Raw genomic sequence first — 57671 nt, forward strand, 5'->3', positions numbered from 1 at the left:
CCCGGCCTTCACCGCCGAGCCGTTCACCGTGCACACCCGCTGGATCGAGACCGAGTGGGACAACCAGGTCCAGCCCTACGGCCCCGCCGCCGAAGCCGAGGAGGCCGAGCCGCGGCAGACCGTCGTCGTCGAGGTCGGCGGCCGCCGGCTCGAGGTCTCCCTGCCGGCCGGGCTGGCCGCCGGTGGCCCGGCACCGGCCGCCGCGGGCGCCAAGCCCCGCAAGCGCGGCGGCGGGCACGGCGGGTCGGCTGCGTCCGGTGACTCCCTCACCGCGCCCATGCAGGGCACCATCGTCAAGGTCGCGGTCGACGACGGCGCCACCGTCGCCGCCGGTGACCTGGTCGTCGTCCTCGAGGCGATGAAGATGGAACAGCCCATCACCGCCCACAAGGCCGGCACCGTCACCGGGCTGACCGCCGAGGTCGGCGCCAGCATCGGCAGCGGCGCCGTCCTCTGCACCATCAAGGACACCGAGTGACCGTCGGTCACGGCAGCCCGCCGCCTGCTGAGCCGGAGGCTCCGGAGGTGCTCCAGCTGGCCGGGGAGTTCCCGGCGGCGAGCCGTGCCCAGTGGCGGGACCTGGTGGCCGGGGTGCTGCGCAAGGCCGGCCGCGACGGGCTGCCCGAACCGGTCGAGGAGGCGCTGCGGGTGCCGGTCGCCACCGGCGTCACGGTCGCGCCGTTGTACAGCGCCGAGGACGCGGACGAGCTCCCGGCACTGGCCGGGGTGCCGGGGCTGCCGCCGTTCACCCGCGGCGCCCGGGCCGGTGCGGCAGGCGTCACCGCGGCCGGCGGTGCGGACGCCGACGTACCGACCGGCTGGGACGTGCGGCAGCGGCACGCCGACCCGGACGTGGCCGGGACCCGGGAGGCGATCGCGGCGGACCTGGAGAACGGCGTCTCGTCACTGTGGCTGGTGCTCGGTGAGGGCGCGGTGCCGGTGGAGTCGCTGGCCGATGTGCTCGCCGACGTCCTGCTGGACCTGGCCCCGGTGACGCTCTCCGGTGGGACCCCGGCCGCCGAGGCGTTCCTCGCCCTGGTCGAGGGCCGGACTGACCTGGCGCCAGGCGGCTGCCTGGGGTTGGACCCGCTCGGGCTGCTGGCCGCCACCGGTGAGCCCCAGTCGCTGGACGGGCTGGCCGACCGGGCCCGGCGCGCACCTGACGGCTGGCGGACCGTCGTGGTCGACGGGACCGTCTTCGCCGACGCGGGCGCCTCGGCGGTGGAAGAGCTCGGCTGCGCGGTTGCCGCCGGGGTGGCCTACCTGCGGGCGCTGACCGCGCAAGGCCTGACCGTCGACGAGGCCTTGGGCCAGCTGGAGTTCCGCTTCTCCGCCTCCGCGGACCAGTTCACGACGATCGCCGCGCTGCGGGCGGCCCGCCGGCTGTGGGACCGGGTGGGCGAGGCCAGCGGGGCATCCCCGGCTGCTCGGGCGATGCGGCAGCACGCGGTCACCTCCTCGGTGATGACCACCCGGCACGACCCGTGGGTGAACATGCTGCGGACGACGGTGGCCTGCTTCGCCGCTGGGGTCGGGGGCGCCGACGTGGTCACCGTGCAGCCCTTCGACGCAGCCCTCGGTCTGCCCGACGCCTTCGCTCGGCGGATCGCCCGCAACACCCAGGGCCTGCTGGTCGAGGAGGGGCACCTGGCTCGGGTGATCGACCCGGCCGGCGGCTCTTGGTACGTCGAGTCGCTGACCGAGTCCCTCGCCCAGGCGGCGTGGGCGTGGTTCACCGAGATCGAGCGAGCCGGTGGGCTGGCCGCTGCACTGTCCTCCGGGTTGGTGGCCGAGCGGATCGGGACGGCCTGGGCCGAGCGGTCGCAGCGGCTGGCCACCCGGTCCGAGGCGATCACCGGGGTGAGCGAGTTCCCCAACCCGGCGGAGAAGCTGCCGGTCCGTCGCCCGGCTCCGCCGCCGCCGTCCGGCGGGCTGCCCCGGGTGCGCACCGCGGGCGCGTTCGAGGAGCTGCGCGACGCGGTGGAGGCAGTCGAGCCCCGCCCGCGGGTGTACCTGGCCACGCTCGGCCCGGTCGCCCGGCACACCGCGCGGGCCACCTTCGCAGCCAACTTGTTCGGCGCCGGCGGCCTGCACACCCCGGCCGGCGACGGCGCCGGCGGGCTCGCCGAAGCCGGCACGACCGTCGCCTGCATTTGCGGCACCGACCGCGACTACGCCGAGCGCGCCGCGGAGCTGGCCGCCGAGCTGCGGTCGGCCGGCGCCACCCAGGTGTGGCTCGCCGGTCCGCCGTCCCTGGCGGTGGACGGCGTCGACGGGTACGCGCACGCCGGATGTGATGCACTCGCCGCAGTGCGCACCGTGCTCGAGCAGTCCCTCGGGGCAGAAATGGCCATTTCTGCCCCCGTCGACCAGGAGGCACGGGCATGAGCGGGATCCCCGACTTCGGCGCTGTGGAGCTGGGCGCCCCGGCCACCGAAGCGACCGCCGAGGACTGGGCGCAGGCTTACGAGCAAGCCACCGGGCGCAGTGTGGCCGAGGCGACGTGGCAGACCCCGGAGGGCATCGCCGTCCCGCCGCTGTCGACCGCGGCCGACCTGGCCGACGTGGACTTCCTGGACACGTACCCGGGCATCGCCCCGTACCTGCGTGGGCCGTATCCGACGATGTACACGACCCAGCCCTGGACGGTGCGGCAGTACGCCGGGTTCTCCACCGCGGCTGCGTCCAACGCCTTCTACCGGCGCAACCTCGCCGCCGGGCAGAAGGGCCTGAGCGTCGCCTTCGACCTGCCCACCCACCGCGGCTACGACTCCGACCACCCGCGGGTGGTCGGTGACGTGGGGATGGCGGGGGTGGCGATCGACTCGATCCTGGACATGCGGCAGCTGTTCGACGGCATCCCGCTGGACCGGATGAGCGTGTCGATGACGATGAACGGCGCCGTGCTGCCGGTGCTGGCGCTGTTCGTGGTCGCCGCCGAGGAGCAGGGCGTGGGCCCGGACCAGCTCACCGGGACGATCCAGAACGACATCCTCAAGGAGTTCATGGTCCGCAACACCTACATCTACCCGCCGAAGCCCTCGATGCAGATCATCAGCGACATCTTCGCGTTCACCTCCACGCAGATGCCGCGGTTCAACTCGATCTCCATCTCCGGCTACCACATCCAGGAGGCCGGGGCGACGGCCGACCTCGAGCTGGCCTACACCCTCGCCGACGGGGTCGAGTACCTGCAGGCCGGCAAGGCCGCAGGCATGGACGTGGACGTGTTCGCGCCCCGGTTGTCCTTCTTCTGGGGGATCGGCATGAACTTCTTCATGGAGGTCGCGAAGCTGCGGGCCGGCCGGCTGCTGTGGGCCAAGCTGGTCCGCGAGGCTGGGGCGCAGAAGGACAAGTCGATGTCGCTGCGCACCCACTGCCAGACCTCTGGCTGGTCGCTGACCGCACAGGACGTCTACAACAACGTCGTCCGGACCTGTCTGGAGGCGATGGCCGCCACCCAGGGGCACACCCAGTCGCTGCACACCAACGCCCTGGACGAGGCCCTCGCGCTGCCGACGGACTTCTCCGCCCGGATCGCGCGGAACACCCAGCTGCTGCTGCAGCAGGAGTCCGGGACGACGCGGGTCATCGACCCGTGGGGCGGCTCGGCGTACGTGGAGAAGCTCACCTACGACCTGGCCCGCCGGGCGTGGGCGCATATCCAGGAAGTGGCCGCGCACGGCGGCATGGCCCAGGCCATCGACGACGGCATCCCGAAGCTGCGGATCGAGGAGGCCGCCGCCCGCACCCAGGCCCGGATCGACTCGGGCCGCCAGCCGGTGATCGGGGTGAACAAGTACCGGGTGGCCGCCGACGAGGCCGTCGACGTCCTCAAGGTCGACAACAAGGACGTGCTCGCGCAGCAGAAGGCCAAGCTGGAGGAGCTGCGCGCCTCCCGCGACCCTCGGGCCGTCGAGGAGACCCTCGGCCGGCTCACCGACGCCGCCCGCGCCGCCGCCGAGGGACGACGCGACTCCTCGCTGGAGAGCAATCTGCTCAAGCTCGCCGTGAACGCCGCGCGAGCCAAGGCCACGGTCGGGGAGATCTCCGACGCACTCGAAGCCGTCTACGGCCGGCACTCCGGCCAGGTGCGCACCATCTCCGGGGTGTACCGCGACGAGGCAGGCAAGGACGGCGCCGTGGCCGACACCCGGGCGATGGCCTCGGCGTTCGCCGAGGCCGAGGGCCGCCGACCGCGGATCCTGGTCGCCAAGATGGGCCAGGACGGGCACGACCGCGGCCAGAAGGTCATCGCCACCGCCTTCGCCGACCTCGGCTTCGACGTCGACGTCGGCCCGCTGTTCCAGACCCCCGAGGAGGTCGCCCGCCAGGCCGTGGAGGCCGACGTGCACGTCGTCGGCGTCTCCTCCCTCGCCGCCGGCCACCTCACCCTGGTCCCCGCGCTGCGCGACGCCCTCGCCGCCCTCGGCGCCGACGACGTGCTCGTCGTCGTCGGCGGCGTCATCCCACCCGACGACGTCCCCACCCTGAAGGAGATGGGCGCAGCCGCGGTCTTCCCACCCGGCACCGTCATCTCCGAGGCCGCGCAGGACCTGCTGCGCACCCTGGCCCAACGACTCGGCCACTGAGCCGCACCGATTTTCCGCACGCCTGTTCGGAAAGTTGTACGGTGACTGGCATGAGCCGTCCCGATGCGTCGATCCGAGCTGAGGACCCGCGCCCCGCGCGGACTCGCGCCGCGATCTTCACCTCGGTCGAGCGACTGTCCGCCAATGCCGCCGCCGACGTCACCGTCAACGCCATCGTCCGAGGCGCCGGCGTGAGCCGTAGCGCGTTCTACGCGCAGTTCCCCGACCTGGAAGCCCTCGCCGTCGCGATGCTCGTCGACACCCTTGAGGACCTCGGCATCGCACCGGCGACACCGACGGCGACCGGGCCACCTGATGTCCGCGCGGCGATCCACCGCCTGTCATCACACATCGCGAGCCGGCGGACCTTCTACCGCGCCGCGCTCGACTGGCGGCTCACCTCCACCGTGGACGAGAAGATCGTCGACGCCTACGCGCGCCAGATCCGCGAGGTCATCCGCCTGCTCGGCGACGCTGTCCCACCCGAGCTGCGGCACGACGACGCGGCCCTGTTCATCGCCGGCGGCATGGTCTCGCTGGTCACGCGGTGGCTGCGCGACAGCGACGCCGAGCCGTACGCCGACCCGCAGGTCCTCACCGACCGCCTCCTCAGCGTGGTCCCCGGCCGGCTGACCGGCAAGACGTGATCACCAGCTCCTCCACCAACCCGGGCGCACCTTGCGTGCCACATCCGCACGCCCCGTCATCAACGACACGAGGGACATCATGAGCAGGACAACGGTCATCACCGGTGCGGCATCGGGGATCGGCAAGGCGACCGCCGAGCGGCTGCGCGCCGACGGGCAGAAGGTCATCGGCGTCGACCTCAGAGACGCCGACGTCACCGCGGACCTGAGCACCGACGAGGGGCGCGCATCGCTGGTCGAGCAGGTCTCGGCCCAGAGCAACGGTCAGGTCGACGCCGTCATCGCCGTCGCTGGCCTCGTCGCCCCCAGCCCGGTCACCATCAGCGTCAACTACTTCGGCGCCAAAGCCGCGGCCGAGGACCTCCGTCACCTGCTGGTCCGGTCCGCGGCTCCCCGAGCCGTGGTGGTCTCCTCCATCGCCGCCATCCAGGAGACCGACAACGCACTCTTCGAGCGCCTGATGGCCGGCGACGAGGCCGGCGCACGCCGAGAGGCCGAGCGGATCGGCACGACGCTCAACGCCTCCGGGGGTAGCCCGGTGTACACGACCTCCAAGTACGCCATCGCCCGATGGGTCCGCGCAGCCGCCCCCACCCCGGAGTGGGCCGGGGTAGGCATCGCACTCAACGCGGTCGCCCCCGGCGTCATCGCGACACCGATGACCGCTCCGGTCCTGGCCACCGTCGAGGGCCGCGCGATGCTCGATGCAGGTGCGCCGTCGCCCCTCAACGGCCCGGCGGCGCCGCCAGAGGCCCCGGCCGCCCTGCTCGCCTGGCTGGCCAGCGCCGAGAACACGCACGTGACCGGACAGGTCATCTTCATCGACGGTGGCGCAGAGAGCATCCACCGGCCCGAGTCCATCTGACCGAGCGCGCCGCTGGCCGGATCCGCAGCGCCGCACGATTGACGTCACCCCGCGCCCACTCCCCCGCCGCGATACGCAGCCGCGACCGCGCCAGGTCGACGTCGGGTCCCTTTGGTCGCCGTTTGCTCGACCTGATCCGCGAGTTCATCCGGATGCACACATGCCGACCTCCACGGGCGGAGAAGACCTCCACCGTGCCCTGGCTGTGGCCGAATTCCCGGGTGGGCCGGACGGCGTCGACGCTCATCCGTTTCGGCTCCGAGTCCAGGCCCGGCGCGGGCGCCATGTCGATGACCTCCCGGTCGACGGGCGAGGAAGGCACGGAGGGCGTCGTTCGCACGCCTCTCGACTCGTGCACGCGACATCGGGGTCCGACGAGTGGACTGCTCAAACCCCGCGCGGCGGCCCGGGGATGCGGTCCCTGTCGTATGTGATCTCGCTGTACCCGTGCGGGACCGGTCGCCCGTCCTCGCCGAGGTTCACGAAGACGATCTTGTCGATGCTCAGGATCAGCTCTCGCGTGATCATGTTGCGGACCTGAGCCCGCAGCGTCAACGAGGTGCGACCGAACCCAGTGGCGGTCAGGCCCATCTCGATCATGTCGCCCTGCTCCGCGGAGGCGACGAAGTCGATCTCGGACATGTACTTGGTGACTGCGCGCTGGTTGCCGAGTTGGACGATGGCGTAGATCGCTGCCTCTTCGTCGATCCACTTGAGCAGGCTGCCGCCGAACAGCGTCCCGTTGGCGTTCAGGTCCTCCGGCTTGACCCACTTGCGGGTACGGAAGTCGATCTCGGGCTTCGTCACGGCCCGGACCATAGCGAGGCCGAGCGGACCGAGATGCTTCTCGCCCGCTGACGATGTTGCAGGCAGGTCGAGGCTTCTCCCTGTGCGGACCGAGGACCTCCACGTCTTGCCGCGTAGTCCCGCCGCCTCGGTCGACCGTGGCAGTACTGACGAGCAGATGCACCCGACACTCTCCCAGGACGCCACTCTGAGCTGAGCTTCGCCGTCCGGCAGCCAGGATCTGGACCAACGACCCCTTGACGCGCGGACATGGGCGACAGGGCACCGACATGCCCAAGTCCTCCGGCTCGCTTCTCGCCAGGCCTCGCCCGGCCCGCGGGGAAGATGCGCGTCCCCGGACACCTACACCGGCCCGGCCTGGTCAGCTCCAGACGAGACTGGGGACAGCGATGACCCTCCCTGGACCGGGACGGACGCTGATTGACGTCCGACGGACCTGCCGGGCGCGCACCCGTGGAGGGGTCTCCGCGGCGTGCCGGCGGCCAGCGCACCCAGGAGGGCTGCTGTGTGCGACCCGCGCCTGCCGGACTCCTACCCGACCACCTGGCGGCCTGCCCGGGAGCGAGTACAGCAGCCCGTTGCTGTAAACGGCGCCCACGATAACGCGAGAGGCGGGCCGTCCGGATGGACAACCCGCCTCTGACCTGCGGTTTCACTGTCGGGCTGACAGGATTTGAACCTGCGACCCCTTGACCCCCAGTCAAGTGCGCTACCAAGCTGCGCTACAGCCCGAGCTCCGAGCGCCTCGCGGCGCTCGATCGCTGCCGGAGCAGGTTACCCCAGCCGCTCCCCCGCCCGGAGAACCGGGTCAGGCCTTGTGGTGGTCGCGCGCCTTGGTGTCCCGCACCTTGACCGAGACGTCGATCGGGGTGCCGTGGAAGCCGAACTGCTCGCGCAGCCGGCGTTCCAGGAACCGCCGGTAGCCGGCCTCGAGGAAGCCGGTGGAGAAGACCACGAACCGCGGCGGCCGGATGTCGGCCTGGGTCACGTACTTGATCTTCGGCGCCTTGCCCCCGCGGGCCGGCGGCGGCGTCTCCTGCACCAGCGCGCGGATGAAGGTGTTCAGCTCCGCGGTCGGCACCCGGGTCTCCCAGCCCGCCAGCGCCTCCTCGAGGTGCCCGGCCAGCTTGGCCACCCCGCGGCCGGTCAGCGCCGAGATGTTGACCCGGCTGGCCCACTTCACCCGGGCCAGGTCGCGGTCGATCTCCTTCTCCAGCTGGGCGTGCCGGTCCTCGTCGAGGGTGTCCCACTTGTTGAAGGCGATCACCAGCGCGCGGCCGGCCTCGATCACCTGGGTGATCACCCGCTGGTCCTGCTCGCTGATCACCTCGTCGGCGGCCAGCAGCACGACGGCCACCTCGGCCGCCTCGATCGCGGCCTCGGTGCGCAGGCTGGCGTAGTACTCGGTGCCGCTGGCGGTGTTCACCCGGCGGCGCAGGCCGGCGGTGTCGACGAACCGCCACTCCTCCCCGCCGATCGTCACGATCGAGTCGACCGGGTCCACGGTGGTGCCCGCGACCGAGTCGACGACCGACCGCTCCTCCTTGGACAGCCGGTTGATCAGGCTGGACTTGCCGACGTTCGGCCGGCCGACCAGCGCGACCCGGCGAGGGCCGCCGACCTCGTCGGTCTCCCGCGGCGCCTCCGGCATGGCGTCGAGCACCAGGTCGAGCAGGTCACCGCTCCCCCGGCCGTGCAGTGCGCTGACCGGGAACGGCTCCCCCAGCCCCAGCGACCACAGCTCGGCGGCGCCGGCCTCGCTGCGCTCGTCGTCGACCTTGTTGGCCACCAGGATCACCGGCGTCGTGCTGCGCCGGAGCACCCGGGCGGCGGCCAGGTCGGTCTCGGTGGCCCCCACGGAGGCGTCCACGACCAGCACGACCACGTCGGCGGTCTTCATCGCGTACTCGGCCTGCCGGGCGATCGCCGCGGCCATGCCGGTCGCCTTGGGCTCCCAGCCGCCGGTGTCGACGACGGTGAAGTTCTTGCCGTTCCACAGCGCCTGGTACGGGATCCGGTCCCGGGTGACGCCGGGGACGTCCTGCACCACCGCGGCGCGCCGGCCGATGAACCGGTTGACCAGGGTCGACTTGCCGACGTTCGGCCGGCCGACGACCGCCACCACCGGCAGCGGGCCGGTGGGCTCGTCGAGGGCGGGCGGGAGGTCGATGTCGCTCATGCGGGCTCTCCTACTGCTGTGCGGGCCAGCTCGAGCACGCGCTCGACGACGGCCTCGCGGTCCAGCCCGGTGCTGTCGACGACCACGGCGTCGGCAGCAGGGCGCAGCGGGCTGTCGGCCCGGCTGCTGTCGTACTCGTCCCGGCGGCGCAGGTCGGCGGCGATCTGGGCGATCCGGGCGGGGTCGGTGACCCCGAGCTGCCCGGCGCGGCGGTCGGCGCGCGCCTCGGGGGCGGCGGTCAGGTAGACCTTCAGGGTGGCGTCGGGCAGCACGACCGTGCCGATGTCCCGGCCCTCGACGACGACGGCGTGCGCCTCGCCGACCAGCGCGCGCTGCCGGTCGACCAGCAGCCGGCGCACCGCGGGGACGGCGCTCACCGGCGACACCGCACGGGTGACCTCGGTGCCGCGGATCCGCTCGGCGACGTCCACGCCGTCGACCAGCACCACCTCGGCGTCGGCCGCCGTCCCGACCTGGATGTCGGCCGCCGCGACCGCGTGCGCGATGCCCTCGGCGTCGTCCAGGTCGACCCCGGCGTCCAGCACCGCGACGGTGGCCGCCCGGTACATCGCGCCGGTGTCCAGGTAGGCCGCGCCGAGTTCGGTGGCCACGGCGCGGGCGACGCTGGACTTCCCCGTCCCCGACGGCCCGTCCAGCGTGACCTGCCCGCGGAACCCGCTCACTGGGCGATGTCCCGTCGCAGGGCCACGGCGCCGCGCAGGTACACGTGCTGCACGTCGGCGCGGGACCGCGACGTCTCGACGTGCGCCATCAGCCGGAGCACCCGCGGCAGGGCGTGCGGGACGGCGATCTCGGTGGCGCACATCAGCGGGACGTCACCGAGCCCCAGCTCCCGCGCGGCCAGCGCCGGGAACTCCGACACCAGGTCGGGGGTGGCGGTGAACAGGATGCTGATCAGGTCCGCCGGGTCGAGCGCGTTGCGCTCCAGGACGGTGCTGACGAGCTCGCGCGTGGCGCCCAGCACCTCGTCGCGGTCGTCGGCGGCCACCTGTGTCGCACCCCGGATGGCTCGGACGGCCACAGCACTCTCCTCGATCGATGCGGTGCACGGGTCGCCGTGCACCTCGGTCGAGTCTACGGAGCCCGCGCCACCTCTCCCGACGGACGGCGGGAGAGGTGGCGAGCGGCTCAGCCGAGCGGTGCCAGGCCCCAGCTGGCGGTGGTCGACTCCCCCGGCTCCAGCCGGATCACCGACTCGCCGGTGGCGAACGCGTTCGGCGGGCAGGTCATCGGCTCGACCGCCAGCCCCTGCCGGCGGCGCGGCTCGGGCACCACGTCACCGGTGAACAGCTGCAGGTGGGTGTAGGCGCCGTCCAGCCACAGCGCGGTGCCGCGACCGTCGGGCCCGGCGAACCGGACCCAGGCCAGCCCGTCGGCGTCCCGCTCGAGGTCGGTGAAGCAGTGGTCGATGACCAGGTCACCGACCAGCCGGCCGGCGCGCAGGTCGTACGGCGTGCCGGCCACCTCCGCCGACCCGACGGGCAGCGCCCGCTCGTCGGTCTCCAGCCGCGTCGCGCCGGGGGCGGTCAGCGTGCAGTCGTCGACGTGCAGGCCGGCGCCCGCGGCGAGGTAGGGGTGGTGCCCCTCGCCGTAGGGCAGCGCCTCGTCGCCGTCGTTGGTGGCGGTGGTCTGCACGCGCAGCCCGTCCGGGGTCAGCTCGTAGCCGACCTCCAGCCGCAGCGTCCACGGGTAGCCCGGCTGCGGGTGCAGCAGGTGCTGCAGCCGGACCGAGTCGCTGGTCCGGTCGACCACCTGCCAGGGCAGGTAGCGCACCAGGCCGTGGATGGCGTTGCCGGTCGCCGCCTCCGACAGCGGGGTCTCGTGCTCCTCGCCGTCCCAGCGGAACCGGCCGTCGCGCAGCCGGTTGGGCCACGGCGCGAGCACCTGGCCGCGGGCGTTGGCGGCCATCTCCCGCTCGCCGAACCCGTCGAGCAGGTCGCGGCCGCCGGACCGGTAGGTGCGCAGCCCGCCACCGACCTCGACGACGACGGCCTCCGCGTCGGCCGAGCGCAGGACGTACTGCTCGCCGGTGGGCAGCGCCGTCACCCGAGGCGCTCGCCGCTGCCGACGTCGAACAGGTGCACGTGCCCGCGGCGCGGGGTGACGTGGAAGACCTCGCCCTTGGCCGGGGGACGACGACCGTCGACGCGCGCGATGATCTGGTGCTCGCCGTCGCCGACCCGGGTGCGGCCGTAGACGTAGGCGTCCGCGCCGAGCTCCTCCACGACGTCCACCTCGATCGGCAGGCCCTGGGCCGACACCTCGAGGTCCTCCGGCCGGACGCCGAGGGTGACCTGGTCCTCCCCGGTGCGGCCGAGCACGTCCCGGAAGACGGGGTAGACGTCGTCGCCGAAGGAGACGCCGCCGTCGACCTGGTCGAGGGTGAACAGGTTCATCGCCGGCGAGCCGATGAAGCCGGCCACGAACACGTTCCTCGGCTGGTCGTAGAGCTCGCGCGGCTTGCCGACCTGCATGAGCAGGCCGTCCTTGAGCACCGCGACCCGGTCGCCCATGGTCATGGCCTCGACCTGGTCGTGGGTGACGTAGACGGTGGTGACCTCCAGCCGGCGCTGCAGCTGGGCGATCTGGGTGCGGGTCTGCACCCGCAGCTTGGCGTCGAGGTTGGACAGCGGCTCGTCCATCAGGAACACCTGCGGGCTGCGCACGATGGCCCGGCCCATGGCGACCCGCTGGCGCTGGCCACCGGACAGCGCCTTGGGCTTGCGGTCCAGGTAGTCCTCGAGGTCCAGCAGCCGGGCGGCCTCCTTGACCCGGGTGGCGATCTCGTCCTTGCCGACCTTGGCCATCTTCAGCGCGAAGCCCATGTTGTCCGCCACGGTCATGTGCGGGTACAGCGCGTAGTTCTGGAACACCATCGCGATGTCCCGGTCCTTGGCGGCGACGTCGGTGACGTCGCGGCCGCCGATCCGGATGGCGCCCTCGTCGACCTCCTCCAGCCCGGCCAGCATGCGCAGCGACGTGGACTTCCCGCAGCCGGACGGACCGACCAGGACCAGGAACTCGCCGTCCTCGACGTCGAGGTCCAGCGCGTCGACCGCGGGGCGGTCGGCGCCGGCGTAGCGGCGGGTCGCGCGGTCGTAGGTGACTGACGCCATGGGGTGTGCTCCTCCTACCGGCAGGAACGTGCCGGACGATCCGAGTGGGTCGGTACACGGTGGTGCTGTGCTGGTCGAGCCGCGCTCCCCGCGGCCGGCCCGACGTGGGTGGGTCAGGTGCGGTCCGCGGTCAGGTCGCGGACCTCGGCGTACCGCTCGCGGACGTGCGGGACCGCGTCGGCCTCGTAGGTCTCCGTGCTCGTCGCCGGCCACACCGGCGGCGTGCTGCCCCCGGCCAGCACCCAGGCCGCCTGGCGGGCGGCGCCGTCGGCGACGTACTCGCCGGGCGGGGGCACGAGCACCGGCACGCCGAGGACGGCGGGCGCCAGCCGGCGGACCGCCTCCGAGCGGGCGCCGCCGCCGACCAGGAAGACCCGGCGCACCGGGTTGCCCAGCGCGGCGATGGCGTCCAGCCCGTCGGCGAGCCCGCAGAGCAGGCCCTCGACGGCGGCCCGGGCCAGGTGCGCCGGGTCGGCGGTGCCCAGCGTCAGCCCGTGCAGCGCGCCGGTGGATCGCGGCTTGTCCGGCGTCCGCTCGCCCTCCAGGTAGGGCACCAGCACCAGCCCGCCGGACCCGGCCGGCGCGCTGAGCGCCAGCCGGGACAGCTCGGCGTGGTCGACGCCGAGCAGCCGTGCGGTGGCGTCCAGCACCCGGGCGGCGTTGAGGGTGACCGTCAGCGGCAGGAAGTTGCCGGTCGCGTCGGCGAACCCGGCGACCGTGCCGGAGGGGTCCGCGCTCGGGGTCGCCGAGACGGTGGAGACCACGCCTGAGGTGCCGATGGAGATGACCACGTCGCCGGGCTCGGCGTTGATGCCGAGGGCCGCGGCGGCGTTGTCCCCGGTGCCGGGCCCCAGCAGGGCACCACCGTCGGCCCCGAGGGCACCGGCGGCGACGACGCCGGCCTCCTCGGCCGGCCCCAGCACCCGGGGCAGCACCGCGTCCCGGCCGAACGCCCGCTGCAGCAGGTCGGTCCGGTACTCGCCGGTGTGCGTCGACCAGTACCCGGTGCCGCTGGCGTCGCCGCGGTCGGTGACGAGCGCGTCGAGCCCCGGTGTGCCGGCCAGCTGCCAGGTGAGCCAGTCGTGCGGCAGGCAGACCGCCGCCGTCCGGGCCGCGTTGTCCGGCTCGTGCTCGGCCAGCCAGCGCAGCTTCGTGACGGTGAACGACGCGACCGGCACCAGCCCGACCGCCTCGGCCCAGGCCCGGCCCCCGCCGAGCTCGGCGGTCAGGTCGGTCGCCGCCTGGGCCGACCGGGTGTCGTTCCACAGCAGCGCCGGACGGACCACCTCGCCGGCCTCGTCGAGGCAGACCATCCCGTGCTGCTGCCCGCCCACGGCGACCGCGGCGACGTCGGCGAGGCCGCCGGCCTCGCCGATCGCCGTCCGCAGCGCCGTGGCCCAGGCGGCGGGGTCGACCTCCGTGCCGTCCGGGTGCGACGCCCGGCCCTCGCGGACCAGGGCGCCGGTCCCGGCGTCCCGGACGACGACCTTGCACGACTGGGTCGACGAGTCGACCCCCGCCACCAGGGTCATGTCAGCGGGCGCCGAGCAGGTGCTCGATCATCAGCTGGTCGACCCGGACGACGCCGGCGCCGCGGGTGGCGACGGTCTCGGCGTCGAACTCCTCCAGCGCCGAGCGGTCGGCGAGCAGCTCCTCGAAGGTCTCGCCCTCGCCGAGGGTCGGGGTGCGCAGCTCCGGCACGCGGGCGGCGGCCAGCGCCTCCTGCACCTCGGGGTCGGCGCGGAAGGCCGCGGCCCGCTCCTTGAGCAGCAGGTAGGTGCGCATGTTGGCCGCGGCCGAGCGCCACACGCCGTCCATGTCCTCGGTGCGCAGCGGCTTGTAGTCGAAGTGCCGCGGGCCCTGGTAGGCCGGGGCGCCGTCGACGCCGCCGTTCTCCAGCAGGTCGACGGTGGAGAACGCCTGCAGCAGGTCGCCGTGGCCGAACACCAGGTCCTGGTCGAACTTGGGCCCGTGCTGGCCGTTCAGGTCGATGTGGAACAACTTGCCGGCCCACAGCGCCTCGGCGATGCCGTGCGTGAAGTTCAGGTTGGCCATCTGCTCGTGCCCGGTCTCCGGGTTGAGGCCGACCAGGTGCGCGTGCTCGAGCTTGGCGATGAAGCCCAGCGCGTGCCCGATGGTGGGCAGGAAGATGTCGCCGCGGGGCTCGTTCGGCTTGGGCTCCAGGGCGAAGCGCAGGCCGTAGCCGCGGGCCTCGGAGTAGGCGGCCAGGGTGTCGATGGCCTCGGCGTAGCGGTCCAGCGAGGCGATGAGGTCCTTGGCCATGTCGACCTCGGCGCCCTCGCGGCCGCCCCACAGCACGTAGGTCTGCGCGCCGAGCTCGGCGGCCAGGTCCATGTTGCGCATGACCTTGCGCATGGCGAACCGGCGGACCTCGCGGTCGTTGGCGGTGAGCCCGCCCTCCTTGAACACCGGGTGGGTGAACAGGTTCGTCGTCACCATCGGGACGACGAGACCGGTCTCGTCGATGGCGGTGCGGAAGCGCTTGATCCGCTCGTCGCGGGCGGCGGTGTCGCTGCCGAAGGGGATGACGTCGTCGTCGTGGAACGTGACGCCGTAGGCCCCCATCTCGGCCAGCCGGTGCACGGACTCGACCACGTCGACCTCGGGACGGGTGGCGTCACCGAACGGGTCGCGGGCGGTCCAGCCGACCGTCCACAGGCCGAACGTGAACTTGTCCTCGGGGGTCGGCTGCAGGGTGCTCATCACTGAGTTCCTCTCGCTGGGTGGAGCGGGCGGGTGCGCACCGGGGACCGGCGTGCGACCGGCGCGGGCCGGTCGCCGGAGTGGGTCACCCGGTGGGGCAATGATTTTGTATCGCCTCGAAACATAAGGCTTGGAGCGGCTAACCTCAACAGGTGACGCAGCGACCGGCCGACGTGCCCAGCGGGGCCCGGCAGGCCACCCTGCGGACGACGAACCTGGGCCTCGCCCTGCGCACCGTGTGCGCCTCGCCGACGCCCACCTCGCGGTCGGACATCGCCGCGGCGACCGGGATGACCCGGGCGACCGCCGCGCGGCTGGTCGACGAGCTGGTGGCCGGTGGGCTGCTCGACGAGGTGGCGCGCGAGGCGCTCCCCCGACGCGGCCGGCCGGCCACGCCGCTGCTGCCCGGCGCCTGCTTCGCCGCGCTCGGCCTGCAGGTCGACGCGGGGCTGGTGGCCGCCCGGGTGCTCGACCTGCGCGGCCGGACGGTCGCCGAGCGGGTCGAGCTGGGCGACTTCCGGGCGAGCGACCCGGCCGGCACCTTCGCCCGGCTGCGGGCCGTCGCCGCCGAGGTGCTCGCCGCGCTGGCGCCGGGCGTGCGCCTGGTCGGGGCCGGCCTCGCCCTGCCCGGGCTGGTCGACGAGGACGCCGGCGTGCTGCTGCGCGCCCCCAACCTCGGCTGGTCGGACCTGCCCACCGCCGAACTGCTGGCCGGCTGCGTGCCGCCGGAGGTGTCCGTGGTGCTCGGCAACGAGGCCGACCTCGCCGCCCGGACCGTCGCCGCGGAGGCGCCGGGCCGCGCCGGGCCGCACCGCGACTTCCTCTACCTCTCCGGGCAGATCGGCATCGGCGGGGCCGTGGTCCTCGACGGCCGGGTGGTCACCGGCAGCTCCGGCTGGGCCGGCGAGGTGGGCCACGTCTGCGTCCGCCCCGACGGGCCCCCGTGCACCTGCGGGTCGACCGGCTGCCTGGAGCTCTACGCCGGCCGGCACGCGCTGCTGCACGCCGCCGGGCTCGCGCCGGACGTGCCCTCCCCCGAGCTGGCCGACCGGGTCCGCGCCGGCGACCCGGCGGCGACCGGTGCGCTGGGCACCGGCGCCTGGGCCCTCGGCGTGGCCCTGGCCGGCGTGGTCAACGTCGTCGGCATCCCGACCGTCGTGCTGGGCGGGCACCTGGCCGAGCTCGCCGCGCTGCTGCGCCCCGCCCTCGAACGGCACCTGGCCGACCGGGTGCTGTCCGCCCGTTGGCAGGCCCCCCGCATCGTCGGCGCGCAGGGCCCGCCGGCGGCCGGGGCCAGCGGCGCGGCGCTGCGGGCACTGGACGTCGTCCTGGCCGACCCGGCGCGCTTCCTCGGCTGACCCGAGCGCGATGACCTCCACCGGGTGGGCCGCTACTTGCCGAAGCCGGCGGTGAGCCCGCCCAGCAGGTAGCGCCGTCCGACGAGGTACAGCACGAAGATCGGCACCACCGACAACGTGACCGCGGCCAGCAGGCCGGGCACGTTCACGCCGAACTGCCCCTGGAAGTCCACCAGGCCCAGGGTCAGCACCCGGGTGTCGCGGGACTGGGTGAGCACCAGGGGGAAGAGGAAGCCGTTCCAGGCGTTCAGCGCGGTGAACACCGACACCGTGGTGATCGCCGGCTTGGCCAGCGGGAGCACCAGGTTGCGCAGCACCGCGGCCGGGCCGGCGCCGTCGAGGGTCTGCGCCTCGTACAGCTCCTTGGGCACGTCACGCAGGCTGTTGGTCATCACCAGCATCGCCACCGGCAGCGCGAAGGCGGCCGTCGGCAGGATGATCGCCAGCAGGGTGTCGTAGAGCCGCAGCTGGGTGATCAGCAGGTAGACCGGGATGATCGTCGCCTGCGCGGGGATGGCCAGGCCGACCAGCATGATCGAGAACATCCGCTGCACCAGCGGGCCGGCGTTGCGGGCCACGGCGTAGGCCGCCGGCACGGTCACGGCCAGCACGATGAGCACGGTGGCCACCGTGACGATGACGTTGTTGAGCAGGTACGTGGGGAACCCGCCGGACAGGACCGTCCGGTAGTTCTCCAGCGTCGGGTCCGTCGGGGGCTTCAGCGGGCTGGTCGACAGGTAGTCCTGCCGGGTCCGGAAGCTGGCCGCGACCAGGAAGTACAGCGGGACGGCGACGATCACCAGCCAGATCGCGGCGAGGATGCCGGCCAGGCCGTTGGGGCGCTCGCGCCGGCCGCCGGAGCTGCGGCGGCCGCGGCGGGGGCGGACCGGGCCGGCCGCGGCGCCGGCCGGGGTCTCCGGGAGGGTGGCGGTCTGGGCCACGGTCACACGCCTTCCTGCTGGCTCTGCATGGTGCGGAACCCGGAGGCCCGCGTGACCACCAGCGACAGCCCCGCGCCCAGCGCCAGCAGCAGCACCGACAGGGCGCTGGCGTAGCCGAACTCGAACCCGCTGAAGCCGGTGATGTACATGTACAGCGGCGCGATGCGCGTCGCCGTCCCGGGCCCACCGCCGGTGAGGATCAGGACGGTGTCGAAGGTCGTGAACGACCCGACCAGCATCAGCACCGTCGAGGTGATGATCGTGTACCGCAGCAGCGGCAGGGTGATCTGGAAGAACTGCTTGTAGCGGCCCGCGCCGTCGATCGTCGCGGCCTCGTACAGGCTCGCCGGGATGCCCCGGGCGGCGGCTTGGTAGAGCAGCGTGTGGAACGGCACGTACTGCCAGGTGATCACGAAGACCACCGTGTAGACGACGATCTCGGTGTTGCCGAGGAAGTTGAAGCGGTCCAGGAACGGCAGCGACTGGGTCACGCCGAAGTTCACGTCGAGCACCGACCGCCACAGCAGCGCGATGGCGGCGGTGCTCAGCAGCAGCGGCAGGAAGAACAGCGAGCTGAGCACGGCCCGGTTGAGCTGCTTGCCGGCTGCCCAGACCCCGATCATGAGGGCGATCGGGGTCTGGACCAGCCAGGACAGGACCATGAACACGAGGGTCAGCACCAGGGCGTCACGGGCCTCGCCGTCCTGGGCGAGCCGGCTCCAGTTCCCCGCCCCGGAGGGCTGGGGGAAGCCGAAGCCGTCCCAGTCGGTGAAGCTGAGGTAGACGACCAGCAGCATCGGCACCACCGCGAACAGCCCGAAGAACAGGACTGCCGGTGCCGCGTACCAGGCAGACGGACGCTGGTGCGTCGCCTGCTCCGAGGACCCTCGTGCGCTCATGACCTACCGTTCTCGGTTGTTTCTCAGCCGGCCAGGGAGTCGATGAAGCCCTGGGCGTCGAGCTCGCCCAGGAACAGGCGGGACAGCGACTCCAGCATCTGCGTGGCCTGGTCGGCGGAGAGGTCCTGGTCCCAGCTCAGCTGGAAGTTGGACGCCTCGACGGTGGCGTCGTACACGAAGGTCGTGTAGTCGGCGTTGTCGCCGGACTCCAGCTGGTCACGCACACCGGCCACCGGCGGGACGTCGCCGGCCTCGATCAGGCTGGTGACGTACTCGTCGCTGGTCAGCTGGGTGGTCAGGAACTCCTCGGCCGCGTCCTTGTTCTCGGAGTCAGCGGTCAGAGAGTAGAAGTTCGAGACGTTGCCGACCAGGTTCGACGGGTCCCCGGCGCCACCGGTCACGGCCGGGAACAGGGTGTAGCCCAGGTCGCCGCTGGTGACGAAGTCGGGCTGCTGGTCGAGCTGGTTGGTGTACTCCCACGTGCCCATGAGGTGGAACCCGGCGTCGCCGCGGGCCAGGATGGTGGAGGCGCCACCGACGTCGTAGCCGACCGAGGCGAACTCGTCACCGAAGGCGTCGTGGTTCTGGATGAGGTCGGTGAGCATCGTCATCGCCTCGAGCACCTGCGGCTGCTCCCAGCCGCCGTTCACGCCGTCCCGGATGTTCTGGAACACCTCGGGGCCGCCGACCCGGTCGAGCAGGTACTCCGCCCACATCAGCTCGGTCCACGGCTGGTTGCCGGCCAGCGCGATCGGGGTCTTGCCCGCCGCGTTCAGGCCGTCGACCGCGGTGAGCAGCTCGTCCCAGGTGGTCGGCACCGAGACGCCGGCCTCGTCGAGGACGGCCTTGTTGTAGAAGAGGACGACGGGCTGCATGCCGCGCATCGGCAGGCCGTAGTTCTTGCCGTCCAGCACCGCGCCGTTGAGCACGCTGGGCAGGAAGGCGTCGCGCACCTCGGGGTTCTCGTCCAGCAGCGGGGTCAGGTCCTCGATCTTGCCGGCGTCGACGTACTCCTTGAGGTTGCCGCCGCCCCAGTTGAAGAAGAGGTCGGGGGCCTGCGGCGAGCCGATGGCCGTGCGCAGCCGCTGCTTGTAGGGGTCGTTGCCGAAGGTCGCGAGCTCGAACTCGACGTCGCTGTCGGTGGAGTCGGCGAAGCGGTCGATCGAGCCCTGCTCGATCGGGTTGAGGACGGGGTCCTGGAGGGCCCACACCTGGGCGGAGCCGCCCCCGCCGCCGCCACCGCCGCCTGCGCTCGGGCCCGAGGACCCGCACGCAGCGACCGATGAGAGCAGGACGAGGGTGCTGGCAGCAGTGGCCACACGGGTCAGACGCCGGGAGTTCATCCCAAGCCACCTTTCCTGTTTCGTCGTTGAAAACCGAAAGTTTCGAGCAGTTGCGAGAACGTAAGCCACGTCACCGACGAGTGTCAACGCGGCCTGCAGCGGGCGTGTCCAGCTCGTTATGGAACCGATTCGCCGCCCCAGTTGGCACCCTGTGACGTCGTGGCGGCTTCCAGATCTCCGAAAGTTTCGGTACGGTCCACCACACGCCGACAGCGACGCCGGCCCGACCGCGGTTGCTGCGGTGGGCAGGCTCGGGACACCTGGGTCGGCACCGAGCGAGGACCGGGAGGGCCGTACCCAGTGCCATCACCAGAGCTGGGCCGACCAACGCTGGCGAGCATCGCCGCGGCGGCAGGGGTGTCGCTGCCCACGGTCTCCAAGGTCGTCAACGGCAAGACCGACGTCGCCGCGGCCACCCGTGCCCACGTCCAGCAGCTGCTGGCGGAGCACAAGTACGTGCCGGTGACCCGGAAGGCGCCGACCGACGTGCTGGTCGACGTCGTCTTCACCGCGCTGGACAGCCCGTGGGCGGTGGAGATCCTGCGCGGGGTGACCGAGAGCGGCCTGGAGGTCGTCGTCTCCTCGCAGTCCCGGACGCCGGACAAGGACTGGGTGCAGGCGCTGATCGCCGGCGGCCGGCGCGGCGCGCTGGTGGTCACCTCCCGGCTCACCGCGGCCGACCAGCGCCGGCTGGGCCGCTCGAAGCTGCCGGTCGTCGTCATCGACCCCGTCGACATGCCCGGGCAGGACGTGCCGAGCGTCGGCGCCACCAACTGGGCCGGCGGGCTGGCCGCGACCGAGCACCTCGTCGAGCTCGGCCACCGGCGGATCGCGGTGGTCGGCGGGCCGCAGGACTTCCTGTGCAGCCGCGCCCGCATCGACGGGTACCGGGCCGCGCTGGAGCGGGCCGGCATCGCGGTCGACCCGGAGCTGGTGCGGCACGGCAACTTCCACCACGAGGGCGGCTACGACCAGGCCCGCGCCCTGCTCGCGCTCCCCGACCCGCCGACGGCGGTCTTCGCCGGCAGCGATGAGCAGGCCTTCGGCGTGATGGAGGCCGCCCGGCAGGCCGGCCTGTCGGTGCCCGCCGACCTGAGCGTCGTCGGCTTCGACGACCTGCCCATGGCCCGCTGGTCGTCCCCGCCGCTGACCACGGTCCGCCAGCCGCTCGCCGACATGGGCCGGATGGCCGGCCGGATGCTGCACGAGCTGATCGACGGCGGCGAGCTGGCCAGCCAGCGGGTCGAGCTGGCCACCCACCTCGTGCCGCGCGCCTCCACCGCCGCCCCCCGTCCCCGCTGACCCGCCTCTCCCGCTCCCTCCCCCCGCTCCGCCACCACCTGCACCGCCGGGACCCGGCGCTCACCTGTCGCGCCGCCCCGGCGCCCTCACCACCCCCAGGAGCCCTGCTCGTGACCGACAGCCAGTCCCCGCCCGCCCTCGACGCCGAGGCCACGGCCGCCGCCGCCGTCTGGCGCGACCCGTCCCGCCCGGTCGCCGACCGGGTCGACGCGCTGATGGGCGTCATGACCCTCGAGGAGAAGGTCGCCCAGCTCTACGGTGTCTGGACCGCGATCTCCGAGGGCGAGGAGGTCGCCCCCAACCAGCACGAGTTCTCCGAGCCGATGCCGCCGTGGGAGGAGCTGACCGCCCCCGGCCTCGGCCAGCTGACCCGGGTCTTCGGCACCGGGCCGGTCGAGCCGGCGATCGGGGCCAAGGTCCTCGCCCAGACCCAGCGCGGCATCGTCGACGGGTCGCGGCTCGGCATCCCGGCCATCGCGCACGAGGAGTGCCTGACCGGCTTCACCGCCTGGGGCGCGACGGTCTTCCCGACGCCGCTGGCGTGGGGCGCCTCCTTCGACGCCGCGACCGTGCACGCCATGGCCCGGGGCATCGGCGACGTCATGCGCTCGGTCGGGGTGCACCAGGGCCTGTCCCCCGTGCTCGACGTGTCCTTCGACCACCGCTGGGGCCGCACCGAGGAGACCATCGGCGAGGACCCGTACCTGGTCGCCGCGCTGGGCTCGGGCTACACCCGGGGGCTCGAGGACGCCGGCATCGTCGCCACGCTGAAGCACTTCGCCGGCTACTCGGCCTCGTCGTCCGGCCGCAACCACGCCCCGGTGCGGATGGGCCCGCGCGAGTTCGCCGACGTCGTCCTGCCGCCGTTCGAGACGGCGCTGCGCGAGGGCGGCGCCCGCTCGGTGATGAACAGCTACGCCGCCGTCGACGGGGTGCCCGCCGGCGCCGACCCGGCGCTGCTCACCGACCTGCTGCGCGGCCACCTCGGCTTCGACGGCGTGGTCGTCGCCGACTACTTCGCGGTCTCCTTCCTGGAGACGACGCAGGGCGTGGCCGGCTCCCCCGCCGAGGCCGCCGTGCTCGCGCTGACCGCCGGCATCGACGTCGAGCTGCCGACGGTGCGCTGCTACGGCGAGCCGCTGCTGGAGCTGATCCGCTCCGGCGCGGTGCCGGTCGGGCTGGTCGACCGGGCGCTGGAGCGCGTGCTGCGGCAGAAGGCCGAGCTCGGCCTGCTCGACGCCGGCTGGGACCCCGAGCCCGCCGCCCTGCGGTCGGCCGACGAGCTGGACTTCGACCCGCCGGCGATGCGCGCCCTGGCCCGCACGCTGGCCGAGCGGTCGGTCGTGCTGCTCGACGACCGGGCCGGGGTGCTCCCGCTGCAGGGCCCGGCCTCGGTCGCGGTCGTCGGACCGGCCGCGGACGACGTGCTCGCCCTGATGGGCTGCTACGCCTTCCCCAACCACGTCGGCGTGCAGCACCCCGGCATGCCGCTGGGCATCGAGCTGCCGACCTTGCTGGAGCGGGTGCGGACCGAGTTCCCCTCCGCGGCGGTCTCCTACGCGGCCGGCTGCCCGGTGCAGGAGCCGGACACCAGCGGCATCGCCGAGGCCGTCCGCACCGCGCAGGACGCCGACGTCGTCCTCGCCGTGCTCGGCGACCGGGCCGGGCTGTTCGGCCGCGGCACCTCCGGCGAGGGCTGCGACGCCGACGACCTGAAGCTGCCCGGCTCGCAGGCGGAGCTGCTGGACGCGCTGCTGGACACCGGCAAGCCCGTCGTCGTCGTGCTGCTCACCGGCCGGCCCTACGCGCTGGGTGCCGTCGTCGACCGGGCCGCCGCCGTCGTCCAGGCGTTCTTCCCGGGCGAGGAGGGCGCCGGCGCCGTCGCCGGTGTGCTCAGCGGCCGGGTCAACCCCTCCGGCCGGCTGCCGGTGCAGGTCGCCCGCACCCCCGGCGGCTCGCCGGCGACCTACCTCTCCCCGGCCCTGGCCCGGAGGAGCGGGATCAGCTCGGCCGACCCGACGCCGGCCTTCCCCTTCGGGCACGGGCTGTCGTACACGACGTTCGGCTGGTCGGACCTGTCGGTGTCCGGTGCCGAGGACGGCGCCTGGCCGACCGACGGTGCGGTCACCGTCTCCTGCACGGTGCGCAACACCGGCGCCCGCTCCGGCGCGGACGTCGTCCAGCTGTACCTGCACGACCCGGTGGCCAGCGTGGTGCGCCCGGTGCGCCAGCTGGTCGGCTTCGCCCGGGTCGAGCTGGCGGCCGGGGCGGCCGCGCGGGTCACGTTCACCGTGCACGCCGACCGGACGTCGTTCACCGGGCGCGACCTGCGGCGGGTCGTGGAGGCCGGGGACGTCGTCCTGCAGCTGGGCGCCTCGAGCGAGGACCTGCGGCTGACGGCCCCGCTGCGGCTCACCGGGCCGGACCGCGTCGTCGGCGCCGACCGCGTGCTCACCACCCCGGTGGAGGTCACGCCGCTGTAGAGCCGCCGACCGGCCCTGCTGCAGGGGCCCGCCGCGAGCCTGCGAGCGGTGGGGGGCAGGAGGGTCCTTCCTCAGGCGCCGGTGGTGCCGTCGATCCGCTCGCGCAGCAGGTCCGCGTGGCCGGCGTGCCGGGCGTACTCCGCCGTCATGTGGCCGTAGACCCACCGCAGCGTGACCTGCGCCCCCAGGAAGGGGCTGGTCTCGTCCAGGCGGCGCCCGGCGGCCGCGGTCCGGCTGCGGGCCACCTCGTCCTCCCAGGTGGCGCGGGCGGAAGCGAAGGTCGCGTCGTCGGCGAGGTCGAAGCCGCCGTCCTGGCCGGTGGGCTCCCCGGTGACGGCGTAGATCGGCGGGACCTCCTCACCGAGGAGCACCCGGCAGAACCAGTTCCGCTCGACCTCGGCCGCGTGCTGGAGCAGCCCCAGGAGCGTCAGCGGCGACGGGGGCACCGCGGCCGAGCGCAGCTGCTCGTCGGTGAGGCCCTCGCAGCGGGCGACGAGGGTGGCCCGGTAGAAGTCGAGCCAGCCCTCCAGCGTCGCCCGCTCGTCGGCCTGCAGTGGCGGCATCACGCGGTCGGTCGTCACGCGCCAATCGTGTCAGCCGCCGCCGTCCGGTCAGCGGCCGGCAGCCGTCACAGGCCGACGAGCTCGTGCAGGGCACCGACCTCGGACCGGGTGAGCTTGCGGATCGTGCCGGTGCGCATGCGGGCCAGGTCGATCGGTCCGACGGCGGTCCGGGTCAGGCGGTTGACCGGCAGGCCGACCTCGGCCAGCAGCCGGCGGACGATGTGCTTGCGGCCCTCGTGCAGGACGATCTCGACGACCGACTGGCCGGCGTGGGTGTCCATCACGTGGAAGGCGTCGACCGTGACCGGCCCGTCCTCCAGCACGACGCCCTGGCGGAGCCGGCGGCCGAGGTCGCGGTTGACCGAGCCGCTGACCTGCGCCAGGTAGGTCTTCTTCACCTCGTAGGAGGGGTGCGCGAGCCGGTGCGCGAGCTCGCCGTCGGTGGTGAGCAGCAGCAGGCCCTCGGTGTCCTGGTCGAGCCGGCCGACGTGCACCAGGCCGGCGGCGAGGTCGCCCATCATGTCGCCGACGGTGGGTCGGTTGCGGTCGTCGCTCATCGCGGTGATGACCCCGAAGGGCTTGTTCATCGCGTAGGTGACCTTGTCGTTGCTGATGTCGATGCGCCGGCCGTCGATGGCGATCACGACGGTGGCCGGGTCGACCCGCATGCCCTGCACGCGCACGACCTTGCCGTCCACGCTGATCCGGCCCTCGTCGATCATGTCCTCGCAGACGCGGCGCGAGCCGACGCCGGCGCGGGCCAGGACCTTCTGCAGCCGCTCGCCGGGGCGGTCGTCGTCGGGCTCGGTCTCCTCGACGTCACCGGGGCGGAGCGGCGCGAGCTCCATGTCCTCGGACCAGCCCTCGCCGCCCGCGGTGGTGGACTCGTCGTCCGGGGTGGTGTTCATCCCTCCCATCCTCCCACCTCCCCGGCACGCCGATCACCACGCGACCGACGTCGTGTGGACGACGGGTGTCAAGGGGTCGGCGACATCTGTGGACAGGCCGCTGACCTGCGCATTCGACTGGTCGGCGGCCTGTCCCGGCGGTATGATCCGTACAGGTGTTCGAAGCGGTCGGGAGGTGTCGTGGGCGAGTTGCAGTCGGCTGTGGACGCGCTCGCCGGCGAGGACCTGACCCACTTGTTCGGTCCGGCGTTGCTGGAGCGGCTGGGGCCGTTGCTGGTGTTGCAGAACCGCCTGGCGGCGGAGGTGGCGCGCACGGTGCGGCAGTGCGAGCTGACCGGGGCATCGGAGCACGACGGGTTGAAGTCGATGGCCGCCTGGCTGCGCGGGCACGCCCACCTGTCGACGCCTGAGGCCGGGCGGGTGGTGCGGACCGGGCGGGCGTTGGCACACCTGCCGGCCACTGCGGCCGCGTTCGCCGACGGCACCGTCACCCCCGGGCAGATGGCCACGATCGCCCCGATCGCCGGGGAGGAGCAGCGGGCGGCGGCCGAGGCGCAGGGCGTGGACCTGGGTGCGGTGGACCGGGCGCTGACCGAGGTCGCGCAGGGGCCGGCGCACGAGCGGCTGGCGCAGGCGGTGCACCACTACCTGGAAGCGCTCGACCCGGACGGCACCGAGCCGGACCCCACCGAGGGGCGCCGGTTGTCGATCGCGAAGCACGCGGATGGCAGCGTCACCGGCCGGTTCGACCTGGACGCGGTGGGTGGGGAGAAGGTGCAGGCCGCGATCGAGTCCATCGTCCAGGCCAACCGACCCCAGGGCGATGACCGCACCCGCGGGCAGCAGAACGCCGACGCGTTCGTTCAGCTCTGTGACAACCAGCTCGCGGCCGGCACTCTGCCGACGCTGCGGACGGTGAAGCCGCACGTGGTGGTCACCATCGACGTCGACGACCTCGCCGACACCGACACGACGGGACCGGGGGCGGCGCGGACCGGGTTCGGTGCCCGGATCTCCGCCGCCCGGGCGCGCTGGCTGGCCTGCGACGCCACCATCTCCCGACTGATCATGGGCCCCGACGGGCTGCCGCTGGACGTCGGCCGGGACAAGCGGGTCGTCCCACCGCACCTGCGGCGGGCGGTGGAGCAGCGGGACGGGCACTGCGTGTTCACCGGCTGCGCAGCACCCACCCACTGGTGCGACGTCCACCACCTACGCGAGTGGGTCGCCGACCAGGGCGAGACCAGCCTGGAAAACTCCGCACTGCTGTGCGAACGGCACCACACCAAGGCCCACCACGGGTTCCGGGTCGAACGAGATCCGGGCGGGCGATGGCGCACCTGGCGCCCCGACGGCACCGAGATCGTCGCCGAGCCGGTCCTCCGGGTCTGATCGGGATCCTGGCCACGGCCACTAGCGTGCAGGCGTGGTCGAGCCCGCACCTGCCTCCAGCGCCCCGGCCGCCGACCCTCGGGTCATCGCGGTGTTCGACGCGATGAAGCCGTACCTCGCCACCACCGCCGTCGTCTCGCTGCTGGCGGCTCCCACGGAGGTCGGCGTCCCCGTCGTGCGCCGCCTGCTCGGTCACTCGGGCATCTCGACCGGTCCGCACCTGGTCAGCCTCGCCAACGCAGTGGCCGGGCTGGCCGTCGTGCACGCCTTCCGTCGCGACCCGGCCCGGTGGGACCGCCTGCGGCACCGGCGGGTGCCGCGCTGGCTGGCCGTGGTCCCCGTCCACCTGCTGGTCTCCCCCGTGCTGGCGGCGAACTGGGAGCGAGGCGTGGTGCTGCGCGGCCGGTCACCGTTCTGGGGCGTCGTCTCACCGATCGGCCTGCTGCACGTCGCCCTGACGATGGGCACGCTGCGCCGGGCCCTCCGCGCCCGACGGGCCGGCACGCCCGTCGACGCGGCCGGCTGACCCGGGCCGGTCCGCGACCGACCCTCGACACCGGGGAGCTGCGCCCACCAGACTGCGACGCGTGTGACCCAGCTCACGTCCGCCGCACCTCGTCGAGGGAGACCCCATGGACCGCATGCGCTTCGGCACCTTCCTGGCCCCGTTCCACCCCGCCGGGGAGAACCCCACGCTGGCGCTGCAGCGGGACCTGGAGCTCATCGAGCACCTCGACCGGTGCGGCTACGACGAGGCGTGGATCGGTGAGCACCACTCGGCCGGCACCGAGATCATCGCGTCGCCGGAGATCTTCATCGCCGCAGCAGCCGAGCGCACCCGGCACATCAAGCTCGGCACCGGCGTCACCTCGATCGCCTACCACAACCCGCTCTGGGTGGCCGAGCGCATGGTGCTGCTCGACCACCTCACCCGCGGCCGCGCGATGCTCGGCTGCGGCCCGGGCTCGCTGCCCACCGACTCGATGATGTTGGGGCTGAACCCGACCGACACCCGCGAGCTGATGGAGGTCGACCTCGACATCATCATGCGGCTGCTCCGCGGCGAGACCGTCACCGAGAAGACCCGTACCCACGAGCTGGTCGACGCCAAGCTGCACCTGCGGCCCTACACCCAGCCGCGCTTCGACATCGCCGTCGCCGCCGTCGCCTCCCCCACCGGACCGCGGATGGCCGGCCGGCACGGCATCGGCCTGCTCTCCATCGGCGCCACCCTCAGCAAGGACGGCTTCGACGCCCTCGCCCACCACTGGAGCGTCGTCGAGGAGCGCGCCGCCGCCAACGGCCAGAGCGCCGACCGGCGCGACTGGCGGCTCGTCGGCCTCATGCACATCGCCGAGACGCGCGAGCAGGCCTACCGCGACGTCCAGTTCGGCATCGAGACCTGGTTCCGCTACTTCCAGAAGACGGCGGCCTTCCCGCAGATGGCGGTCGAGGGCGGTGACGCCAAGGAGATGATCGACTTCATCAACGAGGCCGGCATCGGCGCCATCGGCACCGTCGAGGACGCCCGAGCCCAGGTCCAGCGGCTGTGGGACCAGTCCGGCGGCTTCGGCTGCATGCTCCTGCTCGGTCACGAGTGGGCCAACCCCGAGGCGACCAAGCGCTCCTGGGAGCTCATCGCCCAGCACGTCATGCCGCACTTCCAGGGCGGCTCGATCTCGCACGCCCAGCAGACGCTGGACGCCAAGGCCCACGCCACCGGCAAGCGCGAGGACTACGCGGCGGCCCAGATGGCGGCGGTGGCGACCATGACCGAGCGGTACGAGAAGGAGAAGGCCGGGTCGAGCTGACCGGTCAGGAGTCGGGGTTCTCGTCGAGCACCGAGCCGGTGTCGGGCAGCAGCGGCGCCAGCTCGGGCAGCTCGTCGAGGCCGGTCAACCCGAGCCGCTCCAGGAACAGCGGCGTCGTCACGTACAGCCCGCCCCCGGTGTCCGGGTCGGACCCGGCCTCCCGCACCAGCCCGCGCGAGGTGAGCGTGCGGACGACGGCGTCCACCCCGACGCCGCGGATCGCCGACACCCGCGCCCGGGTCACCGGCTGGCGGTACGCGATCACCGCGAGCGTCTCCAGCGCGGCCTGGGTCAGCCGGTTCCGCTGGCCCTCCAGCAGGTGCCGCTCCACCACCGGGGCGTGCTCCTCCCGGGTGTAGAGCCGCCACCCCTCCCCCACCCGGCGCAGCACGATGCCGGCCCGGCGCGCGTCGTAGTCGGCGGCCAGCGCCGACAGCTCCCGGAGCACCCGGGACACCGGGCAGCGCAGCGCGTCGGCCAGGGTCGCCTCGTCGACGGGCGCGTCGACGACGAACAGCAGCGCCTCCAGCCCGCCGCGCAGCACCTGCGGGTCCTGGTGGACGTCGAGCTCGAGCTGCTCCACTCCCCCGTCGTCCGGCGACACCGCCTCCTCGACCGGGGCCTCCCGCTCGGGCACCACCTCCAGCTCGACCGGGGGCGCCGCGGGCGCCCGGCCGAACGCCAGCACCGGCCCCTCCTCGACGGTGGTCGCCTCCTCGGCTGCCGCCGGGTCGGCCGTGCCCAGCAGGTCCGCCGGCCCGCCCAGGTCCGCGGCCAGCTGCCGCGCGACGACGTCCCAGCCCTCGACCGGCGTCGCGTCGTCGTCCTCGAGGCCGGCGGCCACCTCCGCGGCCACGGCGTCCCAGGAGAAGGGCCGCGGCTCGTCGTCCGGCTCGGTCACGTGTGGTCCTCCAGGTCGGCGGCGAGGTCGGTCGGGTCGTCCGAGGGGAAGTCGTCGGGCAGTCGGCCGCCGACCAGCGCCGGCCCGGTCCACCGGACGTGCAGCTCGCCCAGCGGCGTCACCTGGTCGAAGACGACCAGCTGCTGCCGGTACAGCTCCAGCAGGGCCAGGAAGCGGGCGACCACCTCCAGGGTGTGCGCGCAGTCGCTGCTCAGCGACCGGAAGGTCGCCGTCCCGGCGTCGGCGATCCGGCCGCGCACGAGCACCAGCTGCTCGGTGACGCTCACCGTGGGTGCGTGCAGGTGCGAGACGCTCACCGTCGGCGGCGGCTTCGGCGTCAGCGCCTCGAGCGCCAGCGCGGCGAACTGCTCGGGGGTGACGCCGAGCAGCACCTCGGGCAGCAGGTCGGCGAAGCGCTGCTCCGGGGCGACGTCCCGCGGGAACCGCCGGGACGCCTCGGCCTCCCGGCGGCGCAGGAACTCCGCGGCCCGCTTGTAGGCGCGGTACTGCAGCAGCCGGGCGAACAGCAGGTCCCGCGCCTCCAGGACGGCGAGGTCGTCCTCGTCCTCCACGTCGGCGGCGGGCAGCAGCCGGGCGGCCTTGAGGTCCAGCAGCGTCGAGGCGACCACCAGGAACTCGCTGGCCTGGTCCAGGTCGAGCTCGGGCCCGAGCGCCCGCAGGTGCGCGATGAACTCGTCGGTGACGACGGACAGCGCGATCTCGGTGACGTCGAGCTTGTGCTTGCCGATCAGCTTCAGCAGCAGGTCGAACGGGCCCTCGAAGTTGGTCAGCCGGACGGTGAACCGCCCGTCGGCCTCCCCCGTCGTCACAACGGCAGCCTAGTTCCGGCGCTCACCACGAGTTGATCATCGGCGTGCGGCGGCCCGACACGCCGGCCGGGGCAGCCGTTCGCCGATGATCACCAACGGCGCCGCCGTCAGTTGCGCAGGCGCCGGACGAGCACGGACTCCTCGCCGTGCACCTCGAGGTCGGCCAGCAGGACGGCGATCGCCTCGCGCACGATCCGGCCGCGGTCGGCCGCGACGCCGTGCTGGCCGCGCAAGGTGAGCCGCGCGGTCTCCAGGGCCAGCAGCTCGTCGGCCGAGCAGTAGACGGTGATCTTCTCCTCGTGCCGGGTGCGGTCCTTGACCGCCTTGGCGCGGGTGGCCGGCTTCGGCGCGGCCGCGGGCAGCGTGGAGCGGTGCGAGGCCAGCTCGTCGACGACGATCCGCGGGGCACCGCCGGCGACGTCGGGCACCAGCTGCAGCGGCGGGTTGGCGGCGTCGGCCTCCCGCTGGGCCGACGACCGCAGCGCGGGTGAGGACTGGGCCGCCGCGAGCGTGGGCAGCTCGGTGACGGGTGCCGGGTTGTTCGCGGCGATGTCGGTCCGGCGGAACAGCTCTGCAGCCCCGGGGAGCACAGGACGGCGGGTCACAGAGCGAGGACCTCCTTGGCCAGGTCGCGGTACGCCGCAGCGCCCGACGACGTCGGAGCCCACTGGGTGATGGGCTGCCCGGCGACGGTCGTCTCCGGGAAGCGCACGGTGCGGCTGATGACGGTCTGGAACACGGTGTCGCCGAAGGCCTCGACGACCCGGCTGAAGACCTCCCGGCAGTGCACGGTGCGGGTGTCGTACATGGTGGCCAGGATCCCGGAGATCTCCAGGGACGGGTTCAGCCGCTCCTTGACCTTGTCGATGGTGTCCACCAGCAGCGCGACGCCACGGAGCGAGAAGAACTCGCACTCCAGCGGGATGATCACGCCCTGCGCGGCGGTGAGCGCGTTGACCGTCAGCAGCCCGAGGGAGGGCTGGCAGTCGATGAGCACGTAGTCGTAGTCGGCGCGCACCGGCGCGAGCACCCGCATCAGGGTCTGCTCGCGGGCGACCTCACTGACCAGCTGCACCTCGGCGGCGGACAGGTCGATGTTGCTGGGCACCAGGTCCAGCCCCGGGATGTTGGTGGCCACCCGGACGTCGGCGAGCGTCGTCCGCGGCTCCATCAGCGCGTTGTAGATCGTGCGGTCCAGCTGCTGGGAGGGGATCCCGAGGCCCACCGACAGTGCGCCCTGCGGGTCCAGGTCGACCAGCAGCACGCGCCGGCCCTGCTCGACGAGGGCGGCACCCAGGTTGATGGTCGAGGTCGTCTTGCCGACCCCGCCCTTCTGGTTGCACATGGCGATGATCTGCGCCGGACCGTGCTGGGTGATCGGCTTGGGGTCGGCCAGCTTCCGCTGCCGCGCCCGGGCGGGGTCGACCCGGCTCGTCGGGACGCCCATCTCGGCGTCGCCCGCCGGGGCCCCTCCGCGCGGGAGCGCGACGGCGGAGGCCGCCGCCTCGGCTCGTGTCGACATCGTCTGTGCCTCTTCCCTCGGTGGTCGGCGGACCGGGACCGCTGCGGCCCCGGTGGGCGGACGTGTGCGACCGGCGCGGGGAAGCCGCCGACCCGTTCTCCCGCACCTTTCATCGGCAGGGGCCGCGCCGACCGTGACCACCTCGGGGCAACATGTCGACATGCGGCTGCTGAGCGTCCCGTTCCACCTCGACGAGCACCTCGACGACTTCGACCTCGGCGTCCCCGTCGACGCGGTGGTCGACGCCGAGCTGCCCCCCGGCGACCCGTGGGACCGGATGGCGGTGCTCTACGAGCAGGTCGCCGCGGCGGTCGGCGACGGCGCGGCCGTCGTCGCCTCCGGTGACTGCACGACCAGCCTCGGCGTGCTGGCCGCCCTGCAGCGGGCCGGCCGGGACGTCGGCGTGGTCTGGTTCGACGCGCACGCGGACTTCCACACCGCCGGGACGACGACGTCGGGCTACCTCGGCGGCTTCCCCCTCGCGCTCGCCGTCGGCCGCGGGGAGCTGACCCTGCCGGCCGCCCTCGGGCTGCGGCCGCTGCCCGAGGACCGCGTCGTCCTGGTCGACGCCCGGGACACCGACCCCGGCGAGGCGACGCTGCTCGCCGGCTCCGCGGTCACCCGCACCACCGTGGCCGAGCTGCCCGGCGTCGTCCCGGACGGCGACCTCTACGTGCACCTGGACGTCGACGTCTGCGCCCCCGCGGAGCTGCCGGACCTGCTCTACCCGGTGCCGGGCGGGGTCGCCGTCGCCGACGTGCTCGCCGCGGTGCGCGCGCTGGTGGCCACCGGGCGGGTCGCCGCGATCGGGCTGGCGGCGACCTGGCACCACCGCACCCCCGCCCGGCCCGAGCACGTCGCGCTGGTGCGGGGCGTGCTGGCGGCGGCCGGCTGAGTCAGCGCAGCGCGCGGGGGTGGCTGGTCGCGTAGACCTCGCGCAGCCGCTCGACGGTGACCAGCGTGTAGACCTGGGTGGTCGTCACCGACGCGTGCCCGAGCAGTTCCTGCACCACCCGGACGTCGGCGCCGCCGTCGAGCAGGTGGGTGGCGAAGGAGTGCCGCAGGGTGTGCGGCGACAGCTCGGCGTCGATGCCGGCCCGCTCGGCGGCGTCCCGCAAGATCGACCAGGCGCTCTGCCGGGACAGCGGCCCGCCGCGGGCGTTGAGGAACAGCGCCCCGCCGCGCACCCCGGACCGGCCCTTCTCCGCCAGCGCCGGGCGGGCCCGGACCAGGTATTCCTGCACCGCCCGGACGGCGTAGCTGCCCACCGGGACGACGCGCTCCTTGCCGCCCTTGCCCGCCAGCCGCACCGCGGCCGAGCCGAGGTCCAGGTCGTCGACGGCCAGCCCGACCGCCTCGGAGATGCGCGCCCCGGTGCCGTACAGCAGCTCCAGCAGCGCCCGGTCGCGCAGCCCGCGCGGGCCCTCGACGGAGCCGGCGCCGGCGATCAGCGCCTCGATCTGCTCGACCGGGATGGCCTTGGGCAGCCGCCGGTCCGGCGCCGGCGGCTTGACCTCGGCGGCGACGTCGTCGCCCACCAGGCCGTCGAGCAACGCGAACCGGTGCAGCCCGCGGACCGCGACGACGGCGCGCGCCGCCGAGGTGGCCGACAGCGGCGGATGGTCGTCGTCCCCGGTGCGCAGCGCGACCAGGAACGCGGTGACGTCGGACTCCCCCACCTCGCCCATGCCCTCGACGCCGGTCGCGGTGAGGAACTCCGCGTACCGGCGCAGGTCGCGGCGGTAGGAGGCGATGGTGTTGGCGGCCAGGCCGCGCTCGACGGTGAGGTGGTCCAGGTAGCCGGAGACCACCCGCTCGACGGCCGGGCCGGCGCTGGTGACGGCTGTCAGGACAGCACCTCCTGCCACGGGACGCTGGGCAGCCCGTGCGCGTCGGCCACCCCGGCGTGCACCAGCTGCCCGCCGGCCACGTTCGCCCCCCGGGCGAGCGCCGGGTCGGCGGCGAGGGCGGCGGCCGTGCCGGCGTTGGCCAGCGCCAGCACGTAGGGCAGCGTGACGTTGGTCAGCGCGTAGGTGGAGGTGTGCGGGACGGCGCCGGGCATGTTGGCGACGCAGTAGAAGACCGACTCGTGGACGACGAACGTCGGGTCGTCGTGGGTGGTCGGGCGGGTGTCGGCGAAGCAGCCGCCCTGGTCGACGGCGATGTCGACGAGCACCGAGCCCGGCTTCATCCGGCTCACCAGCTCGTTGCTGACCAGCGTGGGGGCCTTGGCGCCGGGCACCAGCACCGCGCCGATCACCAGGTCGGCGTCCAGCACCGCCCGCTCGACCTCCAGGGCGTTGGAGGCGACGGTCTGCAGGTGCCCGCGGTAGAGCCGGTCGGCGGCGCGCAGCTTCTCCAGGTCGCGGTCGAGCACGGTCACCTGCGCCTGCATGCCCAGCGCGATGGTCGCCGCGTTCATCCCCGACACCCCCGCGCCCAGGACGACGACCTTGGCCGCGTGCACGCCGGACACCCCGCCGAGCAGCACACCGCGCCCACCCGAGGCCCGCTCCAGCGTGTGCGCCCCGACCTGCGGCGCCATCCGGCCGGCGACCTCCGACATCGGGGCCAGCAGCGGCAGCGCCCCGCCGTCGGTCTGCACGGTCTCGTAGGCGATCGCGGTCGTGCCCGACGCCAGCAGCGCGTCGGTGCAGGCGCGGGAGGCGGCCAGGTGCAGGTAGGTGAAGAGGGTCTGGCCGGCGCGCAGCCGGCCGTGCTCCTCGGCGACCGGCTCCTTGACCTTGAGCAGCAGGTCCGCCTCGCCCCACACGTCGTCGGCGGTGGGCACGATGCGCGCCCCGGCCGCGGTGAAGTCGGCGTCCGGGAGGGAGGACCCCACCCCGGCGTCGTGCTCGACCAGCACCTCGTGCCCGGCGGCGACCAGCTCGGTCACCCCGGACGGGGTGAGGGCGACCCGGTACTCGCGGTTCTTGACCTCTCGGGCGACACCGACCCGCATGACTCGAACTCCCCGCCTCGACGGGCGTCCCCGGGGTGCCGGGTCCGCCAGCGCATGGTGGGCGGCCCGGTCGGGGCGCGCCTCGGGCGGAGTCTAGGCATGGCGGAGGTCACTACGGTGTCACCCGGCGGGAGGAGACGCGACGGTCACGTCGGGACGGCCACCCTGTCCTCCGCCGCGTCCTCCGCGTCGTCCTCCGCCCCGTCCTCCGCGTGGGACGACGGCCGGACGACGGCGTACCGGGCGACGGCGAACTCCCCGTTGCGGGCCACGTCCTGCACGGCCAGCTCGACCCGCCGGGGCAGCAGCGGGGCGCCGCTGCCCAGCGTCACCGGCGCGATGGACACCACGACCTCGTCGAGCAGCCCGCGGTCGGCGAACTGGCCGGCCAGGTCACCGCCGCCGACGATCCAGACGTCCTTCCCCGCCGCCACCCGCACCATCTCGGCGTGCACGGTGGCCGGGTCCTCCGCGGTGGTGCTCAGGTCGGCGCCGGGCAGCAGCGGCAGGTCCCGGTGGGTGAAGACCCAGGCCGGCCGCTCGGGCATCCACTCCGGGTCGTGCTCGCGCACCCACAGGTACGTGGTGGCGCCCATCGCGAGGGCGCCCACCCCGGCGATGAAGTCGGTGTAGCCCATCGGCCCGTCCTCGTCGCTCTTCCGGCTCAAGAGCCAGTCCAGCGAGTGGTCGGTGGTGGCGATGAAGCCGTCCAGCGAGGTGGCGGTGTAGTAGACGGTGCGGGTCACGAGGTCCTCCTGCTCAGCCAGTCGATCGGGTCACCGGCGTCCACCGGTACGCCTGCCGCCCGGAACCAGTGCCGGGCGAGCAGGCGGCGGTGGGCGCCGAAGGTCAGCACGTGGGCGACGACGCTGCCCACGACGAAGGTCTCGGGTGGGTCGCACAGGGCGTCGACCAGCCGGTCACCCCAGGCGCCGCGGCGGGACACGTCCCGGACGAAGGCCAGCCAGCGGGGCGCGGCCTCGTCGTGCCGGTCGAGCAGCGCGGCGGGGTCGTCGGCGCCGCGCACCGGGTGGTCGGCGCCCTCGACCGAGGCCAGCCAGACCTCCGTCGTCCAGACCAGGCGCTCGAGCAGCGCAGCGAGCGACTCCTCGGGGCCGTCCCACTCGATCACCCGCAGGCCGGGCTCCCGGACGCGGCGGTACTCCGGCTCGGGCAGGCCCTTGGCCAGCTCGAGCAGGGCGCGGGTGTCCTCGAGCGCGTGGTGCACGAGCAGGGCGGTCACCTCGTCGCCACCGCGGGAGCCCTGGTCGCCGGTCACCCACAGCGAGGTCGGCGGGTGGAAGTGCACGCCGTTGGGCGCGGGCAGCCAGTGCGCGTCCCGGGCGACGGGCCCCGGCCCGGTGGTCCGGGAGCCCGGCGACCGGCCGTAGGAGCGCGCGAACGCCCGGCTGAAGCCCTCGACGGACTCGTACCCGGCGGCGAAGGCCACCTCGGTGACGCTGCGGCCGGCCTGCAGCTGCCACGCGGCGCGCTCGAGCTCCACCCGCCGGCGCAGCGCCACCGGCGACTCCCCCGCGCCCCGGGCCACCTGCCGGCTGAAGTGCCACGGCGAGGCGAAGGCGTCCCCGGCCATGTCGGTGAGCGTCCGGTTGTCCTCGTCCAGCACCGCGTCGAGCAGCTCGCGCAGCCGGTCGCGTCCGGTGGGCACGTCCTCGGTCATGCGGTCAGTCTGGTGCGGCGGGCTCGGCCCCGCCCGACCGTTCTTGCCCTGTCCACCCGCTGCCCGGATCGCCGCCGCGGGCGGCGTGACGGACCATGCCGGGGACCCGCCGTCCACCTGTGACCTCATCCCGGAGCTGCCCCGATGCGCCTGTACGCCGACCGTCCCGACGCCCGCGCGCGGCAGTTGGCCACCGACCTGGGGCTGGTCGCCTGGACCGTGCTCTGGGTGCTGGTGGCGCGGGCGGTGCACGGGGCGGTGCTGGTGCTCGCCGAGCCCGGCCGCGCGGTGGCCGACCTGGGCCGGTCGATCTCGGAGACCATGGGCAACGCGGCGGGCGCGGCCGAGGACGTCCCGCTGGTCGGCGACGAGCTGTCGGGCCCCTTCGACGCGCTGGGCGAGGCGGGCGGCGCGGTGACCGGGGCCGGCGAGGGCGCCACGGACGCCGTGCAGACGCTGGCGACCGTGCTGGCCGTCGTCCTGGTGGTGCTGCCGGTCGGCTGGCTGCTGCTGCGCTGGCTGCGGTGGCGGCTCGGGTGGTCGCGCGAGGCGACCGCCGCCGACCGGCTGCTGCGCTACGGCGCGGACGGCCTGCCCGACCTGGAGCTGCTGGCCGCCCGGGCGATGGCCACCGCACCGCTGCCCCAGCTGGCCCGCCTGCCCGCCGGCACGGGGGCCGGCTGGCGGGCGGGCGACCCGGCGGCGCTGCGCGCGCTCGCCGGCATCGAGCTGGCCCGGCTGGGCCTGCGCGTGCCCGAGATCAACTCACGGTGAAACCGCAGGCGGCGACCGCGGCGGCGCAGACGTCCTCGTCCTGCTGGCCGGTGCCACCGCTGCCACCGATCGCACCCAGCAGCTGACCGTCGGAGTACACCGGGACGGCGCCGGTCTGCGGGGTGAACCGGCCGTGCGTCATCGTCGTGACGGCGGAGGCGAAGTTCGGCATCGGCTCCATCTTGGCCTTCTGCGCGGCGCTGGGCGCCCCGTAGGCGGCGGCGGTCCACGCCTTGCCCTGGGCGACGTCGGCGGAGATCCAGGGCGCGCCGTCCATCCGGACCAGCGCCACGAGGTGGCCGGCGGGGTCCATGACGGCGAAGGACATCGGGACGCCGAGCGTCGTGGACTCCTCGCGGGCGGCCTGGAGCAGGGACAGGGCCTGGTCGTGTGTCAGCACCGGGCCACCTTCGCCCCCACGACGTCCCGAAGGCAAACCGGTCGAGCACCAGGATGGACGACGAAGGCAAGGCTGCCCTAAGTTCCCTCCCATGTCACCGCGCCCGCCGGCTCTCCCGCTGCTGCTGTCCACCGCCCTGCTCGCCGGCCTGGTCGCCTGTTCGGCCGGCGCCGACGAGGGCGGCAGCTCGCCTGCGTCCCCGGCGGCCGACCGGTCCACGACGGTCGAGCACCTGTACGGGACCACCGAGGTCACCGGCGTCCCCGAGCGGGTCGTCGCCATCGACCTGCAGTGGACCGACACCCTGCTGGCGCTGGGCGTCGACCCGGTCGGCTACACCGTCGAGCCGTCGGCGGAGCCGTACCCGTGGCAGGAGCTCCCCGCCGGGGCGACCGTCATCGAGCTGGACGGGGACTTCGAGGTCCCGGTCGAGCAGGTCGCGGCGCTCGAGCCGGACCTGATCCTGGGCTCCTGGTCCATCGGCGACCAGGCCACCTACGACCTGCTCTCGGGCATCGCGCCCACCGTCCCGGCCCTGGACGCCGAGCAGGTGACCGCGTGGCAGGACCTGGTCGACGTCGCCGGGCAGCTGCTGGACCGCGAGGAGGAGGCCGCCGCGCTGGTCGCCGAGGTCGACGGACAGGTGGCGGAGACGGCCGCGGACCTGCCGGGGCTGGCGGGCCGGACGTTCGTGCTCGCGCAGTACGTGGTGGGCGACTCGATCTACGCGGTCGCCGACCGGTCCGACGGTTCCAGCGTCTTCTTCCAGGACCTCGGCATGCAGCTGCACCAGCCGGTCGTGGACGAGGGCCAGGCGCAGGCCGCGGCGCGGGTCTCGCTCTCGGTCGAGCGGGCCGACCTGCTCGGGGCCGACCTGGTGGCGTTCCTGGTCAACGGCGGTGACGCGGGCGCCACCGCCGACATCCCGGGCTTCGACCAGCTCCCGGGCACCGTCGCGATCCTGGACCTCGCCACGATCGTCGGCCTGAACACGCCCACGCCGCTGTCCCTCCCCTACTCGCTGGAGGCGCTGCGCCCCTACCTGGAGGACGCGGCCGCCTGACCGCGCCCGGTCCCACCAACGGTGCCGCGGACCGCGAGTTCTGCGATGTCGGGGCACACCGGCGCTCGGTGGCCCCGACATGGCAGATGTCGTCCGAGGTGGAGGACGGGGGCGCGGCCCCGGCCGCGAGGGGTCAGTCGCCGTCGAGCGGGCGCAGACGGGGCGAGCCCGACCGGACCTGCGCCGCCGCCAGCAGCCCGATGACGGCCAGCGCGTTCTTGACCTTGCCGTCGAACACCCACTGCACCGCCTCGGCCAGCGGCACCCGCTCGACGGTCATGTCGAGCTCCTCGTGCTCCACCACGAACCCGTCCGGCCGGGCCGCCTCGGTGAGGCCCTCGGCCAGGTAGAGGTGGATCAGCTCGTCGCAGAAGCCCGGGGACGGGTGCTGGGTGACCAGCAGCGACCAGCGATCAGCGGCCAGCTGCACCTCCTCGGCCAGCTCGCGCTTGGCCGTCTCCACCGGCGGCTCGCCGTCGACGTCGCGCAGCCCGGCCGGCAGCTCCCACAGGTGCTGGCGCACCGGGTGCCGGTACTGCCGCAGCAGCACCACCCGGTCCTCGTCGTCCAGCGCGACGACGCCCACGGCGCCGGGGTGGTGCACGACCTCGCGCACGCTCTCCCCGCCGCCGGGCATCGCCACGGTGTCCGTGCGCAGCGAGATGATCCGGCCCTCGTAGACCTGCTCGCTGCCGAGGACCTCATAGGAGTGGGCCATCAGATGCCGACCGGCTCTTCGGTCGGCACCGGCAGCCGCGCCGACTCCTGGTAGTCCACCGCGGCCTGCACGAACGCGGCGAACAGCGGGTGCGGCCGGGTGGGCCGGCTCTTCAGCTCCGGGTGCGCCTGAGTGCCCACGAAGAACGGGTGGACGTCGGCCGGCAGCTCGGCGAACTCGACGAGCGTGCCGTCCGGCGAGGTGCCGGAGAAGACCAGGCCCGCGGCGGTCAGCCGGTCGCGGTAGGCGTTGGCCACCTCGTACCGGTGCCGGTGCCGCTCGGTGACCTCGGTGGTGCCGTAGGCGGCCGCCACGACCGAGCCCTTCTGCAGGTGCGCCGGGTAGCTGCCCAGCCGCATCGTCCCGCCCATGTCCCCGCGGCCGGCCACGACGTCGAGCTGGGTGGCCATGGTGGAGATGACCGGGTCGGGGGTCTCCGGGTCGAACTCGGTGGAGTTGGCGCCCTCGATCCCGGCCAGGTCCCGCGCCGCCTCGATGACCATGCACTGCAGGCCCAGGCACAGCCCCAGGGTCGGGATGCCGTTGACCCGCGCGTGCCGGATGGCGCCGAGCTTGCCCTCGATCCCCCGGACGCCGAACCCGCCGGGGATGCAGACGCCGTCCACGCCGGCCAGCGCGGCCGCGGCACCCTCGGGCGTCTCGCAGTCGTCGGAGGGCACCCAGCGGATCTGCACCCGCGAGCGGTGGGCGAACCCGCCGGCCCGCAGCGCCTCGGTCACCGACAGGTAGGCGTCGGGCAGGTCGATGTACTTGCCGACCAGCGCCACGGTCACCGTCGCCTTGGGCGCGTGCACGCGGTCGAGCAGGTCGCCCCAGACGGTCCAGTCGACGTCCCGGAACGGCAGGCCGAGCCGCCGGACGACGAAGGCGTCCAGGCCCTCCCGGTGCAGCACCTTCGGGATGTCGTAGATCGACGGCGCGTCCGGGCAGGAGATGACGCCCTCGGCCTCGGTGTCGCACATCAGGCTGATCTTGCGCTTGAGGCCCTCGCTGATCTCCCGGTCCGACCGGCAGACCAGCGCGTCGGGCTGGATGCCGATGCTGCGCAGCGCGGCGACCGAGTGCTGGGTGGGCTTGGTCTTCAGCTCACCGGAGGGGGCGATGTAGGGGATCAGCGAGATGTGCAGGAAGAAGCAGTTGTCCCGGCCGATCTCGTGCCGCACCTGCCGGGCGGCCTCCAGGAACGGCAGCGACTCGATGTCGCCGACCGTGCCGCCCACCTCGGTGATGACGACGTCCACCCGCTCGGGACCGTCGGCCACGGCCATGATCCGGGCCTTGATCTCGTTGGTGATGTGCGGGATGACCTGGACGGTGTCGCCCAGGTACTCCCCGCGCCGCTCCTTGGCGATCACGTCGGAGTACACCTGGCCGGTGGTCACGTTGGCCCGGCCGGTCAGGTCGGTGTCCAGGAAGCGCTCGTAGTGCCCGATGTCCAGGTCGGTCTCGGCGCCGTCCTCGGTGACGAACACCTCGCCGTGCTGGAAGGGGTTCATCGTCCCCGGGTCCACGTTGAGGTAGGGGTCCAGCTTCTGCATGGTGACCCTGAGGCCCCGGCTGGAGAGCAGAGCCCCCAGAGAACTTGCAGTCAGTCCCTTGCCCAGTGACGACACGACGCCGCCGGTGACGAAGACGAACTTCGTCGGCTGGGAGTTGGGGAGAAGAGGTCCGCGGTCACGAGGTTCTGCCAGTCGACCCACGGACGCCCACGTTAACACGCTGTTCGGCGGCCTCCGCAGGCGCGTCGTCGTCCCCCGGCGCGGAGGCCGGCGGAGCGCCGGCGGCCAGCCACACCAGCAGCGGCACCAGCAGCGTCGCGGCGGTCGCCGGCAGGGCGACACCGCTGTCGTTGACCAGCGCGCCGACGGTCAGGCTGAGCGCGATCGCGGTGAGCGCCGCGCGGAGCACCCGGACGTCGTCGGCGGCCAGCCCGGCGACCCCGCCGTCCGGCCCGCTGCGCAGCAGACCGCCGGGCCGCAGCAGCCAGCCGGCCGCGAGCAGGGCCACCAGCAGCATCCAGGCCAGCGGGCTGCCCAGCAGGATCCCGACGTTGGCCTCGGCCTTGCGGCTGACCACCGTCCACGCCTGGCCGTCCAGCAGCTGGCCGACGAACCGGCCCAGGTGGCTCCGCTCGGACGCCGGCCGCAGCCAGTCCAGCACCGCCACCACGCCGACCACCGCCACCGCGGCCGCGAGCACCACCGCCAGCCGGGCGGGGGTCACCCGGATCCGGGCCAGCAGCATGCCCAGCACCAGGAACGCCGGCACCGCGGCCAGCACGCCGCCGAAGTCCCGGCCCAGGGACGGCGCCCCGATCAGCCCGACGCAGACCACCCCCGCGACGGCCACCGGCAGCAGCCAGGTGCGGCGCGACGGCGTGGCGCTGCGGCGGACCAGGGCGGCGGCCGCGGCGGCGGTGAGCAGCAACGCGCTGACCGCCAGCAGCCCGTAGGTGAGGTTGCCGTAGCCGGTGAACCGGCCGGCGACGATCGCGTCGTAGCCGAGCAGTCCGTCCAGCTCCAGGTGCGAGCCGGTCAGCACGTCGCCGAGCAGGGTGGCCAGGGTGACCGCCAGGACGACGACGGCCGGCCCCAGCCGCCGCCGGCGCCACGGCCCCAGCCCGGCCACGGCGCCGACCAGCAGCGTGGTCGCGACGACCGCAGCGGCCAGGGTCCAGCGCGGGGAACCGGTGCGCTCCCACGGCACCAGGTTGGCTAGGTACGTTGCCCCCGGCAGCGACGCGGCCAGCAGCGCCGCCCCGCGCAGCAGCCCCCGGCCGCGGTGCACCGGCCGGCGGCCGCGCAGCCAGTCGCGCACCCGGGCCGGGCGGGCGGGCAGCCGGCCGCGGTCCCAGCCGCCGAGCAGAACCGCCCCCGACACCACCACGACCGCGTTGACCAGCACCAGCAGCCAGAAGGTGAGCGCGGTGCTCCGGTAGTGCACCACCGCCCGGGTGTTGGCCCGGTCCAGCTCGGCGAGCGCGTCCACCAGGTCCGGCCGGCCGGCGGCGACGGTGAACGGCTGGCCGTTCATCGACGCGGGCTCCGGCAGGCCCAGGGCCCGCAGCACGGTCGGGGCCACGTCGATCAGCTGGACGAACGGCGCGCGCCCGGTGCTGGCCGAGGTGAGCCAGCCGGTGGTCATGCCCGGCCCCTCGGCCATCCCCACGTGCAGCTGCGGCCGGCCACCGTTGACCTCGGAGATGCCCTGCAGCAGCAGCAGCGTCTCCCCGTCCAGCGCGCCGACGGCGGTGCGCAGCCGGCCGACGGCGGTGTCGACGGCCTGCACCGCGGCGTCCCGGGCGCTGGGCACGGTGCCGTCGTCGGTGGCGTCCGCGCCGGGCGCCGCGGCGTCGCTGAGCTGGCCGAGCGACACGAGCGTCAGCGGGCACTCCCCCAGCAGCTGCCGCAGCTCGCCGTCGTCGCCGGGCAGCGAGTCGCGCACGGTGAAGTCCGCGCCCTCGCCGGCGACGGCCAGCGCGGCCGCCCGACCGACCACGGTGCTGCAGGGGACCGCCTGGCCCAGCGCACCCGGCTCGGCGCCGAAGCGTGCGGTCGCCTCGTCCTCGGCGACCCGGGTGACGGTGCGGCCGGGCTCGGCCAGCCCGACCTTGGCGACCTGCTCCTCGAGCCCGCAGTAGGACAGCCGGGCGTCGACCGTCGGCACGGGTGGCTCGGCGGTCGGCACCGGCTCGGCGCCGTCGGCCTCGGGCTGCGGCTCGGCCGGCTCGGGCGCCGGCGGGACCGGCTCGACCGGGCCGGGGTAGCGCGCCCGGTTGCCCGCGCCCAGGGTGGCCCAGCCGTCGAGCAGGCAGGTCGTGGACCGGCCGGCCCGCACCGACAGCGCCCCGATCGCGGAGTCCTCGGCCAGCGCCCACAGCTGCGGCGTCAGCTCCGGGTCGAGGTCGGACCAGACCAGGCCGGGGACGCCGACGGACACCACCTGGTCGGCGCGGAAGGGGTCGTCGCCGTCGGCGGCCCACGCGGGCGGCACCGAGCCGGCGAGCAGCGCGACGAGCAGCACCAGGAGGACGGGGACCGCCGACCGCCGGGCGGTCCGGCCGGTCATCGGCGCTGCCCGAGCAGCTCTCGGTAGAGCCCGACCAGCTGCTGCGCGGTGGCCGCCTCGTCCGGCCAGCCGGCGGCCTGCGCCGGGCCGGCCGCGCCCAGCCGGGCGATGAGGGCCGGGTCTGTCAGCACCCCGGTCACCGCCTCCGCCAGCGCGCGGGCGTCGCCGACCGGCACCAGCTGCGCGGCAGCACCCACCAGCTCGGGGATGCCGCCCACGGCGGTGGCCACCAGCGGCGTGCCGGCCCGCAGCGCCTCCTGGGCGGTCAGCGAGCGGGCCTCCCAGACCGAGGGCAGCACGCAGACGTCGGCGGCGCCGAGCAGGTCGGCGACGTCGGTGCGGCGCCCGAGCAGGGTGACCGGCAGCTGCTCGGCGGCGATCCGGGCGGCGAGCTCGTCGTGCAGCGGGCCGTCGCCGGCGATCGCGACCAGCGGCACCGGCCGCAGCCGGGGGTCGGCGACCCAGCGCGCCACCGCGTCGAGCAGGACGTCGTAGCCCTTCTGCGGGTGCAGCCGGCCGATGGCGACCACGAGCGGGCGCTGGTCGTCCAGGCCGAGCTCGCGGCGCACCTCGGGCCGCGGTCGCCGGGCCGGCGGGAGCGGTGGGGCGGCGACCGGCGCGACCCGGACGTCACGGGCACCGAGCCGGCGGGCGTTGTCGGCCAGGTCCGCCGACGCCGCGAGCACGACGTCGGCGCCGCGGATGGTGGCCAGCTCGGCGGCCTGCAGCACCTGCCGCCGGAGCCCGCCGCCACCGGGCAGCGCGTTGTGCAGCGTCAGCACCAGCGGCCGGGACCGCTCCCCCGCCAGCCGTCGCGCGGCCGCCGCGACCAGGCCGGCGCGCAGCCCGTGGGCGTGCACCAGGTCCGCCCCGGTGGTGGCCCGGCGCAGCGCGAGCACGGCGCGCAGGTCGGCCGCCGGGGCCAGGCCGGCGGAGATCCCCACCTCGCGGAAGTCGGCGCCGGTCGCGGTGAACGCGAACAGCTCCTCGGTGGCCCGGGGTCCGCAGACCCGCACCGACGCGCCGGCCCGGCCGAGCGGGGACAGCAGCGAGCGCAGGTGCGTGCCCACCCCGCCGGTGCTGGTGGCCAGCACCTGGGCGATCCGGCGGTCGGCGAGGGGACGCTGCTCAGACACCCGCCACCTCCTGACTGCCCGATCGACGAAGGCCGGAGACGGCGGCCAGCAGCGGTCCCCGGGAGGTCCCCATCATGACCGCCGCAGCGACCACCAGCACGACTGCACCGGCTGCCACCCCGATGCCGATCGCGGCCGGCACCCCGCCGCCGGGCACCGGGTCGGCGCCCAGCGCGCGGGCGGTCAGCAGCCCGGCCGCCCCGCCGAGGACACCGGCCAGGACGGCGGGCCCGCCGGTGCGGGCCACCCCGGCCAGCGCGGCACCCCCGGCCTCGCGGACGACGACGACGAGCAGCGCGGCCCCGGCGACGGTGACCCCGACGGTGTGCCCGGTGGCCAGCGCCAGCGCCCGGTCGGCGTCGGGCAGCACCGCGGCCAGCACCAGGTCGGCGGCGACGGCGACCAGCCAGCCGCCCGCCACGCAGACCGCCGGCGCCCGCCACAGGCCGCGGGCGTACAGCGCGCGGGACAGCAGCGCGACCAGCCCGTAGCCCACCAGCCCGGGCGCGAAGGCGGCGATGGTCGGGGCGAGCGCGGCCGCCGGGGCGGCGTCGTCCGGAGAGGCCAGGAAGACCCGGGCCATCGGCCCGGAGACGGCGACCAGCCCGGCGGCGGCGACCGCGCCGGTGACGACGGTGAGCACGGCGGCCGGGCCCAGGGTCGCGGCGTACCCGGCCTCGTCCCGCGCGGCGGCCCGCTCGCTGAGCGCGGGGTAGACCGAGGTGGCCAGCGGGACGGCCAGCGCCGCCCAGGGCAGCAGGAACACCGTCATCCCGGCGAAGTAGACGACCTGCGTGCCGGCCGGGGCGTCCGCGTTGGCCAGCCGGATCGCCACGATCGCGACCAGCTGCTGACCGGCCAGGGTGACCACCCCGGCCAGCGCGAGCCGGCGCACCCGCGGCGCTACCCCGACCGGGAACCGCAGCGCGGGGCGCAGCCCCAGCCGCAGCCCGCGCAGCGGCAGCAGCAGCGAGGCGGCCAGCGCGACCACACCCAGCGTCGTCCCGACCCCGAGCACGAGCTCCGCGGAGGTGGTCAGTCCGCCGACGTCCCGGCTGCCGCCGCCGCCGGCGAAGAGCAGGTACGCCCCGGCCACGACCACCGAGGACAGCAGCGGGGCCAGCGCGGGGCCGGCGAACCGGCGGTGCGCCTGCAGCACGCCGGTGAGCACGACCGCGACGCCGTACAGCGGCACCTGCGGGGCGAACATCAGCAGGAACCGGGCGGCCACGTCGACCTTGACCGGGTCGCCGGCGTCGCCGCCGAGCAGCGCCGTGGCGATCGGCCGGGACAGCGCCGCCAGCAGCAGCGCGAGCGGGACGAGCACCAGCAGCGTCCAGCCCAGCAGCGCCGACGCCGTGCGGCGCACCTGGTCCCGGTCGCCGGCCGCGATGCCGCCGGCCAGCATCGGCACGACCAGGCTGGCCAGCGCGCCGCCGGCGACCACCTCGAAGACGATGTTGGGCACGTTGTTGGCGGCCTGGTAGGTGTCGCCGGTGCTGTCGGCGCCGACCGCGTTGGTCAGCACGACGGTGCGCCCGAACCCTGCCAGCCGGGACAGCAGGGTGAGCACCGAGATGAGCAGGGCGGCCCCCGCCGCACCCTGGACGACGCGCCGGCCGGTCACCGCCGTCCGCCGCTGCTGGCCGTGGTCACGCCGGACGGCGGCCGAGCCGGTCGAGCTCGCGCAGGCCGGGGGTTCCCTCGATCACCCGGGTGAAGCTGACCCGCTCGCTGGCGAGCGTGAGCGCGGTGACGACGGTGAGCAGCCCGGCGCGCGTGCCGCGGCCGGGCAGCGCCGCGAGCCGCAGGCCGAGCAGCGCGCCGACGGCGTTGGCGCCGCAGTCGCCGAGCATGACCCGTTCGCCGAGGTCGGCGGGGAGCACGCCGAGGGCGGCGCCGAGCGGTCCGGCGACCAGCCCCCCGGCCGGGCCGCCGAGCGTGCCGCCGGCCAGCAGCGCGGTCGCCTTCGCGGCCCGGCCCGGGCGCAGGTCCAGCAGGTTGACCAGGTTCGCGGTGCCGGCGACCAGGCCGGTGGTGAGCACGGCGTCGGCCACCGCCGGCAGCCCGCCGCCCCGGCGGGTGAGCACGGCGGCGACCGCCGCGGCGGCCCCGATGCCGGCGACCTTCACCGCGCCGGCGGAGACCCGGCCCTCGCGGAGGGCGGCGAGGTGGCCGGCCAGCCCCTTGTCCCGGGCCTGCTCGGGGCGGGCGCCGGCCAGGTCGTCGTAGCCGCCGACCAGCCCGGCGACGCCGCCGACGACCGCTGCCGCGGCCCGCTGCCCGGCCGGGGCGCCGGCGACCGCGGTGGCCGTGGCGGCGGCGGCCAGCACCGGGCCGCCCAGCAGGGTCACCGGGCGGCCGGCGAAGTTGGTGCGGCGCCACGGCGCTCCGGCGTCCTGGCCGTTCAGCGCCGCGGCACCGGCCAGGCCGGCCCGCGCGGCCAGGGCGCCGGCGGCGACCAGCCCGGCCCTCGTCCGGGCGGTCACGACACCGGGGCCGGGACCGGCTGGGTGTCCTCGCCCACGCCGTACTCGCCGGAGGTGCCGCGCGCCTCGGCGGCCAGGGCCAGCACGGTGCTGATCCGGCCGGCCGCGGCGGTCACGTTGTCCACGGTCGAGACGGTGCCGCGGGCGGCGGAGTCGGCGCGCAGGGCGGCCACCAGACCGCCGTCCCCGGCCGAGGCCAGGTTGCCGGCGACGACGGCACCCGAGCCCTGCTCGTCGAGTGCGACGGCGAGCTGCAGGAGGGCCGACGTCCGCGTCTCGGCGTCGTCGCCCTCGAGGGCGCCGGTGGTCAGCACGACGGCGAGGTCGGCCGGGGTGACGGAGGTGCTGTCCTGGCTGAGCACGTCGAGCTCCTCGAGCCCGGCGAGCACGGTGGCGGTGTCGGTCGCGGTGGGCGCGACCCGGGCGCTGCCCTCGGCCGGCACCATCAGTAGCTGGGCCAGGACGGAGGCCACGGCCTCGCCCGGGTCGTCGGTCTCGGGCTGGGTGACGGTGAGCGGGACGCCCGGCCCGCTGAGGAAGGTCTCCAGCGTGTCGGCGGTGGACTCGGCGGCGTAGCCGTCGGTGAGCCGCACCGTGCCGGTGACGGTGGCCCCGGCGCTGCCCAGCAGCGCGGTCAGCCCCTCGGCCACGTCGGGCTCGGGGTCGGCGCCGGCGACCACCAGGACGACGCTGCGGCCGGTCAGCGTGTTCTCCACCAGGGTCGGGCCGACGGCCTCCTCGAAGCTGCCGACGTCGTCCAGCTGGGTCTGCAGCTGCTGGGTCTGGTCCTCCAGGGACCGCTTGTCCTCCTGCAGTGCGGTCACCTGGCCCTGCAGGTTGTCCGTCAGCGGCCCGTTGAGCTGCGTGGTGCCGATGACGATGCCCAGCGCCACGGCCAGGAACACCGCGATCAGCGAGACGAGGTGGTACCGGAAGTCGATCACGAAAAGAGGTTCTCCAGCCAGAACACGAAGCTGTCCCATTGGTCGACGAGCAGGTCGAAGTAGATGTGGCTGGCCGTGGACACCGCCAGCGCGGCGACGATCGACGCCAGCGCGGCGAGCACCAGCAGGACCAGCGCGAGGGTGGAGATGCGGCTGCGGTAGAGCCGGCTCACGCCCTTGGCGTCGACCAGCTTGCCGCCCAGCCGGAGCCGGGTTAGGAAGGTCGAGGCCATGCCGCCGCGGCCCTTGTCCAGGAACTCGATCAGCGTGGCGTGCGTGCCGACGGCGACGATGAGCGAGGCGCCCTTCTCGTCGGCGAGCAGCATCGCGATGTCCTCGCTGGTCGCCGAGGCCGGGAAGGTGATCGCCTCGACCCCGAGGTCGAGGACCCGCTGCAGCCCGGGGGCGCGGCCGTCGGCGTAGGCGTGCACCACGACCTCGGCCCCGCAGCGCAGCACCGCGTCGCTCACCGAGTCCATGTCGCCGATGATCATGTCCGGCTGGTAGCCGGCCTCGATGAGCGCGTCGGCGCCGCCGTCGACACCGATGAGGACCGGCCGGTAGTCGCGGATGTAGGGCCGCAGCGCCTGGAGGTCCTCCTTGTAGTCGTAGCCCCGGACGACGACCAGCACGTGCCGGCCCTCGATCTGGGTGGTCACGTCGGGCACGCCCACGCCGTCGAGCAGCAGCGCGCGCTCGCGCTTCATGTACTCCATGGTGTTGGCCGCGAAGGCCTCCAGCTGCACCGACAACCCCTCGCGCGCCTCGGCCATCGAGGTGGCCACGGTCTCCGGGGTCTGCTCGGTGCCCTGGGCGACGACCGTGTCGCCGGCGTAGAGCGTGCCGCCCTCCAGCCGCACCTCGGTGCCGTCCTTGAGCGCGGTCAGCACGTCCTTGCCCACGTTGTCCACCAGCGGGATGCCGGCGTCGACCAGGATCCCCGGACCGAGGTTGGGGTAGCGCCCGGTGGTGCTGGGCGCGGCGTTGACGACCGCGGCGACCTTGCAGGCCACCAGCGAGTCGGCGGCCACCCGGTCCACGTCGGCGTGGTCGATGACCGCGATCTCGCCGGGCCGCAGCCGCTTGGTGAGGTTCTTGGTCCGCCGGTCCACACGGGCCGTGCCGGTCACGCCGGGTGCCGTCTCGGACGGCCGCCCGCGTCGCAGGGTGCCGATGCGCATGGCCGCGATCGTCCCACGGAGGCAGGGTCGGTTGGACCCGACGCGCGAGCGCGACCGATCGGTCACAGTCGGTGAGCGACACCGCGACGCGCTCGGAACCCGACCGCGTCGACCGGGTGTCGCTCCCCGGGGACGGGACCGGCCCGTCACTAGCGTGGCTGGTGTGACTGCAGGGGCCTCCGCGAGCCGGAGCACAGCGACAGTTCTCGCCGACGACCTGGTCGGGGAGCTGACCGGCCTCCGTGACCCCGAGGCCTCGGCCGGGCAGGCCGTGCAGGACGTCGCGGGCGCCCCGGCCGTCGAGCCAGGAGGTGCGGACCCGGCGAACGCCCAGGTGGTGGCGCTGCCGCCCCGCCCCGCCCCGGATGCACCCGCCGCCGACGCACCGGTCGGCACCCAGCCCCCGGACGACGTCCCGGCCGATGCCGCGCCCGACGCGCCGGCTGCCGCCGCACCCGCCGACGCCCCCGGCCCCGGCCGCCGCCCCCGCCGCCGGGAGCGCCGCGGTCCGACGCTGCGCGAGCAGCGCCGCCAGCGCACCCGGGAGGCGATCGTCGACGCGGCCGCCGAGCTCTTCGTCGAGCGCGGCTTCGACCACGTCAGCGTGATGGAGATCGCGCAGCGCGCCGGCGTGGTGGAGAAGACGGTCTTCAACCACTTCCCGGTCAAGGAGGGCCTGGTCTTCGAGCTCGACCCGCCCATCCGGGCCGCGCTGCTGGAGGCCGTGCGCCGTCGTCCGGCCGGTCAGTCCGCGGCGGCCGCCGCCGGTGACTTCGTGGTCGCCGCGATCAGCCAGCTGGGCGCCCCCGAGGCGGCCGGGGGCGTGGCCGAGATGGCCCGGGTGATCCGCGGCTCCCGCACCCTGCAGGTGCGGGAGCGGGAGATCCTCGGCACGCTCACCGACACCCTGGCCGAGCAGATCACCCTGGAGACCCGCCCGGCGGCCGGTGTGCTCGAGCCGTGGCTGGCGGCCAACGCCGTCACCGGGCTGTACACCGCCCTGCTCGAGCTGGCCCGCGACCGGGTGCTGGAGGGGGCGTCGGGGCCGGAGCTGGTGGCCGAGCTGCGCACCCGCGGCCGCCGCGGCCTGGCCCTGCTGCAGTTCGGCCTGGCCGGGTACGCCAAGCGCCGCTGACGAAGGACCCCCCGCACGCCGAGAAGGGCCCCTCTCCCAGGCGGGAGAGGGGCCCTTCGGCCGTGCCGGCCGCTACGCGGCGCGCTGCAGCTCCCGGCGCACCTTGGCGCCGCCGGTCGTCATCTTGTACAGCTTCGCCACCTGCGCCGGCGCGTTCGCCGGGGTGGTCTGCGCCAGCCAGCCGTTGGGCAGCGACAGCCGGATGACCTTGTGCCAGGCCGAGCCGACCTGCCGGGGCAGCGACGCGGAGTGGTACCGCAGCCCGTAGCGGGCGAAGAGGTCCTGCACCTGCGGCGCGATCTCGGCGTACCGGTTGCTCGGCAGGTCGGGGAACAGGTGGTGCTCCACCTGGTGCGACAGGTTGCCGGTCATGATGTGCATCGCCTTGCTGCCGGAGATGTTGGCCGAGCCGAGCATCTGGCGCAGGTACCACTCACCGCGGGTCTCCCCGTCGATCGAGGTCTTCTCGAAGGTCTCCACGCCCTCGGGGAAGTGCCCGCACATGATCACCGAGTGCGACCACAGGTTGCGCACCACGTTGGCGGTGAAGTTCGCCGCCAGGGTCGGCAGGAACGACGGGCCCGACAGCAGCGGGTGCACCAGGTAGTCCTTGGTCGCCTGCTTGCGGATCTTCCTGAGCACGGCCTTGCCCCGGGCGCGGAAGCCGGGGTCGCTGCGGCGCTTCTTGGTGGCCAGGTTCTTGCCCAGCTCGAGGTCGTAGGCGGCGATGCCGTACTCGAAGAAGCAGGCGTTGACGAAGTTCCACACCGGCTGCAGCAGGTACAGCGGCACCCACTTCTGGTCCTCGTCGACGCGCATGATGCCGTAGCCGAGGTCGTTGTCCTTGCCGATCACGTTCGTGTACGTGTGGTGCAGCTCGTTGTGCGAGTGCTTCCACTGGTCGGCCGGGCTGGCCATGTCCCACTCCCAGGTCGTGGAGTGGATCTTCGGGTCGCGCATCCAGTCCCACTGCCCGTGCAGGATGTTGTGCCCGATCTCCATGTTCTCCAGGATCTTGGCCACGGAGAGACCGGCGGTGCCGATCACCCAGGCCGGCGGGAACTTCGACAGCAGCAGGACGGCGCGGCTGGCCAGCTCGAGCTTGCGCTGGACGTCGATGACCCGGCGGATGTAGGCGGCGTCGGACTCGCCGCGGCTGTCCACCACGGCCTGGCGGATCGCGTCGAGCTCCCGGCCGATGGACTCGACGTCCTCGGCGGACAGGTGCGCGATCGGGTTCTCAGCCTTGTTCTGCAGGACGGTCACGTGCGGCTCCTCGTGCTCTGGCTCGTGCGGTGGCTCGTGCTGGGTGGTGTGCGCGGGCTGGTGCCCAGGTCAGTGGTCGATGTCGCAGGCGCCGGCGGCGGCGCTGATGCAGGTCTGGACGAGGACGCCGTCGCCGGGGGCGGCGGTGGTGACCTCGCCGGTGCGCAGGTCGCGGACGGCGCCCTCGCGCAGCGGGAGCACGCAGCCGTAGCAGATGCCCATCCGGCAGCCGCTGGGCATGAGCAGCCCGGCGTCCTCCGCGGCGTCCAGGATCGGGGTGGCGCCGTCGGCCTCGACGGTGCGGCCGGCCTTCGTGAAGCTCACCGTGCCGCCCTCGCCGGTCACCAGGACCCGGGGGCGGAAGCGCTCGGTGTACAGCCGCTCGGCGATGCCGGTGGCCGCCCAGTGCTCCTCGAGCGCCTCGAGCATCCCGACCGGCCCGCAGGCCCAGGTGGACCGCTCGGCCAGGTCGGGCACCAGCTCGGCCAGCGCCCCGGCGTCCAGCAGGCCGTCGGTGGCGGTGTGCCGCTCGACCAGCCGCAGCTGCCCCGTGGCGGCGAGCTCGCGCAGCTCCGCGCCGAAGATGACGTCGTCGGCGGTGGGCGCCGAGTGCACCAGGACGACGTCGTCGTGCTCGTGCACGTGGTTGCGCAGGATGCCCATCACCGGGGTGATGCCCGAGCCGGCGGTGACGAACAGGCTCTTGGCCGGCCGCTCCCCGGGGAGCACGAAGTCGCCGGTCGCCTGGTCCAGCTGGACGATCGTCCCCGGGCGGGTGCGGTGCACCAGGTGGTTGCTGACCTTGCCGCCCGGCAACGCCTTGACGGTGATCGTGAAGCAGCCGTCGGCGCGGTCGAGCACCGAGGTGATCGAGTAGGCCCGCCACTGCCGGACGCCGTCGACGTCGACGCCGAGCCGCACGTACTGGCCGGGGGTGTGCGGCAGCCAGTCCCGGCCCGGGCGGATGACGACCGTCGCGGCGTCCCGGGTCTCCGGTCGCACGTCCTCGATGCGCCCGCGGAGGGCGGCACCGGAGCGCAACGGGTCGACCAGGTCGAGGTAGTCCGAGGGCAGCAGCGGCGTGGTCACCAGCTCGGCGACCTTGACGACGCGGTCGCGCAGCCGGCCCAGCACCGGCCGGGCCTTCGACGGGCGCGGGACGGTTGCGGTCATGCCTTGAGCATGCCCAGCCCGGTGGGCGCTTACCTGTGCGCCCGACGTGATTCGGGCGGTACATTTTGTCCTCCGCGAACAAGGATGAGGTGAGGACGACGAGCGAGGTGATCACCTTTCCGCCCGTGGTGGTGGAGGCGATGCAGGCCGAGCTGCGCGCGGTCGCCGAGCACACCGTGTCCTCGATCGTCGTCGAGGTGCCCAGCTACGCCGACGCCTTCTCCGGGGAGATGGGCCGGGCGATCTCCGGCGCCGTACAGCTGGCCCTCGGCGGCTTCCTCGAGCTGGCGACCGCGCGCGGCGGCGTCGACCCGAGCCTGCCGATCGCCCCGGCGCTGGAGGGCGCCTACGCGCTGGGCCGCGGCGAGGCCCGCAGCGGCCGGTCGATGGACTCGCTGCTGGCCGCCTACCGGGTGGGCGCCCGGGTCTCCTGGCGGCACATGAGCGACACGGCGGTGGCCGCCGGGCTGGGCGCGGAGTCGCTGGCCCGCTTCGCCGAGCTGGTGTTCGCCTACATCGACCAGCTGTCGGCCTCCAGCGTCGCCGGGCACACCGACGAGCTGGACAGCACCGGCCGGGCCCGCCGCCACCACCTGGAGCGGCTCGGCGCCCTGCTGCTGGCCGGCCGGCCGCTGCACGACCTGACCGCGGCCGCCGAGCGGGCCGGTTGGTCCGCGCCGCGCACGCTGACCGCCGTGCTGCTGCCCGAGGGGCGGGCCCGCGGTGCGCTGGCCCTGCTGGACACCCGCACGCTGCAGGTCAGCGACGACCCGCCGGGGCTCGACCCGTCGGCGGAGCTCACCGTGCTGCTGGTCCCCGACGCCGGGGAGGGCGCCCGGCCGGGGCTGCTGCGCGCGCTGGAGGGCCGGGCCGCGCTGGTCGGCCCGCCCCGGCCCTGGCACGCCGTCACCCGCTCCTACGCCCGCGCCCTCCGCGCGCTGCGGCTCGGCCTGGCCGACGGCGGGACGGCGCCGCTGGACACCGAGCAGCGGCTGCCCGAGCTGGTGCTCCGCGCCGACGACGAGGCGCTGGCCGACCTGCGGGCCGCCGCGCTCGCGCCGCTGGACGGGCTGGGCGCCGCCGTCCGGGAGAAGCTGACCGCGACGCTGCGGTCCTGGCTGCTGCACCACGGCCGGCGCGAGCAGGTCGCCGCGGAGCTGTTCGTGCACCCGCAGACCGTCCGCTACCGGATGGGCCAGCTGCGCGAGCTGTTCGGCGACCGGCTCGAGGACCCGCGGACCGTGCTGGCGCTGACCCTCGCCCTCGGGACGCCGGAGGGCTGACCGCTCAGCCGCGCCCCTCGGCGGCCACCGCGAGCAGCTCCCGGGCGTGGGCCTGCCCGGTGTCGCTGTCGGTCAGCCCGGAGAGCATCCGGGCCAGCTCGCGCACCCGGTCCTCGCCGAGCACCGCGCGGATGTCGGTGGCGGTGACCCCCTGCGCGGTGTCCGGCGACTTGTCGACGACCACGTGGGTGTCGGCGAACGCGGCCACCTGGGCCAGGTGGGTGACCACCACGACCTGGTGCTCGGCGGCCAGCCTGGCCAGCCGGCGCCCGATCTCGCCGGCCGCCTGGCCCCCGACCCCGGCGTCGACCTCGTCGAAGACCATCACCGGCACCGGGTCGGCGCCGGCGAAGACCACCTCGATGGCCAGCATCACCCGGGACAGCTCACCGCCGGAGGCGCCCTTGTGCACCGGTCGCGCCGGCGCACCGGGGTGCGGGGAGAGCAGCAGGGCGACCTCGTCGGCGCCCTCCGGGCCGGGCTTGCCGGGGTCGCTGACGACCTGGAAGGACACCTGCGCGCTCTTCATCGCCAGCCCGGCCAGCTCGGCGCCGACCTCGGCGGCGAACCCCTCGGCCGCGGCCCGGCGGCCCTCGGTGACCTGGGTGGACAGCGCGGCCAGCTCCTCCCGGGCGGTGTCCCGCTCGGCCTGCAGCGCCGCCAGCGCCTCGTCGGACACGTCGAGCTGGGACAGCCGCGCCTCGGCGTCGGCGGCCCAGGACAGCACCCCGGCCAGCCCCTCCCCCGGCTCGGCGTACTTGCGGACCAGGGCGGTGATCAGCGCCCGCCGGTCCAGCACCTCGGCCAGCCGGGCGGGGTCGGCGTCGAGGTCGGCGACGTAGCCGGCCAGCTGCACCGAGACGTCGGAGACCACGGCGACGGCGTCGGCGAGGTCCTGGGCCAGCAGCACCAGGGTGGGGTCGTCGGAGCCGGCCAGCGCCCGCTCGGCGGCGGCCAGCGCGGTGGCGGCGTCCTGGCCGAGGTCGGCGCCGCCCAGGTCGCCGGTGACGTCGCCGACCAGCGCGAACCGGGCAGAGTCGGCCGCGGCCCGCAGCGCGTCGGCGTCCCCCAGCCGCTTCGCCTGGGTGTCGAGCGCCTCGTCCTCACCCGGTTCGGGGGCGAGGGCGCTGATCTCCTCCAGCCCGTGCCGCAGCACGTCGGCGGTCTGCGCCAGCTCGCGGGCCTGCCCGCGCCGGCGGTCGAGGTCGTCGGCGAGCGCGCGCCAGGCGGCGTACGCGGCGCGGTGCCGGTCGACCAGGGCCAGGTGCTCGGCGCCGGCGTACCGGTCCAGCGCGCGGCGCTGCTCGGCCGGGCGGGTGAGCCGGAGCTGGTCGGTCTGCCCGTGCACGGCCAGCAGGTCCTCGGCCAGCTCCGCGACCACGCCGACCGGCACGCTTCGGCCGCCCAGGTGCGCGCGGGAGCGGCCCTCGGCGCTGACGGTGCGGGCCAGGATCAGGCTGCCGTCCTCGTCGGGCTCGGCACCGGCGTCGGCCGCGCGGGCCCACACCGGGGAGTCCGGCGGGAGCACCAGCCGGCCCTCGACCCCGGCGCGCCCGTTCGCGCGGACCCGGCCGGGGTCGGCCCGGCCGCCGAACAGCAGGGACAGGCCGGTGACGACCATCGTCTTGCCGGCGCCGGTCTCCCCGGTCACCACGGTGAGGCCCGGGCCCAGCTCCAGGGTGACGTCGTCGATGGAACCGAGCCCGCGGATGCGCAGCTCGGTCAGCGCGCCGTGCGGTGCGGTCGCCGGGCCGGCCGGGGCCGCCGGGGCCGCCGGGGTGCCGGCCGGCGGGTCGGCCGGGCGGCTCCGGGTCGTCCGGGGCCGCTGCTCAGACCGCGCCGTGCGGGTGGCCACCGCCCACCTCCCCCGGGGTGCGCAGGGCGCCGTCACTGGTGTTGACGTCGCCGGTGAGCACGTTGGTGCGGGTGATCGGCGCCTCGTGGCCGGGACCGTGCGACCGGGCGTCGCGGAACCCGCGCACCGGCAGCCCGAACTTCGCGACGAGCCGGTCGCCGAAGGACGTCGGGTTGACCCGGGCGATCCGCACCGGCCGGTCGGAGCGGCGCACCTCGACCCGGCCGCCGTCGGGCACCTCCACGATCCGGCGGCCGTCGGCGGAGACCCGGGCGCGCGTGCCGTCCGGCGGGACGGCGACGGTCAGCACCGAGGTGGGCGAGGTGACCAGCGGCCGGGCGAAGAGCGCGTGGGCGTTGGTCGGCACCAGCAGCAGGGCCTCGACGTCGGGCCAGACCACCGGGCCGCCGGCGGAGAAGGCGTAGGCGGTGGAGCCGGTGGGGGTGGCGCACAGGATGCCGTCGCAGCCGAAGCTGGTCAGCGGGTGGCCGTCGACCTCCAGGACGACGTCGAGCACCCGGGACCGCTCGACCTTCTCCACCGAGACCTCGTTGAGCGCCCAGGTGCCCTCGCCGGTGGGCCGGCCGTCGGCGTCGAGCACGATGGCGTCGAGGGTGAGCCGCTCCTCGACCTCGTACTCGCACTTCTCCACCGCGGTGAGCATCTCCTCGACCGCCTCGGGCTCGGTCTCGGCGAGGAAGCCGACCCGGCCGAGGTTGACCCCGGTGATCGCCGCGTCGGTGTTGCGGGCCAGCTCGGCGGCGCGCAGGAAGGTGCCGTCACCGCCGAACACCAGCACGATCTCCACGCCGTCGGCGGCGGCGGGCCCGAAGGCGCACACCTCGGCGTCGGGCACGGCCATCGCCTCGGCCTCGTCGTCCAGCAGCCGGACGACGATGCCGGCCTCGGCCAGCCGGGCGGCGGCGGAGCGGGCGAGCGCGACGATGTCGGCCCGGCCGGTGTGCACGGCCAGCAGGACCCGCCGGGTCCGCTCCTCCGTGCCGCAGGCGGCGGCGGTGCCCTCGCTCGCAGGCTCGGTCATCTCGGTCCTTCCTGTACTGCTCGGTCGATGGCGTCGCGGTCGGGTGCGGGTGCGTCCCGGCGCAACCAGAGGAAGAACTCCACGTTCCCGGCCGGGCCGGGCAGCGGGCTGGCGACCACCCCGGCGGTGCCCCAGCCGAGGTCGGCGGCCGCCCGGGCGACGGTGTGCACGGCGTCGGCCCGGTGGGTCAGGTCGCGGACGACGCCGCCGGCGCCGAGCCGGTCGCGGCCCACCTCGAACTGCGGCTTGACCATCGGCAGCAGGTCGGCGGCGGGGTCGGCGCAGCCGGTGAGCGCCGGCAGGACCAGCCGCAGGGAGATGAAGGAGAGGTCGGCGACGACCAGCTCGACCGGCCCGCCGATCGCGTCGGGCGTCAGCTCCCGGACGTTGGTGCGCTCGTGGACGGCGACCCGGTCGTCGGTGCGCAGCGACCAGGCGAGCTCGCCGTAGCCGACGTCGACAGCGACCACCTCGCGCGCGCCGCGGCTCAGCAGCACCTCGGTGAAGCCGCCGGTCGAGGCGCCGGCGTCCAGCGCGCGGCGGCCCTCGACGGCCACCGGGAAGGCCTCCAGCGCACCGAGCAGCTTGTGCGCGCCGCGGGACACCCAGCTGGGGGCGTTCGGGTCGGTGCGGACGACGACCGGCGACCCGGCCTCCACGCCGGTCGCGGGCTTGGTGGCCGCCTGCCCGCCGATGGTGACCCGGCCCTCGGCGATGAGGCTGACGGCGTGCTCGCGCGAGCGGGCCAGCCCCCGGCGCACGAGCTCGGCGTCGAGCCGGCTGCGTCGGACCATCAGAGCTGGTCGATGGTGGACAGCTCGCCCTGCAACCGGTCGTGTTCGGCCTCGAAGACCGCGACGTGCTCGGCCACCGGACGGTCGGCGAGGTCGGCGAACCGGGCGCCGTCGGCGGTGGGGTCGGCGGCGGGGTCGGCGGCGGGCGCGAGGGTGCGGGGCGGACCGGGGACCGGTCGCGGCGGTGCTGGGTCGGTCACGGTCTCCTCCTCCCGGGTGCGGTCAGGCCTGCCTCCCGCAGGTTACCGGCCGGGGCCGACGGACGACGGTGCGCTGGGCGGACCGGTGGACGGGCCGCCGTCCGGCCTGCGGTGCCGCCGGGGCGACGGTGCAGGTGCCTCGGGCGCGCCGGTAGCGTGCCTCTGCGGACCGCCCGGCCGGGACGAGCCCGGTCCCTGGCTGATGGAGGCACCCGCACGTGGCGACGCTGGAAGAGTGCATGACCGCCCTGGACGGCTTCGTGACGGAGCTGGCCGCCCGGG

The 57671-nt window shown here is 74.6% G+C and carries 53 protein-coding genes and 1 tRNA gene (1 of these 54 running past the window's edge); 17 read left to right on the forward strand and 37 right to left on the reverse strand.

The features are described 5' to 3' along the window. The 5 genes from HL054_RS21305 to HL054_RS21325 all read left to right on the forward strand — a co-directional run. On the forward strand, positions 1-478 hold a 478-nt coding region (locus HL054_RS21305), incomplete at its 5' end, for an acetyl-CoA carboxylase biotin carboxyl carrier protein subunit (protein WP_369141130.1). Continuing rightward, positions 475-2388, forward strand: coding sequence for a methylmalonyl-CoA mutase subunit beta (locus HL054_RS21310; protein ID WP_369141131.1), 1914 nt, complete (start codon positions 475-477; stop codon positions 2386-2388). The genes HL054_RS21305 and HL054_RS21310, both read left to right, overlap by 4 nt. Continuing rightward, positions 2385-4592 (forward strand): methylmalonyl-CoA mutase, encoded by a 2208-nt coding sequence (gene scpA, locus HL054_RS21315; RefSeq protein ID WP_369141132.1) that lies wholly within the window; start codon positions 2385-2387, stop codon positions 4590-4592. The genes HL054_RS21310 and scpA overlap by 4 nt, the downstream gene beginning before the upstream one ends. Positions 4593-4642: 50 nt before the next feature. Further along, complete coding sequence (locus HL054_RS21320) at positions 4643-5239, forward strand: TetR/AcrR family transcriptional regulator (protein ID WP_369141194.1); 597 nt, start codon at positions 4643-4645, stop codon at positions 5237-5239. 79 nt (positions 5240-5318) lie between these two features. Continuing rightward, a complete protein-coding gene (locus tag HL054_RS21325) occupies positions 5319-6104 on the forward strand; it encodes an SDR family oxidoreductase (protein ID WP_369141133.1) in 786 nt (261 codons plus the stop codon). Between the two features lie 387 nt (positions 6105-6491). On the opposite strand, the gene HL054_RS21330 is transcribed toward HL054_RS21325, so the two are convergent. The 9 genes from HL054_RS21330 to xylA all read right to left on the reverse strand — a co-directional run bounded on the left by HL054_RS21330 (position 6492) and on the right by xylA (position 14951). After that, complete coding sequence (locus HL054_RS21330) at positions 6492-6911, reverse strand: acyl-CoA thioesterase (RefSeq protein WP_369141134.1); 420 nt, start codon at positions 6909-6911, stop codon at positions 6492-6494. Positions 6912-7569: 658 nt separating this feature from the next. Next, positions 7570-7643 (reverse strand) — tRNA-Pro (locus HL054_RS21335). Between the two features lie 76 nt (positions 7644-7719). After that, positions 7720-9090 (reverse strand): ribosome biogenesis GTPase Der, encoded by a 1371-nt coding sequence (gene der / locus HL054_RS21340; protein ID WP_369141135.1) that lies wholly within the window; start codon positions 9088-9090, stop codon positions 7720-7722. Then, positions 9087-9773 (reverse strand): (d)CMP kinase, encoded by a 687-nt coding sequence (cmk, locus tag HL054_RS21345; protein WP_369141136.1) that lies wholly within the window; start codon positions 9771-9773, stop codon positions 9087-9089. Before cmk ends, der begins: the two co-directional genes overlap by 4 nt. Continuing rightward, complete coding sequence (gene aroH / locus HL054_RS21350; RefSeq protein ID WP_369141137.1) at positions 9770-10174, reverse strand: chorismate mutase; 405 nt, start codon at positions 10172-10174, stop codon at positions 9770-9772. The genes cmk and aroH overlap by 4 nt, the downstream gene beginning before the upstream one ends. Positions 10175-10239: 65 nt before the next feature. Then, on the reverse strand, positions 10240-11157 hold the full coding sequence (locus HL054_RS21355; protein ID WP_369141138.1) for an aldose 1-epimerase family protein: 918 nt from the start codon (positions 11155-11157) through the stop codon (positions 10240-10242). Continuing rightward, complete coding sequence (locus HL054_RS21360) at positions 11154-12227, reverse strand: ABC transporter ATP-binding protein (RefSeq protein WP_369141139.1); 1074 nt, start codon at positions 12225-12227, stop codon at positions 11154-11156. The genes HL054_RS21355 and HL054_RS21360 overlap by 4 nt, the downstream gene beginning before the upstream one ends. 113 nt (positions 12228-12340) lie before the next feature. Next, a complete protein-coding gene (gene xylB / locus HL054_RS21365; protein ID WP_369141140.1) occupies positions 12341-13759 on the reverse strand; it encodes a xylulokinase in 1419 nt (472 codons plus the stop codon). 1 nt (position 13760) lies between these two features. Beyond that, positions 13761-14951, reverse strand: a complete 1191-nt coding sequence (xylA, locus tag HL054_RS21370) for a xylose isomerase (protein WP_369141141.1) — start codon at positions 14949-14951, stop codon at positions 13761-13763. A gap of 152 nt (positions 14952-15103) precedes the next feature. Between xylA and HL054_RS21375 the strand changes: the two genes are divergently transcribed. Then, positions 15104-16309: an ROK family transcriptional regulator gene (locus tag HL054_RS21375; RefSeq protein WP_369141142.1), complete on the forward strand. Its 1206-nt coding sequence runs from the start codon at positions 15104-15106 to the stop codon at positions 16307-16309. A gap of 32 nt (positions 16310-16341) precedes the next feature. Here HL054_RS21375 and HL054_RS21380 read toward each other — a convergent pair whose 3' ends face one another. The 3 genes from HL054_RS21380 to HL054_RS21390 are packed head-to-tail and all read right to left on the reverse strand — an operon-like array spanning position 16342 to position 19492. After that, entirely contained in the window at positions 16342-17250 is a 909-nt protein-coding gene (locus tag HL054_RS21380) for a carbohydrate ABC transporter permease (protein WP_369141143.1), read from the reverse strand. Between the two features lie 2 nt (positions 17251-17252). Continuing rightward, on the reverse strand, positions 17253-18149 hold the full coding sequence (locus tag HL054_RS21385) for a carbohydrate ABC transporter permease (RefSeq protein ID WP_369141144.1): 897 nt from the start codon (positions 18147-18149) through the stop codon (positions 17253-17255). A gap of 23 nt (positions 18150-18172) precedes the next feature. Continuing rightward, positions 18173-19492, reverse strand: coding sequence for an extracellular solute-binding protein (locus tag HL054_RS21390; protein WP_369141146.1), 1320 nt, complete (start codon positions 19490-19492; stop codon positions 18173-18175). A gap of 300 nt (positions 19493-19792) precedes the next feature. Here HL054_RS21390 and HL054_RS21395 point away from each other — a divergent pair, with 300 nt between their 5' ends. Together HL054_RS21395 and HL054_RS21400 are read left to right on the forward strand one after the other, a co-directional pair. Continuing rightward, the gene (locus HL054_RS21395) at positions 19793-20794 is read left to right on the forward strand and encodes a LacI family DNA-binding transcriptional regulator (protein WP_369141147.1); all 1002 of its coding nucleotides are present in this window, start codon (positions 19793-19795) and stop codon (positions 20792-20794) included. A gap of 110 nt (positions 20795-20904) precedes the next feature. Continuing rightward, the gene (locus HL054_RS21400) at positions 20905-23277 is read left to right on the forward strand and encodes a glycoside hydrolase family 3 N-terminal domain-containing protein (RefSeq protein ID WP_369141149.1); all 2373 of its coding nucleotides are present in this window, start codon (positions 20905-20907) and stop codon (positions 23275-23277) included. Between the two features lie 71 nt (positions 23278-23348). Here HL054_RS21400 and HL054_RS21405 read toward each other — a convergent pair whose 3' ends face one another. Continuing rightward, positions 23349-23858, reverse strand: coding sequence for a DinB family protein (locus HL054_RS21405; RefSeq protein ID WP_369141150.1), 510 nt, complete (start codon positions 23856-23858; stop codon positions 23349-23351). Positions 23859-23905: 47 nt separating this feature from the next. Further along, the gene (locus tag HL054_RS21410; RefSeq protein WP_369141152.1) at positions 23906-24748 is read right to left on the reverse strand and encodes a pseudouridine synthase; all 843 of its coding nucleotides are present in this window, start codon (positions 24746-24748) and stop codon (positions 23906-23908) included. 180 nt (positions 24749-24928) lie between these two features. Between HL054_RS21410 and HL054_RS21415 the strand changes: the two genes are divergently transcribed. The 3 genes from HL054_RS21415 (at position 24929) to HL054_RS21425 (ending at position 27951) form a co-directional block, all read left to right on the forward strand. After that, positions 24929-26140, forward strand: a complete 1212-nt coding sequence (locus tag HL054_RS21415; protein ID WP_369141153.1) for an HNH endonuclease signature motif containing protein — start codon at positions 24929-24931, stop codon at positions 26138-26140. Between the two features lie 34 nt (positions 26141-26174). After that, a complete protein-coding gene (locus HL054_RS21420; protein ID WP_369141155.1) occupies positions 26175-26666 on the forward strand; it encodes a hypothetical protein in 492 nt (163 codons plus the stop codon). Positions 26667-26772: 106 nt separating this feature from the next. Next, entirely contained in the window at positions 26773-27951 is a 1179-nt protein-coding gene (locus HL054_RS21425) for an LLM class flavin-dependent oxidoreductase (RefSeq protein WP_369141157.1), read from the forward strand. A 4-nt stretch (positions 27952-27955) separates the two neighbouring features. On the opposite strand, the gene scpB is transcribed toward HL054_RS21425, so the two are convergent. The 4 genes from scpB to HL054_RS21445 form a co-directional block, all read right to left on the reverse strand. Continuing rightward, complete coding sequence (scpB, locus tag HL054_RS21430) at positions 27956-28852, reverse strand: SMC-Scp complex subunit ScpB (RefSeq protein ID WP_369141159.1); 897 nt, start codon at positions 28850-28852, stop codon at positions 27956-27958. Then, complete coding sequence (locus tag HL054_RS21435; RefSeq protein WP_369141160.1) at positions 28849-29682, reverse strand: segregation and condensation protein A; 834 nt, start codon at positions 29680-29682, stop codon at positions 28849-28851. Before HL054_RS21435 ends, scpB begins: the two co-directional genes overlap by 4 nt. A 107-nt stretch (positions 29683-29789) precedes the next feature. Continuing rightward, the gene (locus HL054_RS21440) at positions 29790-30287 is read right to left on the reverse strand and encodes a hypothetical protein (RefSeq protein ID WP_369141162.1); all 498 of its coding nucleotides are present in this window, start codon (positions 30285-30287) and stop codon (positions 29790-29792) included. Further along, positions 30284-31204: a ParA family protein gene (locus HL054_RS21445; protein ID WP_369141163.1), complete on the reverse strand. Its 921-nt coding sequence runs from the start codon at positions 31202-31204 to the stop codon at positions 30284-30286. Before HL054_RS21445 ends, HL054_RS21440 begins: the two co-directional genes overlap by 4 nt. 160 nt (positions 31205-31364) lie before the next feature. Between HL054_RS21445 and HL054_RS21450 the strand changes: the two genes are divergently transcribed. Beyond that, positions 31365-32099, forward strand: a complete 735-nt coding sequence (locus HL054_RS21450; protein ID WP_369141164.1) for an arginase family protein — start codon at positions 31365-31367, stop codon at positions 32097-32099. 1 nt (position 32100) lies between these two features. Here the strand turns inward: HL054_RS21450 and xerD are convergent, their stop codons facing one another. The 4 genes from xerD to HL054_RS21470 form a co-directional block, all read right to left on the reverse strand. Beyond that, positions 32101-33072, reverse strand: coding sequence for a site-specific tyrosine recombinase XerD (gene xerD / locus HL054_RS21455; RefSeq protein ID WP_369141165.1), 972 nt, complete (start codon positions 33070-33072; stop codon positions 32101-32103). Beyond that, entirely contained in the window at positions 33051-34166 is a 1116-nt protein-coding gene (gene ald, locus HL054_RS21460; protein WP_369141166.1) for an alanine dehydrogenase, read from the reverse strand. Before ald ends, xerD begins: the two co-directional genes overlap by 22 nt. 146 nt (positions 34167-34312) lie before the next feature. Next, a complete protein-coding gene (locus HL054_RS21465) occupies positions 34313-34912 on the reverse strand; it encodes a dihydrofolate reductase family protein (RefSeq protein ID WP_369141167.1) in 600 nt (199 codons plus the stop codon). Continuing rightward, on the reverse strand, positions 34909-35847 hold the full coding sequence (locus tag HL054_RS21470) for a helix-turn-helix domain-containing protein (RefSeq protein WP_369141168.1): 939 nt from the start codon (positions 35845-35847) through the stop codon (positions 34909-34911). Before HL054_RS21470 ends, HL054_RS21465 begins: the two co-directional genes overlap by 4 nt. Before the next feature lie 144 nt (positions 35848-35991). On the opposite strand from HL054_RS21470, the gene HL054_RS21475 reads away from it, so the two are divergent. Further along, a complete protein-coding gene (locus tag HL054_RS21475) occupies positions 35992-36621 on the forward strand; it encodes a hypothetical protein (RefSeq protein ID WP_369141169.1) in 630 nt (209 codons plus the stop codon). On the opposite strand, the gene HL054_RS21480 is transcribed toward HL054_RS21475, so the two are convergent. Then, positions 36608-37021: a GlcG/HbpS family heme-binding protein gene (locus HL054_RS21480; RefSeq protein WP_369141170.1), complete on the reverse strand. Its 414-nt coding sequence runs from the start codon at positions 37019-37021 to the stop codon at positions 36608-36610. The genes HL054_RS21475 and HL054_RS21480 overlap by 14 nt on opposite strands. A 91-nt stretch (positions 37022-37112) precedes the next feature. Here HL054_RS21480 and HL054_RS21485 point away from each other — a divergent pair, with 91 nt between their 5' ends. After that, a complete protein-coding gene (locus HL054_RS21485; protein ID WP_369141171.1) occupies positions 37113-38084 on the forward strand; it encodes an ABC transporter substrate-binding protein in 972 nt (323 codons plus the stop codon). A 133-nt stretch (positions 38085-38217) separates the two neighbouring features. On the opposite strand, the gene HL054_RS21490 is transcribed toward HL054_RS21485, so the two are convergent. The 8 genes from HL054_RS21490 to steA are packed head-to-tail and all read right to left on the reverse strand — an operon-like array spanning position 38218 to position 48641. Then, positions 38218-38802: an NUDIX domain-containing protein gene (locus tag HL054_RS21490; protein ID WP_369141172.1), complete on the reverse strand. Its 585-nt coding sequence runs from the start codon at positions 38800-38802 to the stop codon at positions 38218-38220. Then, complete coding sequence (locus HL054_RS21495; RefSeq protein WP_440347962.1) at positions 38802-40541, reverse strand: CTP synthase; 1740 nt, start codon at positions 40539-40541, stop codon at positions 38802-38804. Before HL054_RS21495 ends, HL054_RS21490 begins: the two co-directional genes overlap by 1 nt. Beyond that, positions 40498-42891 (reverse strand): hypothetical protein, encoded by a 2394-nt coding sequence (locus HL054_RS21500; RefSeq protein ID WP_369141173.1) that lies wholly within the window; start codon positions 42889-42891, stop codon positions 40498-40500. The genes HL054_RS21495 and HL054_RS21500 overlap by 44 nt, the downstream gene beginning before the upstream one ends. Then, positions 42888-44027: a glycosyltransferase family 4 protein gene (locus HL054_RS21505; protein ID WP_369141174.1), complete on the reverse strand. Its 1140-nt coding sequence runs from the start codon at positions 44025-44027 to the stop codon at positions 42888-42890. The genes HL054_RS21500 and HL054_RS21505 overlap by 4 nt, the downstream gene beginning before the upstream one ends. Beyond that, complete coding sequence (gene murJ, locus HL054_RS21510; protein WP_369141175.1) at positions 44020-45654, reverse strand: murein biosynthesis integral membrane protein MurJ; 1635 nt, start codon at positions 45652-45654, stop codon at positions 44020-44022. The genes HL054_RS21505 and murJ overlap by 8 nt, the downstream gene beginning before the upstream one ends. A 25-nt stretch (positions 45655-45679) precedes the next feature. Further along, the gene (locus HL054_RS21515; RefSeq protein WP_369141176.1) at positions 45680-46516 is read right to left on the reverse strand and encodes a hypothetical protein; all 837 of its coding nucleotides are present in this window, start codon (positions 46514-46516) and stop codon (positions 45680-45682) included. After that, the gene (locus tag HL054_RS21520; RefSeq protein ID WP_369141177.1) at positions 46513-47460 is read right to left on the reverse strand and encodes a copper transporter; all 948 of its coding nucleotides are present in this window, start codon (positions 47458-47460) and stop codon (positions 46513-46515) included. Before HL054_RS21520 ends, HL054_RS21515 begins: the two co-directional genes overlap by 4 nt. Next, complete coding sequence (gene steA / locus HL054_RS21525; RefSeq protein WP_369141178.1) at positions 47457-48641, reverse strand: putative cytokinetic ring protein SteA; 1185 nt, start codon at positions 48639-48641, stop codon at positions 47457-47459. The genes HL054_RS21520 and steA overlap by 4 nt, the downstream gene beginning before the upstream one ends. Positions 48642-48804: 163 nt before the next feature. Here steA and HL054_RS21530 point away from each other — a divergent pair, with 163 nt between their 5' ends. Next, complete coding sequence (locus tag HL054_RS21530; RefSeq protein ID WP_369141179.1) at positions 48805-49776, forward strand: TetR/AcrR family transcriptional regulator; 972 nt, start codon at positions 48805-48807, stop codon at positions 49774-49776. 72 nt (positions 49777-49848) lie between these two features. On the opposite strand, the gene HL054_RS21535 is transcribed toward HL054_RS21530, so the two are convergent. Both HL054_RS21535 and HL054_RS21540 read right to left on the reverse strand, forming a co-directional pair. Next, complete coding sequence (locus tag HL054_RS21535) at positions 49849-51042, reverse strand: fatty acid desaturase family protein (protein WP_369141180.1); 1194 nt, start codon at positions 51040-51042, stop codon at positions 49849-49851. A 69-nt stretch (positions 51043-51111) separates the two neighbouring features. Next, on the reverse strand, positions 51112-52215 hold the full coding sequence (locus HL054_RS21540) for a ferredoxin reductase (RefSeq protein WP_369141181.1): 1104 nt from the start codon (positions 52213-52215) through the stop codon (positions 51112-51114). 89 nt (positions 52216-52304) lie between these two features. Between HL054_RS21540 and HL054_RS21545 the strand changes: the two genes are divergently transcribed. Beyond that, positions 52305-53498: a PucR family transcriptional regulator gene (locus HL054_RS21545; protein WP_369141182.1), complete on the forward strand. Its 1194-nt coding sequence runs from the start codon at positions 52305-52307 to the stop codon at positions 53496-53498. A gap of 4 nt (positions 53499-53502) precedes the next feature. On the opposite strand, the gene recN is transcribed toward HL054_RS21545, so the two are convergent. From recN to HL054_RS21565, 4 genes are read right to left on the reverse strand one after another with little or no spacing between them, the layout of a single operon-like run. Then, positions 53503-55353: a DNA repair protein RecN gene (gene recN / locus HL054_RS21550; protein ID WP_369141183.1), complete on the reverse strand. Its 1851-nt coding sequence runs from the start codon at positions 55351-55353 to the stop codon at positions 53503-53505. Next, positions 55328-56395, reverse strand: coding sequence for an NAD kinase (locus HL054_RS21555; RefSeq protein ID WP_369141184.1), 1068 nt, complete (start codon positions 56393-56395; stop codon positions 55328-55330). The genes recN and HL054_RS21555 overlap by 26 nt, the downstream gene beginning before the upstream one ends. Beyond that, positions 56392-57189 (reverse strand): TlyA family RNA methyltransferase, encoded by a 798-nt coding sequence (locus HL054_RS21560; protein ID WP_369141185.1) that lies wholly within the window; start codon positions 57187-57189, stop codon positions 56392-56394. The genes HL054_RS21555 and HL054_RS21560 overlap by 4 nt, the downstream gene beginning before the upstream one ends. Next, positions 57189-57389: a hypothetical protein gene (locus HL054_RS21565; protein WP_369141186.1), complete on the reverse strand. Its 201-nt coding sequence runs from the start codon at positions 57387-57389 to the stop codon at positions 57189-57191. The genes HL054_RS21560 and HL054_RS21565 overlap by 1 nt, the downstream gene beginning before the upstream one ends. Before the next feature lie 218 nt (positions 57390-57607). Here HL054_RS21565 and HL054_RS21570 point away from each other — a divergent pair, with 218 nt between their 5' ends. Further along, positions 57608-57671, forward strand: the beginning of a protein-coding gene (locus HL054_RS21570; protein ID WP_369141187.1) for an alkyl sulfatase C-terminal domain-containing protein. It continues 275 nt past the right edge of the window; only the first 64 of its 339 coding nucleotides appear in the window; its start codon is at positions 57608-57610; its stop codon lies beyond the right edge, outside the window.

The organism is Modestobacter versicolor, assembly GCF_041028285.1.
GTDB classification, from domain to species: Bacteria; Actinomycetota; Actinomycetes; order Mycobacteriales; family Geodermatophilaceae; genus Modestobacter; species Modestobacter versicolor_A.

What these genes read in the sequence shown, in the direction of transcription:
- scpA (WP_369141132.1), top strand. Translation starts at nt 2,385, where the DNA reads ATGAGCGGGATCCCCGACTTCGGCGCTGTGGAGCTGGGCGCCCCGGCC.
- HL054_RS21320 (WP_369141194.1), top strand. Translation starts at nt 4,643, where the DNA reads ATGAGCCGTCCCGATGCGTCGATCCGAGCTGAGGACCCGCGCCCCGCG.
- HL054_RS21325 (WP_369141133.1), top strand. Translation starts at nt 5,319, where the DNA reads ATGAGCAGGACAACGGTCATCACCGGTGCGGCATCGGGGATCGGCAAG.
- der (WP_369141135.1), bottom strand. Translation starts at nt 9,090, where the DNA reads ATGAGCGACATCGACCTCCCGCCCGCCCTCGACGAGCCCACCGGCCCG.
- HL054_RS21360 (WP_369141139.1), bottom strand. Translation starts at nt 12,227, where the DNA reads ATGGCGTCAGTCACCTACGACCGCGCGACCCGCCGCTACGCCGGCGCC.
- xylB (WP_369141140.1), bottom strand. Translation starts at nt 13,759, where the DNA reads ATGACCCTGGTGGCGGGGGTCGACTCGTCGACCCAGTCGTGCAAGGTC.
- xylA (WP_369141141.1), bottom strand. Translation starts at nt 14,951, where the DNA reads ATGAGCACCCTGCAGCCGACCCCCGAGGACAAGTTCACGTTCGGCCTG.
- HL054_RS21385 (WP_369141144.1), bottom strand. Translation starts at nt 18,149, where the DNA reads ATGAGCGCACGAGGGTCCTCGGAGCAGGCGACGCACCAGCGTCCGTCT.
- HL054_RS21390 (WP_369141146.1), bottom strand. Translation starts at nt 19,492, where the DNA reads ATGAACTCCCGGCGTCTGACCCGTGTGGCCACTGCTGCCAGCACCCTC.
- HL054_RS21410 (WP_369141152.1), bottom strand. Translation starts at nt 24,748, where the DNA reads ATGAACACCACCCCGGACGACGAGTCCACCACCGCGGGCGGCGAGGGC.
- HL054_RS21425 (WP_369141157.1), top strand. Translation starts at nt 26,773, where the DNA reads ATGGACCGCATGCGCTTCGGCACCTTCCTGGCCCCGTTCCACCCCGCC.
- HL054_RS21445 (WP_369141163.1), bottom strand. Translation starts at nt 31,204, where the DNA reads ATGTCGACACGAGCCGAGGCGGCGGCCTCCGCCGTCGCGCTCCCGCGC.
- HL054_RS21450 (WP_369141164.1), top strand. Translation starts at nt 31,365, where the DNA reads ATGCGGCTGCTGAGCGTCCCGTTCCACCTCGACGAGCACCTCGACGAC.
- ald (WP_369141166.1), bottom strand. Translation starts at nt 34,166, where the DNA reads ATGCGGGTCGGTGTCGCCCGAGAGGTCAAGAACCGCGAGTACCGGGTC.
- HL054_RS21470 (WP_369141168.1), bottom strand. Translation starts at nt 35,847, where the DNA reads ATGACCGAGGACGTGCCCACCGGACGCGACCGGCTGCGCGAGCTGCTC.
- HL054_RS21475 (WP_369141169.1), top strand. Translation starts at nt 35,992, where the DNA reads ATGCGCCTGTACGCCGACCGTCCCGACGCCCGCGCGCGGCAGTTGGCC.
- HL054_RS21485 (WP_369141171.1), top strand. Translation starts at nt 37,113, where the DNA reads ATGTCACCGCGCCCGCCGGCTCTCCCGCTGCTGCTGTCCACCGCCCTG.
- HL054_RS21490 (WP_369141172.1), bottom strand. Translation starts at nt 38,802, where the DNA reads ATGGCCCACTCCTATGAGGTCCTCGGCAGCGAGCAGGTCTACGAGGGC.
- HL054_RS21500 (WP_369141173.1), bottom strand. Translation starts at nt 42,891, where the DNA reads ATGACCGGCCGGACCGCCCGGCGGTCGGCGGTCCCCGTCCTCCTGGTG.
- steA (WP_369141178.1), bottom strand. Translation starts at nt 48,641, where the DNA reads ATGCGCATCGGCACCCTGCGACGCGGGCGGCCGTCCGAGACGGCACCC.
- HL054_RS21540 (WP_369141181.1), bottom strand. Translation starts at nt 52,215, where the DNA reads ATGACCGCAACCGTCCCGCGCCCGTCGAAGGCCCGGCCGGTGCTGGGC.
- HL054_RS21555 (WP_369141184.1), bottom strand. Translation starts at nt 56,395, where the DNA reads ATGACCGAGCCTGCGAGCGAGGGCACCGCCGCCGCCTGCGGCACGGAG.
- HL054_RS21560 (WP_369141185.1), bottom strand. Translation starts at nt 57,189, where the DNA reads ATGGTCCGACGCAGCCGGCTCGACGCCGAGCTCGTGCGCCGGGGGCTG.